This is a genomic window from Streptomyces olivochromogenes (genome assembly GCF_001514115.1).
Classification (GTDB): Bacteria; Actinomycetota; Actinomycetes; order Streptomycetales; family Streptomycetaceae; genus Streptomyces; species Streptomyces olivochromogenes.
Map to the genome: position 1 here is coordinate 281,690 of NZ_KQ948460.1, position 43,858 is coordinate 325,547.

Genomic DNA, 43,858 nt, shown 5'->3' on the forward strand with positions numbered 1-43,858 from the left:
TACGGTGACCTTCGGCTTCGTGCCGGTCTCCGCCAGGATGCGCAGCGCGTAGGACTGGGCTTCGGGGCTGCCGCGCTCTTCCCTCAGGAAGGGGTGGTAGTACAGACCGTTGGCCTGGCTGACGAGGTTCTGGAAGTAGGCCGGTTCCGTGCTTTCACGGTGGCTGCCCTGCGAGGTGCAGGACGCGGCCAGCATCATGACGCAGGCCGAGGCAGCCGCCCACGTCGCCTTCCTCGCACCTTTCCTGGCGTGAGACATGCTTGTTCTCCCCCGTAAGCGAACTCTGCCCCCGCCAGGAGGCGGGGGCAGAGACGGTCAGCTGGTGTGCGGCGTCAAGCGCGGATCAGGAGGCGCCGGCGTAGACGCACTTCTCCGTGAACTTGATGCGGCTGGTGATCTGGGCCGAGCCGCAGGACTTCGTCGACACGTACACGGTCAGCCTGCTGGGCTTCATCTGGCCGTAGGTGTCCGAGATCCACTTGTGCCCGCCGTAGTTCTTCCAGCGAACCGTGCCTTGCGACCTGCTGTTCATCGTCAGCGTCGCCTCAGGGTTCTTCGAGATCGTGAGGGAGACGCTGATTCCGTGAGCGGCCAGGATGGCCCGGTTCTGCACCCACTGGGCACTATCGTGGGACCTGCCCTTGTACAGCTTGGTCGACGCCTTCCAGTCGCAGGCGCTCACGTACGCGCCACAGTGCCAGGCGTTCACCTGCATCTTGTGGCCGCCCGGGATGCTCCAGCTGTTGGAGGCCGACGTGGCGTGCGCGGGCGCGGCCGAGAACAGCAGCGCGCCGGCGGCCACCGCGGCAGCGCCGCCAGAGGCCAGACGCGAGAGGTTACGCATGATTTCTCCCCGTAGAAGTGGAAATACTTCCTTGACCATGCGCCCGGCACCGCAGTCGGCACCCGCACGCATGTTCAACAGATTTCTACGGCCTCGCCACGCCCGTCACCATCGCACCTTCGGGCACCCTGCCCTCCAGGGCTACCAGCCCAACTCAGCCCAACTCAGCTCCGCTTCGCGCACGTCTTCTGCTTCGTCAGACCCGACACGATCCCGGACACCTTCCCGATGACGGCGTCCTGGTCCTTGATCTGCTGCGACACCGTGACCTCGGCCGCAGGACTACGCCCGTACGACAGAACCGTCTTCACCCCGTCGTGGGTCTTCCTCGCGTTCACGACCCAGTCGACGCCCTTCACCGACGTGCACGAAGCCGACTCCGGAACGTCCGAGATGTTCCCGCACCGGAGAACCACATCACCGTCTCCCCACACAGCCGTCCCCTTCTGGTCGGAATCGCTGCGCTTGTAACCCCCCAGCTTCTGTGGGGCCTTGCCCACCAGACCGGAGCAGGCGGCACTGTCACCCCCCGGAGCCCCCGACACGTTGTAAGAACGCGACGAGGCCCCGCAGGCCGCAAGAGCGGCGGCACACACGGCGATCACACCGGCCTGTGCCAGACGCCGGGCAGAGGTCATCTCCATGAGTCATCCCTTGTCCAGGTAACGCAGCTATGGGTTCTCTTCGGCGAAGGCCGCCCGGGGTCAGTCCTCGCGGACGCTGAGCAGGTCGCCGGGTTGGCAGTTCAGTTCGCGGCAGATGGCGGTGAGGGTGGAGAAGCGGATCGCCTTCGCCCGGTCGTTCTTCAGGACGGAGAGGTTGACCACGGTCACCCCGACCCTGGCCGCCAGTTCGGAAAGGGTCATGCCGCGCTCGGCGAGCAGCCGGTCCAGGTGGACCTGAACCCGGTGTTCGTCCTCTGGCGGCATCAGACCAACCCCTCGGTGTCGGCGCGTAGCTTCGTGCCGCGCCGGAAGACCTCGCCCAGGGCCAGGATGAGGAAGGCGAGCAGGACGTACTCGCCGGTGAAGGTGACCGAGAAGGGGATCTGTTCGGCCATGGGGGTGCCGCTCACCAGCGCCTGCGTGGTGAGCGCCGGCAGCACTGGGGAGAGGACAGCCAGCACCAGCACCGTGAGCCCTATGACGCTCAGACGGCGGGCGTTCTTCGGCACGAAGACGTCGCCGTCGCGCAGGGTCCTGGCCATCTGGACGAGGAGGGTCAGGACGAGGAGCAGCAGCAGGCTGCCGATGACGTCCGGCAGCGCGAGCAACAGGCGCCGGCCCAGGTCGGGATGGGCGAAGACGAGGTCGGCCCGGTGGGTGCCGGTGAGGGTCATGCCGTGGCCCGCCACCGCGTCGGTCACGGTGCCCGGTACCTGGGTCGTGGTCGCGGTCTTGACCTCGCGGCTGTCCACCGGGTCGATGAGGCCGACCACCCCGAGGGCCGGGACCAGCACCCCGAAGACGCCGACGAACAGAGTGGCCAGGCCCAGAGCCACCTCGAGCAGTCGGTTGTCGGTCCGGCTCCACCAGGACTTCGTACCCATGGTTCCCCCTGTCGTCCGCAGCACGCATATCGCTTATCGATAGTATCGATAAGCGATATGCGCACTGTCAAGCTCAGGGTGTGACGGCGGGCCGGACGGGCCGCACGGGAGGAAGGCGAACGAGACCCTCAGGGCCGGTCGGTGAGGCTGCCGTGATGGGCGTAGGCATAGAGGGCCGCTTCAGTGCGGCTGGATACTTTGATCTTGGTCATGAGGTTGGTCAGGTGTGCTTTGACGGTGCGTTCGGCGATGCCGAGCCGACGGCTGATCTCGCGATTGTCGGCGGCGTAGCCGAGCAGGGTGAGGACTTCGCGTTCCCGGGGGGTGAGGGAGGGGATGGCGTGGAGGTCCCCGGGAGTGGGAGGAGCGGCTGGGATCGAGCTGAAGTCCTCTTGTGGTCCCGTTCTCTGGTTGTCCGTCGTGCGGTAAGTCACAGCGGTGGTCTCCCCGTTCGTTTCTGTCTGACCGCTCTAGCCGGTTGTCCCCTTGCTTTTGTCGGGCTGCTTGCCTGCCGGGGTTTCGGCGCCGGGCGGCCGTTGTGGCGGCACCGTGGCCTGGTCGATCGGGCTGCGGTGCCGCACGATAGTGCCCCCTGCACGGCGCGCCTCCATGCCGATACGGCTGGCAAATACCTTGTGGGCAGCGGCCGTTGGGGTCACTCCCTGCGCCCGGAGACGCCCCATCATGGGGCAGGGTGGTTAGTAAACGATCGATAAGGGCCCAAGTAAAGGGACTTGAGACAGTGTTGAGGTTGCCTCACGGGCAGATGCCCTTCAGTGCGATGCCCGATCGTCCAGTACCGCACGACGGAGCCACCGCCCCCGACCTGCGGATTCCGGTGCCTTGATTCCCTACACCACCTGGCGGGCCTGTTACGCGACACGCGAATGAGTGCACGAAAGAGGCGTCACCTGGGTGACGGGCACGCCGGACCTCGTCACCGCGGTGCGGTCGGCCAAGCAGTTCCTGACGTACGTGGCGTCGGGGCCGTTCCAGTACGCCGTGGCCGAGGCGCTGGCGCTGCCGGACACATACTTCGCGGCGCTCCGTGCGGACATGCCGGCCAAGCGGGACGTACTGGCGGCCGGGCTCACGGAGGCGGGGGGCGTCGCCATCCCGAACGCGGTCTTCTACGACCACCGGGAGGCGGGCGCGCCCTTCGTGCGGTTCGCGTTCTGCAAGCGGACCGAGGTGCTGGAGGAGGCGGCGAAGCGGCTCAAGGCGGCCTGGTAGCACGGGGGCCCAAGGCGGTGGGGACGGCGCGCCGAAGTGGGGGAAACCGTACCCACCCAGGCGTGTAAAGCTCGCAAATACTCCGTAAGGGACGCAGAGTTCGGGTGTGACCCACGCCAGTACCCTTCCGGCCCCCGCCGCCCCGAAGCCCGGTGACGGGGGGCACGGCCGTCCGGCGCGCCCCGCGCACGGCCTGCCCCCTCTCGCGCAGGCGCTGGCGCTGTTCGCGACGGCGCGACTCGTCGGCGTTCTCGTGCTCGCCGGAACAGCCTGGGCGGGCGGCAAGCGCCCCCTCGCCCTGCTCGGCCGGTCCTGGGACTCGCTCTGGTACCTGGGGATCGCGGCGCACGGCTACGGACGCACCCAGTACTTCAGGCCCACCGTCGTCCACAGCGACCTGGCCTTCTTCCCGCTGTATCCGGGGCTGATCCGCGCCGTCACGACGCTGACCGCGCTGAGCGGCGGCGCGGCGGGGCTGCTGGTCGCCTGGACCGCCGCCGCGGTCGCCGCCTGCGGGATCTACGCGATCGGGGCCCGGCTGCACGGCCGCGCCGTCGCCACCGTGCTGGTCCTGCTGTGGGGCCTGCTCCCGCACTCGATCGTGCTGTCCCTGGCGTACACCGAGCCCGTCCTCACCGCCTTCGCCGCCTGGTCGCTGTACGCGGTGCTCACCGGGCGCTGGCTGTGGGCGGGCACACTGGCCGCGCTCGCGGGCATGTCGCGGCCGAACGGGCTCGCGGTGGCCGCGGCGGTGCTGGCCGCGGCGGCGTGCGAGGTCTGGCGGCGGCGCGGCCGGGTTTCCCACAGGCTGTGGACGGGCGCCGCGCTCGCGCCGGTCGGCTGGGGCGGCTATGTGCTGTGGGTGGGCCGGCGCGAGGGAGATCCGCTCGGCGGCTATTTCGAGGTGCAGCGGCTGTGGGGCTCGCGCTTCGACTTCGGCGTCGGCTCACTGCGCTTCGTCCGGCATCTGCTGACGCACGGCGACCGTTTCGTGTTCCCGATGACGATGGTGGTCGTGGCGGCGGCCGTACTGCTGTACGCGCTGCTGATCGCGGACCGTGCCCCGCTGCCCCTGCTCGTGCACAGCGGGGTACTGCTGCTGATCGCGCTCGGCGGCTCCGGATTCTTCGAGTGCAAGCCGCGCTTCCTGCTGCCCGCGTTCCCGCTGCTGCTGCCGCTGGCCCGGGCGCTGGTCCGCACGGCAAGAGCCCGGCCCTGGCACGCCGTCCTGGTGGTCGGCGCCCTGGCCGGGCTCTCGTTCGCCTACGGCGCGTATCTGGTCGTCATCGCGCACACGCCGCTCTAAAACCTGGTGGGAGGACTACTCCTCGTCGTCGTCCTCGGGCTTCTCCTCCGCCTCGTTGACTTCCTGCTCGAGGCCGAGCTGCTCGACGAGCCACTTGTCGAACTCGATGGCGGCCCGCACCCAGCTGACCGTCGACGAAACGAAGTGCTCGAGGGCGACGCCGGTGCCGATCAGCATCTGTGCTTCGCCGATCAGGCGGACAGTGCCGTCGTCGTGCGTGTGGCTGTAGACCTTCGGCCACAGCGTGCGGCGGTTCCAGTCGTCGATCGACTCCAGCAGAGTCGGCTTCTCGTCGATCTGGTGCGGCCGGTCGTAGAACGTCCGCACCGAGAAGACCTGCTGGTCCCCCTCGCCGCGGAACATGAAGTACGTACGGAACTCCTCCCACGGCGCCGCGAGGTCACCCTCGTCGTCGACGACGTACTTCAGCTCCATCTGATCCAGGAGCTGCTTCACGAGGTCCTGATCCGGGACGACGGGGCCCGCCGGTCCGCCGGGCTGCGGCTCGGGCTGGCCCCCGAAATTCGGAATCGAGGACGGGTCGATGCTCACCGTGTATTTCCCTTCGTACGGATGCTGCCATCCTCCCCCATCACGGGCGGTCAGTGGCAACCCCCACAGGCAAAGGCACGGCCACCACCACCGGGAGTGTGTATCCGATGCGGCCAGTGACGACGGCGCCGCCGGGACCGGCGCCGTCGACCGCTGGGAATCAGCCCGTCCGGGCTACTGCGCGGCCCCCACGATCAGGCCGTCCCCGAAGGCGTCCACCCGGACCGTGTCGCCGTCCTTGACCTCGCCCGCCAGGATCTCCTTGGCGAGCCGGTCGCCGATCGCGGTCTGGACGAGGCGGCGCAGCGGCCGGGCCCCGTACGCCGGATCGTTGCCCTCGTCCGCGAGCCAGGCCAGGGCCGCGTCGGTGACCTCCAAGGTGATCCGGCGCTGGGCGAGCCTCTTGGCCAGCCGGTCGACCTGGAGCCTGGCGATGCGCTCCAGCTCCTCCATGTTGAGGGCCGAGAACACCACGAGGTCGTCGAGACGGTTGAGGAATTCTGGCTTGAAGGAGGCCCTCACGACCTCCAGGACCTGCTGCTTCTTCTCCTCCTCGGAGGTCAGCGGCTCGACCAAGAACTGGCTGCCCAGGTTCGAGGTCAGGATGAGGATGGTGTTGCGGAAGTCGACCGTGCGGCCCTGTCCGTCGGTGAGCCGTCCGTCGTCCAGCACCTGGAGGAGGATGTCGAAGACCTCCGGGTGCGCCTTCTCGACCTCGTCCAGCAGGACGACGCTGTACGGGCGGCGGCGCACGGCCTCCGTGAGCTGGCCGCCCTCCTCGTAGCCGATGTACCCGGGAGGGGCGCCGACCAGCCGGGCGACGCTGTGCTTCTCGCCGTACTCGCTCATGTCGATGCGGATCATGGCCCGCTCGTCGTCGAAGAGGAAGTCCGCGAGGGCCTTGGCGAGTTCGGTCTTGCCGACGCCGGTCGGGCCGAGGAAGAGGAAGGATCCGGTGGGCCGGTCCGGGTCGGCGATTCCGGCGCGGGTGCGGCGTACGGCGTCGGAGACGGCCTGGACCGCCTCGCTCTGGCCGATGAGACGGCGGCCCAGCTCCTCCTCCATGCGCAGGAGCTTCTGGGTCTCGCCCTCCAGGAGGCGCCCGGCCGGGATGCCCGTCCAGGAGCCGACCACGTCCGCGATGTCGTCGGGGCCGACCTCCTCCTTGACCATGGTGTCCCTGGCGGCTTCCTCCTCCGCCTCGGAGGCCTCCTCCAGGTCGCGCTCCAGCGTGGGGATCTCGCCGTAGAGCAGCTTGGAGGCGGTGTCGAAGTCGCCGTCGCGCTGGGCGCGCTCGGCCTGGCCGCGCAGCTCGTCGAGCTTCTCCTTCAGCTCGCCGACGCGGTTGAGGGACTGCTTCTCCTTCTCCCAGCGGGCGGTCAAGCCCCGCAGCTCCTCCTCCTTGTCGGCGAGATCGCGGCGCAGCTTCTCCAGACGCTGCCGGGAGGCGGGGTCGGTCTCCTTGTCGAGGGCCAGCTCCTCCATGCGCAGCCGGTCCACCGCACGCTGGAGTTCGTCGATCTCGACGGGGGACGAGTCGATCTCCATGCGCAGCCGGGACGCGGCCTCGTCGACGAGGTCGATGGCCTTGTCGGGCAGGAAACGGGAGGTGATGTACCGGTCGGAGAGGGTGGCCGCGGCGACCAGCGCGCTGTCCGCGATCACGACCTTGTGGTGGGCCTCGTAGCGGCCCTTGAGTCCGCGCAGGATCGCGATGGTGTCCTCGACGGACGGCTCGGCGACCAGGACCTGCTGGAAGCGGCGCTCCAGGGCGGGGTCCTTCTCGATCCGCTCGCGGTACTCGTCGAGGGTGGTGGCACCGACCATCCGCAGCTCACCGCGGGCGAGCATCGGCTTGAGCATGTTGCCGGCGTCCATGGCGGAGTCGCCGCCCGCACCCGCGCCGACGACCGTGTGCAGCTCGTCGATGAAGGTGATGATCTGCCCGTCGGAGTCCTTGATCTCGGCGAGGACGGTCTTCAGGCGCTCCTCGAACTCACCCCGGTACTTCGCCCCGGCCACCATGGCGCCGAGGTCGAGCGAGACGAGCCGCTTGTTCTTGAGCGACTCGGGCACGTCGCCCTTCACGATCCGCTGGGCGAGCCCCTCCACGACGGCGGTCTTGCCGACGCCGGGCTCACCGATGAGGACGGGGTTGTTCTTGGTGCGCCGGGACAGCACCTGCACGACCCGGCGGATCTCCTGGTCCCGGCCGATGACCGGGTCGAGCTTCCCCTCGCGCGCGGCGGCGGTGAAGTCCGTACCGAACTTTTCGAGCGCCTTGTACTGGCCCTCGGGATCCGGGGTCGTCACCCGGCGTCCTCCCCTGCTCTTCTGGAACGCCTCAAGCAGCTTCTTCGCACTGGCGCCCTGCTGGGAGAGTACGTCGCCGCTCGGGCCGCCCTTCGCGGCGATCCCGATGAGGAGGTGCTCGGTGGAGAGGTACTCGTCCCCGAGCTCCTTCGCCTTGTCGGCCGCCTCGGCGATGACGGCGAGCAGTTCGCGGTTGGGCTGCGGGGGCGCGACGGTGGATCCGGTCACGCTGGGCAGGCCGGCGAGAACGCGCTCGGCCCCTGCCCGTACGGCGGCCTGGTCGGCGTCGACCGCGGCCAGCAGGTCGGTGATGTTCTCGTTCTCCTGACCACCGAGCAGCGCGAGCAGCAGGTGGGCAGGGGTGAGGTCGGGGTGCCCCTCGGACACGGCCCGGCTGGTGGCCGCGTTGATCGCGTCCCGGCTCCTGTTGGTCAGCTCGGCGTCCACGTTCGCGTTCTCCTCCTCAATACGACCCTGATGTACGACTCTGATGTACGGACTGACTCACCCAACGTACACAAAGTTGAGTCTATTCCACTCAAGGACGGCCGGGGAAGCCATGGCGCCCACGGGTGGGGATACATTTCCGACCATGAGCGCATACCCGGTGGACCCCCACGATCCCGACCCCGCGTACCTCACCTTCTGGCGGGAACGCCATCTGTGCACCCTCACCACCCTCCGGGCGGACGGCAGCCCGCACGTCGTGCCTGTCGGGGTTACATACGACCCCGAGGCGGGCCTGGCTCGGGTGATCACCAACAAGTCCAGTGCGAAGGTGGGGCACGTACTGGCCGCGGGGGCGCAGGGGGCGCGCGTCTCGGTCTGCCAGGTGGACGGGCGCCGCTGGGCGACGCTGGAGGGGCGCGCGAGGATCGCCACCGACCCCGCGCGTGTCGCGGAGGCGGAGCGGCGGTACGCGGAGCGGTACGGGAGGGTGCCCTCGCCGAACCCCGACCGGGTGGCGATCGAGATCACCCTGACCTCAGCGATGGGCCACGGCTGACCGACCCCGGGCACGGGGGTTCGACCGACCGACCCCCAGGTGAGGGGGTGCGGCTGACCGGTCCGGGGCGCGGGGGTTCGGCCGACCAGTCCCAGGCAACGGGGTTCGGCAGACCGACCCGGGCGCGGAGTCCAGCCGACCGACCCCGGGCGCGGGGGTTCGGCTGACCAATCCCGGGCGCGGAATCCAGCTGAGCGACCCCAGGCACGGGACCCGGCTGACCAGCCTCGGGCGTGAAACCCTGCTGACCCGCCCCGGGCACGGGACCCGGCCGACGGGACCCGGCCGTGAGGCCCGGCTGATTTCAGCCGTTGTGGAGATGGCATGAAGATGGGCGGATACCTGGATCTTTCGCCCAAAACTGCAGCGGCGTCACCGTGTTCAGGTCACGGTGACGCCGCTGCGGGGGGAAGTACCTGCGCGATCTACTACGACGGGGGAATCGCGTCAGGCACTGCGGGGGGTGGCTGAGATGGTCCTTACATCCGGGATTTCCGGCTCGGCCAGCTGGTGGTCACGCTGGTCGAGGTTCACAAAGATCATTCCGTACCGAATGGCACATCGCACGGGCTGCGGCGCGCCGCGCGGGCGCCGCAGACACGGGTACGCCCGGACATCCTCGTCGTCGTCCCGGGTGACGACGACCGGCTCTCCGAACACGGTCACCATCAACGAGTCGCCACTGTGGGGAATGGCGGTGGCCAGGTCGATGAAGTGCCATCCAGAGCGGTAGGCGGTGGCCATTTCTCGACGGAAGGAGCGGTCGTCGGGTGGAGTGGTCACGTCAGCCTCCAGCTCCCTCTGCCGTGTCCACGGGCGTGGTGGACACGGCGACCGCCGGCCACTTGCTGTCCGCTCGCATGTCGCTCTTCGTACCGGATAGGCCACTCAGAGCTCCGATGGCCACAACGGCAGAGAAGGCAGCGACAAGCACCGAGCGAAGCATTCTGTTACGCATAGTCGGCTTCGTCCTCACTTGAAGGTCCCCTCTTCCCCCGTCGGATACGACGATGGCTCATTCGGGCACGTCATGGCCACACAATCGGTGCATCATGTTCCTGCACGTTCAGGACCCTGGGGGGTGGAGATTTGGCAACGAATCGGACTAAAGCGACACATCCCCATGCGGTGACCGAACTGTGTGAGGAAGGTGGCCGACTTTATGCGCATGCCCTGCGCACCGGACGTATCGCCCGCGAAGACGTAAAGTCGGCTTCCTGTCTGATGGAATTGTCCCTTCTTCACCCTGATCCCGATGACCCGGACTGGCTGCGACCCGTACCTCCGGCAGTCGCCCTGGCTCAACGGCTCAACCCCCTAGAGCAGGAGATAGCCGAGCGCAGGCGCTGGTCAATCGAACTGTCCGATGCTTTCGAGCCGTTCATGGCGCTCAGCACGCTGACGACGGCGACCACGCACTCGATCACGGTGCTGGAGGGCGGCGACCGCATCAACGCGGCGCTCAACCTGGCCACGGCCCAGTGTCAGACCGAGATGCTCACGGTCCAGCCGAGCAACCGGTTCTCCGAACGCAGCGTCCTCCAGGGGCTGGAGCGCGACCGGCCGCTGACCGAGCGCGGGGTGCGCATCCGGACGCTCTATCAGCACACGGTCCGCTACGACCTGGAGCGACTGGCCTACGTGGAGCAGCTCTCGAACGGCAAGGTGGAGTACCGCACCATCGACGAGCTGGTCGAGCGCCTGATCATCTGCGACGAGACCGTCGCCTTCATCCCCACCCGTGACGACCAGCAAGTCGCCCTGGAACTCCGCAACCCGGGACTCGTCCGCTACCTGATCAAGGTCTTCGAGTTCATGTGGGGCCGGTCCGTCCCGCTGAGCGCCGGCGCCCCCTACGAGACGGCCCCCGACGGCATCACGGAGATCCAGCACTCCATCGCCAAACTCCTTGTGGAGGGGCACGTCGACGAGGCCATCGCCCGCCGCCTCGGCATGAACGTCCGCACCTGCCGCGCCCACATAGCCAAGCTGGCCACCGCCCTCGGCAGCGGCAGCCGGGCCCAACTCGGCTTCCTCATCGCCCAGTCGGGGATCCTGGACCAGGATCGCTGAACGAGCGAGGAGGCGCACCACACATGACAGCCGAGGCACACAGCCACGGAGCGGACGAGATGTGCGAGGCCGGCCGCACCCTGTACGAACGCGCGTTACGCAACGGCGGCGTACCCACCCATGAGGCCACGGACGTCCCCTGCCTGATCGACCTCGGCCTGCTCCACCCGAGCATCGAGGACCTGGAGTGGCTGGAACCCACGGCCCCGGCCGTCTCACTCCACCAGCTGCTGCGCGCCATCGAGGACCGCATCGCGGACGAGCGGCGGCGCGAGGCCCGGCTGGCCGCCGTGTTCGAACCCCTCATGCGTATCGACGGCCGGCACACGTCATCCGCGTCGGACACCCCGATGCTCAGGGTCCTCAGCGGTTCGGACCGGATCAACCGGGCCATCACCGAAGCCATGGCCGAAGCGACCCGGGAACTCCTGTGTATCCAGCCTCACACCGGCCACACCGGTCGGCGCAGCGCGGTGGCGCAGGCCCGCTCCCTGACCCGCGACCAGGATCTGCTGAGCCGCGGAGGCCGCATCCGCACCCTCTACCAGCACACGCTGCGACACGCCCCGTCCCTCCTCGCCCGCTATGAGCAGCTGAGAGGCGACGCCGAGGCCCGTTCGCTCGACGAGGTCACCGACCGGCTCATCGTCGTGGACTCCACCATCGCCTTCATCCCCGCCGACAAGGACGGCTCCCTCGCCCTGGAAGTCCGCCACCCCGCCCTCGTCGACTACTTCGTCACCACCTTCGACCGCCTCTGGCGCCTGGCCACGCCCATGTACCCCCAAGCCGTCCAACGCCCGTCCCTGAACGGCGTCACCCCACGCCAGCGCGCCATCGCCGGCCTCCTCATAGAAGGCCACACCGACTCCACCGTCGCCGACCGCCTCGGCATGAACGTCCGTACGGCCCGCGTCCACATCGCCAAACTCGCCGCGACCCTGGGAAGTGAGAGCCGGGCGCAACTCGGCTATCTCATAGGCCGGTCGGGGATTCTGGATCAGGAACAGGAACAGGGCCAGGAGCCGAGCCGGGAGCGGTGAGTGTCTGGAGTTCCGGGGAGCGCGGCGGCCCGTCCAGCCCCGCCTGCGCGATCCGCACCCCCAACTGCGTACGACTCGCCGCGCCCAGGGTCTCCGAGAGGCGTGCGATGTGCGCCCGGCAGGTACGGACGCTGATCCCCAGCCGCTCCGCGACCACCGCGTCCTGGTGTCCCTCGGCGAGCAGCGCCGCGATGGACCGCTCGCGGTGCGTGATGCCGTCGATGCCGGTCTCCGGGAGCGGCGCGGCGAGCGGGATCGCGAGGCGCCACAGCCGCTCGAAGACCGTGACCAGGTAGTCGACGAGGGCGGGGTGGCGCAGTTCCAGGGCGATCGTGCGGTCCGCGTTCGCCGGGATGAAGGCCACCTTGCGGTCGAAGAGGATGAGGCGCTCGACGACTTCGTCAAGGGTGCGGGCCTCCGCCGCGTCGCCCATCAGCTCCATGTAGTTGTGCAGGCCCTGACCGTGCCGGGCCACGTGCGTGTACAGGTCGCGCATGCGCACGCCCCGCCGGCGCATCTCCAGCGCCCGGTGCAGTCCCTCGGAGAGTTCGTCCTCGCGGCGGATGCCGCCGGGCTGCACGGTGAGCACCTCGGTCGCGCACGCCTCGGTCGCCTCGTCCATCGCGGCCCGGATCCGGGGCAGTCCGTCGAGCACGCGGATCGCCACGCCCTCCGTGGGCGCCTGGACGCGCCCGCCCAGACCGGCGTACCACTCGAAGGCGGCCACCGCGTCGCCCACCCGCGTCTGGCTCGCGCTGACCTCCTCGTACACCCCGCGCAGCAGCCGTGTCATGACCTCCTGCGGCGAGGTCGGCACCAGCCACCCCATGTCGTCGGGGTCCGGATGCAGCAGTGCCAACTCGACAAGACAGGGCACCGTCTCGGCGTCCTCGCGCGGCACGCGTCCGCGCCGCACGGCCCGGGAGTACACCCGGTCCCCGGCCTCGCACAGTCGGTCAGCGCCGTGCGGATGCCTGTCCCTCCTGTGCCCGGCCATCTTCCACCCCTGGCTCCAGCATCCTCGCGATGCGGCGCCTCCGCGCCGTCCGCAGCGCAACTATGCGCGGACCCGACCGCCATCGCAACACGGCTGCGCCCTTCGCACGCCCCCTCTCGCCCCTATACGTACGGAAATATCCCCACCTCCGCACGGCACTCTGCAACAAGCTGACGGTGGTCGGGGTGCGCGACCCGGTGCCATGGTGGACCCGGTTCACCGGGGCGACACGGCGTCCTGGCCCGCCCTGGCCGGACACTCCTCGTCCGGCCAGGGCTCCCCGACCGCTGTCCGGACCGCGTGAGCTGCCGGAAATCGTCGAGTGATCGGTACGTCACGTACCGCACCTACCGTCGGGCCATGGCGGACATATTTGACGCGTACGCGTTGGCCGATGCGTGGGACGAGATGTTTGAGCGGCCGGGTGAAGTCAGGGCCGCCTATGAGCCGGTACTGGCCGCCCTGCAGCCGATCGAACCGGGTGAACTGCGCTTCCGGGCCGACCAGATGGCCCGCGCGTTCACCGACCGGGGCGTGACCTACGCCTTCGCGGGCGAGGAGCGCCCCTGGCCGCTGGACCTGGTCCCCAGGATCCTCGACGCCCTCGAATGGGACCTCGTCCAACGGGGGGTCTCCCAACGGGTGAGAGCCCTGGAGGCCTACCTCTCCGATGCCTACGGGCCCTGCCGCGCCTTCGAGGACGGGGTAGTGCCCTGGCGTCTCCTGCTCAACTCCCCCCATTTCCACCGGGCGGCGCACGGGATCGAGCCACCCGGCGGCGTACGGATCCACGTCGCCGGCATCGATCTCGTACGGGACGAGGCCGGGGACTTCCGGGTCCTGGAGGACAACGTCCGCGTGCCGTCCGGGGTCTCGTACGTCATCGAGAACCGGCGCGCGATGACCAGGATCTTTCCGTCCCTCTTCGCCGAACAGCACGTCGTCCCCGTGGACGGCTACGCGCAGAGACTTCTGGCGGCCCTGCGCGCCGCCGCGCCCGACGGGGTCGGTGACCCGAGGGTCGTCGTCCACACGCCCGGCCCCAGCAACGCCGCCTACTTCGAACACGCCCTGCTGGCCCGGCTGATGGGGGTGCAGCTGGTCGAGGGGCACGATCTCGCCTGCCGGAACAACCGTGTCTGGATGCGGACCACGCGGGGTGAGATGCCGGTGCACGTCGTATACCGACGGCTCGACGACGACTTCCTCGATCCGCTGCACTTCCGGCCCGATTCGGTGATCGGCTGCCCGGGCATTCTCAGCGCCGCCCAGGCGGGCACCGTCACGCTCGCCAACGCCGTGGGCAACGGCATCGCCGACGACAAACTCCTCTACACGTACGTACCCGACCTGATCAGGTACTACCTCGGCGAGGAGCCCGTTCTCCCGAACGTCGAGTCCTACCGTCCGGACGAGCCGGGCCAGTTGGACGCCGTCCTCGACCAGATCGACCAGCTGGTGATCAAGCCGGTGGACGGGGCGGGCGGCCAGGGCATCGTCATCGGCCCCAAGGCCGACCGGGACACCCTGGAGCGCACCCGGGAGGCCGTCGCCGCCGACCCGCGTGGCTGGATCGCGCAGCGGCCCGTCGCGCTCTCCACCTCGCCCACCCTCGCGGGCGACCGGATGGCGCCCCGCCACATCGACCTGCGGCCGTTCGCCGTCAACGACGGCACGGACGTCTGGGTGCTGCCCGGCGGCCTCACCCGGGTCGCGCTCCAGGAGGGCAACCTCATCGTCAACTCCAGCCAGGGAGGCGGCTCCAAGGACACCTGGGTACTGGCGGAGGGCCCCGCCGAGCGCCCCCACGTTCTCGACTTCGCTCGAACAGGGGGGACCCACATCGCCGAGGACCCCGACGGCGGCGACACGGCGTTGGACGTGGTCCCGCGCCAGCTCGGACCCGACGGCGCCCGTGGCGTCGTACAGGAAGGGGCACAGCAGCAGTGAACGACGTGATCCTCTCCCGCATAGCCGAGGCCCTGACCTGGACGGGCCGTTACGTCGAGCGGGCGGACGCCACCAGCCGCATCCTCGACGCCTACCTCCACCGCCTCCTGGAGGACCCCTGGCGCGACGAGGACGTGGCCTGCCGCTCCCTGTACGCCATCCTCGGCGTCGACGCGGGCGCCGAACGCGTCGACATGCAGCAGGTCCTGGACCAGCTCGCCTTCGACGCCCGCTCCACCTGCTCCATCGAGGGCGCGCTCGGAGCCGCCCGCCTCAACGCCCGCAGCGCCCGCGAGGCCGTCTCCTCCGAGATGTGGGAGTGTCTCAACTCCACCTGGCACGCGCTGGCCGACCAGCGCCTCGCGGCCCGCCGTACGGGCCCGTACGCGTATCTGGAGCTGGTACGCCGCCGGGCCGCCCTCTTCTTCGGCCTCGCCGACTCCACGATGAGCCGCGACGACAGCTGGCGTTTCGTGGTGCTGGGCCGGAGCCTGGAGCGGGTGGACATGACCGTACGGCTCCTCTCCGTCCGCGTGCTGGACGCCGCCCACGCCCCCGACTGGCCGACGCTGCTGAGCGCGAGCGGCGCGGACGAGGCGTACGCCCGGGTGTACGGCGGTTTCGGCGACACCCCGAGAGTGGCCGAATTCCTCCTGCTCGACCGGGACTTCCCCCGGTCCGCCCTGCACGCGCTCACCACCGCCGAGGAGTGCCTCGCCGCCCTCGGCCGCCCCCGTCAGGACCCGGCCCGCCGCCCGATAGGCCGTATGAGAACCCGCCTGGAATACCTGGACCTGGCGGCCCTGGAGGAACAGCTCCCCTTGCTCCTGCATGACCTGCAACAAGCGTGCACGGCCTCGGCGGAGGCGGTGGCGGAGAGGTTCTTCCCGTACCAGGGGCCCGTCGAGTGGGCCCAGGAAGGAGCGTGAGCGCGATGAGCACTCCCGTGACACGCCGGCTGCGGATCCGGCACACCACCCGCGTCTCGTACGCCCAGGCCGCGGTCTCCTCCCACAACGAGGTCCGCATGACCCCCCTGACGCTCCCCGGCCAGACGACCCTGGACGCGCGGGTCACGGTCAACCCGACCACGCCCACCTGGTCGTACTGGGACTACTGGGGCACCCAGGTGACGGGCTTCGACCTGATGGAACCGCACGAGAACCTGACCATCACGGCGTCGAGCCTGGTGGAAACGGCCCCACCGGGCCCGCCGGTCCCCGCGCCGACCTGGGCGGAGGTCGCGAGAGCGACGGCGAACTCCCGCCTCCTGGAGTACGCGTCCCCGACCAGCCGTACGACGGTGACGCGGGAGTTGGTGCGGCGGGCGAGGTCGGCGTCGACGGGCCTGGACCCCCACGAGACGGCGGTCGCGGTCTCGGCCATGGTCACCGACCAGGTCGCGTACCTCCCCGGGGCCACCGGCGTGAACACCGGCGCCATGGAGGCCTGGGAGCAGGGCGCGGGCGTCTGCCAGGACATCGCCCACCTGACGGCGGCCCTCCTGCGCGGCCTGGGCCTGCCCACCCGCTATGTCTCCGGCTATCTCCACCCCGAACGCGAGGCCGAACTCCACCGCCCCGTCGCCGGTCAGAGCCACGCCTGGATCGAGTACTGGGCCGGCGACTGGACCGGCTACGACCCCACCAACAGCACCCGGGCCGACGAGTCCCACGTCGTGGTCGGCCGCGGCCGCGACTACGACGACGTCACCCCGCACAAGGGGATCTACCGGGGCGTGGCCGGGGGCCCACCGGAGGTGACGGTGGAGTTCACACGGGTGGCGTGAGGGGGAGGTATCGCCCATGGGTCGGGCGCGGGCTCAGCTCCGCTTGGGCCCGGTGATCGTCTCCCCGATCACGAAACCCTTCTCGGGCGTCTCGTGCGAACCACACCCCACTGGGCTTCGAGAACACCGAGCAAGCCCTGAGGTTCCGCATGGAGAGGCAGCACATCCTCACGCGCGAGAGCCCTCCCACCGTGCACGCCGTGATCCACGAAACAGCCCTGCACATGCGCTTCGGCAATACGCAGATGATGCGCTCGGAACTCGGCACCGTGGTTCTGGAACAACCTACGGGCGCCCGGTATCTGAGCGAGCGAACGCAACTGCGTCGCTACGGCGAGATGTTCGAGCGTCTCGTCGAGAATGCCCTTGCCCCCGTCGACGTATCGTTGGCCCCTGAAGCACACTCGTTGAAGGACTCGCTGGGTCCACCTCAGGCCGCGGCCCAGCTCGTGAGCAGAGCCTCGCGCGCCGCCCGCCAGGGCGTCACGCCGTCGCCCTCGACGCTCCCCCACTCCAGCAGCCGCCCCACGTCCGCCATACCGTCCACGAACCGGTTCAGCAGTGCCACCGACAGCTCGTACTCGGACTGGACGTAGCCCCCGACGGCCGCGGTGTACACCGTCAGCTCGGCCTTCTCCTCGTCCGTCCGTACGTGGAGTTCGAACGCGGGCGGTGCCTCACCGCCACCCGTCGCCATGTCGAGGACCGTGTCCATCACGTTGTTCACCAGCCACCGGGTACTGGAGCGCACCTGCACGTCGTGGACGGTCACCTCGCGGAGGTCCGCCCAGGACCAGAACCCCTCCTGGCCCGTACCCACGGCCTGAAGCCCCTCGGGGGTGAGCCGCACCCCGCGCCCGTACCCCTCGGGCTCGGCGCCCACGTACACGCTCTCCTTGGTGATCCAGAACAGGCCGATCATGGCCACGGACGCCTCCAGCACGACGAGCACATCAAGTACGACAAACACGGTCCCCCTCTGAGACACCGGCGGGCCCGGATTGGTTCAGCCACCGCGAATGGACCTTCGAGCTGAACGGCGGCAGCTTCAAGCTGCCGACCGAACTCACCCGTGCCACCGCGCGCGAGCTGCGCGACCTCGACGACAACGACGTGGACGGACTGCTCCGACTCCTCCTCGGCGAGCAGCAGTTCACCCGCTTCGAGAAGCACGACGTCACCATGCAGGACATCGCCGCGATCCTGGAGGCCTACGGCAAGGAGACGGGGCTGGGCCTGGGGGAAGACTGAGCCTCGGCGAGCTCGTCGAAGAGCACGCCGAGGCCCTGGAGGCGGACCTGCTCCGCCACTACGGCATCGACCTCCTGGACTGGCACCACGGCCGGCTCTCCTCCCGCCGGCTCGCGGTCCTGGTCCGGCACCTGCCGCGGGACAGCGCCCTGCTGAAGGAACTTCATGGCGAGGCCGCCGAGTGGTCGCTCACCGACCACCTCCTGGCGAACGCTGTCGACCGACTCGCCGAAGCCAACTGGATGTTCGCCATGGTCAACCGCGACGAGGACAGCGAACCGCTCGACTACCCGGAACCGGTACCCCGGCCGGGGCTGCCTTCGGACCCGGGCGAGAGCCCGCACGGAACGTCCGGTGATTCCCTGCCCTCGCTGCAGGAAATCCAGCGGTTCCTTTCCTGACGGCGGGACAGGGTCAGAGGCAGGAGTTACCGGTCACGAGGAGCAGAGCGGCCGCGATTCCTCCGACGATCCATGGCACGATTCCGCGGCCCCTTTGCGAAACCACTTCTGAATAGCTGGGATCTTTGGAGTCGTAGGTCACGTCCATGCGCTGGCCGATACCGGCCGGCGGAAACTGGTAGGGCATGCTGTCGCAGTAGTACTGCAGGCCGGTCGACTTCATACGCCAGGCGCAGGATGACCAAGCCCTTCCCGTCCCGAGCCTGCTGTACGCATTTTGCGCTGACAATAATTCCCCTGCGCCGGAGATTTCCATCGCGCCAGATGAAGAGAAGCGCCCCGGCCAGCACAGGGATTCCGAAGATCAGCACACCCGGCCTGTTGCCTTGCAGCACCTCAAGCACTTTCCCACCCTCCGACCTCACCTGGGTCTCAGCGGTCACGGACTCTTTCTTAGCCGTAGGCGCCAGTAAGAGACCAAATGAAGAAATCGCCGGCTATCAGCAGGACTCCGATGACCGCGCAGATGATGCCTTTTCGGCGCATCCGAGGCACATTCGACAAGTCGCCCTTTTGCCTATCTTGACGAATTGCCATATGGAATATGAGAACGAGGAGCAGAAAGAATCCACCGATCACAGCTAAAGCAGTGCCCGCCATTCTGGCCAACACCTCGGCGTCACTCACTTCGGAAGAAGCCTCGTACATCGAACCCCCTCTTGATCACCCGAACTGGGAAACCAGACCCGCGCGCAGCATACAAGGCGGTGCATCCCGTGGCACAGCACACGACCGAAGACGTCTACGAGAAATTGACGTCGTTGGAGAAAACAGTCGATACCCTCCCCAAGGGGGTCGGCTCGAAAGCCGTCACCTCCGCAGAGCTCGACCAGAAAATAACCTCCCTGAAGAAGGCGATCGAGGAAGGCCCGAAGGACAAGCCCACGGACCTGAAAGGCGCCATCAGCGAGCTTCCCGTCCTGAAGGAAATAATCGGTATTTTCAAGGCGAACAGCACCGCCGCGACCCTCATCCTGGCGATCGTGGGATTCAAGGCCTTGTTCGCCACCATCGGCGTGAAATTCCTGGACCTTCAAAAAGTGTTTCAGGCATTCATCCGCTCGCATGCCGCAGGCAGGGAGGTCACCACCAACGACCGCGGACGCATCACCCTCGCCACCCCCGAACAACCCCAGTCCCCCAACCCTCTCCCCTCCGTCGACAACGTCAACGCCGTCAAGGACGCCATTCACGACCTGAACCAGGTGGTGCACACCTACTCCACCCAGGCCCGGAACCTGCCTTCCCCCCGGTCCATGCGCCAACTGGCCTCGGCCGCCGGACGGCTGACGCGGGCCGCCGAGCAGCACGCGCAGGTCGACCAGCTCGCCCAGTCGGCGCACACGCTTGAGCAGCGGTTCACCGCGCTGTCCCGGGTCGTCGCCGATGACGGCGGTGGCAGTGCGAGCTGACCCAGAGCGGCCATCCATCTGATCGGAGGATCCCGTGTCACTCGTTCGTTCTCTCTCCAGTGCCACCACGGCGCTCAACCGCCTTCGTTCCGCGGCCGGCTCCACCGGCGGCGCGCTGACCACCATCAGGAACCGGACCGGGCAGGCCGGCTCAGCGGTGGACAAGCTGCGCGACGGTCTGCGCACCACGGACACGACCCTCGGCAAGTCCAAGGGCGCCACCGACAAGTTCAAGACCTCCCTCGACCACCTAAAGACCTCCTCCGGGCACGCCAAGAACGCCCTTCGCGACGTCAAGACACAGTCCGACGCCGTGGAGAAGTCCGTCGGAAGGGCGGGCAAGCAGGCGGGGCAGGGCGGGACGTCCATGGGCGGCTTCGGGAAGGGGCTCAAGGGAGCGTCCCTCGCGCAGAAGGGACTCAACACCGCCATGAAGGCGAACGCCTTCGGGCTGATCATGAGTCTGCTCGCGCCGCTCATCTCGCAGTTCATCAACATGGACAAGGTCTCCGCCGCCCTCGCCAAGGGCGTGAAGTGGGCCTGGAACGCCATCTACGGGGCCGTCAAGAACCACGCCGGGCCGATCAAGTCCGTCATGAAGGGCATCATCAACGCCTTCACCGCCCTGCCCCGCGCCTACATCAGCGGCCTCAACGCGATGATCGGCGCCCTGAACCGCATCCATGTGAGGATCCCCGGCTGGGTCCCCCACTTCGGAGGCCGCGAGTTCGGCATCCACCTGCCGATGCTGCCCAACATCCCCACCCTCGCCCAGGGCGGCATCGTGCCCGCCCGCACCGGCGGCACCCTCGCCCTCGTCGGCGAGGCGGGCGAGTCCGAGGCGGTCATCCCGCTGTCCAGGCTGGAGCGGATGCTCGGCTCGGGCGGCGGCATGCGCCGGCTGGCCGCCGCCGTCGAGGCGCTCGCCGAGCGGCCCGTCCAGATCGATGTCGACTCCCAGACCATCGCGCGCGCAGTCCTGCTCGGACAGCGCAAGCTCGCCCGGAGGTGAGGCAGGACCATGGCCAGGAATCTCTGGATCGGCAAGCCCGGTCTGCTGCGGGAAATCGACCAGGCCGCCAGGAACTGGGACCGTACGGCCGAGTTGAACGTCACCGAGTTCAAGTCCCTCGAAGGGCGGGTCACCACCGTCGCCCCGGCCCGCACGATCCGTCGGCTCAAGCTCTCCTGGGAGTCGCTCGCACCCGGTGACGCCCAGCATCTCTCCCGGCTGGCCCGCCGCGTCAACGGAGCGGGCGTCCAAGGGAGTTCGCTGACGTCGTACGGGCCACTCGCCGTGCTCGACCCGGCCTCCGTGAATCTGCTCGACCCGTACCAGGCCGCCGCCCAGAGCAGCGAGCCCGGCGGCAGCGACCACTGGTTCACCGCCACCGGCACCGTGGTCATCAGCCCGTCCGTCAACGACACGGTCGTCGCCGACTTCCAGGACACCACCCGGATCGGCTGGCGGCACGGCGTGTGGGCGGGCTGGCCGGTGACGCCCGGCATGCAGGTGTCCTGGCTGGTTCCGGCCGACTGGGATCCGGCCCTCGCCGTCGCGCAGTTGGACTGGAAGACCGCCGACGGCTCATATCTGAGCACGACGGCCGCGAACGGGGCGAGCGTCACCGGCACCGCACCCGCCGGGGCCGCCTTCGTCACCCCGGTCGGCGGGCCCGGCGCGGCCGGTCTGCGGGGTCTCGCCGGAGCCTGCCTGACCATCGGCGAGAGCCCCGTCGCGCACGCGCTCGGCGAGGGCTGCCCGGCGATGTCCGTGACGGCGTACAGCGACGTCCCGTCCACCAGGCTGCCGTACCGCAGCGTCAGCCTCGACCTGGTGGAGGTGCACGGTGCGGAACTCTGACGAGGTACTCGCCGACGCCCTCGCCGCCCCCGAACGGGTCCCGGCCCACTCCACCCGGCTCGGCGGCCGTGAGATGGGCGGGCAGGTGCAGTCCTGGCGGGTGGAACGGGCGTACAGCACCGATGTGCCCGAGGCGCTGCGGGCGTTCTCCGGGAGCGCGGCGGCCCAGCTGGAGCTGTCGCTCGGCGGAACCGGCGAGCCCGCGCCCCGGCTGTACTCGGCCTGGGCGGGTCGCACCACCGGCGACGTCGTACGCCCCGGGCAGTCCGTGGTGCACGAGGCGGGCGCGAGCGGCCGTACGGTGCCCGCCTTCCGCGGCACCGTACGGTCCCGTACAGCCGCCTCCGGCAGCGACACCGTCACCGTCCAGGCGCTGGACGGCGCGGAGCGGCTGCGCGGGCCCGCGCAGCTGCCACGGCCGTACCACGGGCTGCTGCGCGCCCAGCCCGTGGCGACCGCGACCTGGTGCGCGGACGAACTCCTGCGCCAGGCCGGCGTCCACAGTTGCCCGCCACCCCGCGCCCCCTTCGTCGACGCCGACGTCTCCAGGCCGTTCACCGCGCTCTATGCCTCACTGCACGGCGGCTTCAACGCCTCGTACGGGCAGCCCGAGACGCTGCCGGCCCCGTCGGCGTACTCCTGGGTCCGGGACGGGGCGCCGTTCGAGATGGCGCTGATGCCGAAGGCGGCCGGGCTCGCGGTCTCCTGGATGCCGCGGTCCCGCTTCGTCGTCGCGGGCAAGGTGTTCCAGGCCGAGGTGCACGTCAACACCGCTCTGTCCGTGGGCAACGAGCTCGAACTCAAGCTGATCTACGACCGCAGCGCGGGCGCGTACGGGAACTACGCCCTGAACGTGTACTTCGCCACGGGCGTCGTGAAGATCACCTCTGGAACGGTCGGCGGGTCGGGCACGGTCGCGAGCTGGACGATCCCCAAGCTCGCCTCCTTGAAGGGCGTGTGGCACCTCGGGTTCACCGTCGACACCCGTTCGGGCACCGTCGGCGCGAACACCCAGGCGACCGTGTATGCGCGGCTCACCGCGCCCGACGGGGAGTACGTCGTCCCGTCGACCGGGCCCTACACCTTCACCGAGACATCCGCGCTGCAGCCGCCCTCGGAGCTGTTCCAGATCAACCTGAAGACGGACGTGGCCGTCGAGTGCCTCCAGGTCACCGACCGGTCGTGGCCCGACCTCTCCTCGTACACCGCCGACGAGTGGGAACAGAAGGGCCGTTGGGTCAAGGGCGCGGTGCTCGACGACGCGACGGTGCCGCTCTACCACGTGCCGCAGCTCTCCGGCTCCCAGTGGGACGCCCTCACCGAGATCGCCAAGGCCACCATGTCCACCGCCGAGTTCGACGAGCAGGGTGTCTTCCACTGGCGCGGTCCCGGCCGCTTCCAGTCGGTGCCCGCCCGGCCCGACCTCACGGTCACCACCCGGCGCGACATCGCCGCGCTCACCGTCTCGGAGGAGATCGACGCCTGCCGCAACCACTGCGAACAGCCCTATCAGGACTGGACCGGCGTCACGAGCACGTACAGCGACACGGTCACCGACACCGTGATCCGGGAGATCAAGCCAGGCGTCTCGGTGGACGTCGCCTACGCCGTCGCCGAGGACGAGCTCGACATCGGCCCGCTGCAGATCGAGGACGACGTGACACCCGTCGGCGGACACCGGGTCCGCTTCGGCAGCGCCGCGACGGGCGGCAGCTCGGTCAAGGGCAGCGTGACGGTCAGCTCGCGGCGCGACGGCCCGAACTACGTCGTCCGGTTCACCAACTACGGTACGGCGAGCGTGTGGACGGTCACCAAGGACGGCAAACCGTCCGTGCAGATCATCCCGCAGAAGCGCGCGCGGGACCCCAGACAGCGCTCGTTCGCCTGGTACAACACCACCAGCCAGTCCTTCTACGGCAAACAGGTCTACCAGGCGCCCGCGACCGACTGGGTGCAACAGCAGCAGGTGGCCTCGGACCTCTCGCACGCCATGCTCGACGCCGGCCGCTACCCGGTGCCGGTGCTCGGCGAGGTGGAGGTGCTTCACGACCCGCGCATCCAACTCGGGGACGTCGTACGGGTGGTGGACCGCAGCGGGGCCGGGCTCGACACGCTCGCCTGGGTCATCGGGATCCGCACCACCTGCCAGGCGGGCACCGCACCCCAGCAGACGCTGACGCTGCGCGGCACCTCCTACAACGGCGCCCCGGCCGACTCCGGGCTCACCCCGGACGCGCCGGTCGATCCGGCGTACGGCACCCAGCGCACGTACGCCCTGATCGACGCGCAGAACGCGACGCTCGACGCCCTGACCACCAGCAAGATCACCTATCGCGACCTGCTCAAGGCACCGGGAGGCGCGGCATGAGCGAAATGCCCCCCGAGGACGCGGTGTCGGCCGACGACGACGGGAACGTGGCACACCCCGTGCCGATCGACAGCTCCTCGGCCCAGGAGGGCGACAGCGGCACACCCGCCGACCTGTTCCCGCCGGCGCTCGGCGGCTGACCGCGCCGTCCGTCGTCCCCCCTACGTGAGATCCGGAAGGAAGCCCTCATGGCCCTGCTCACCCCGCTCGGCAGCCTGCCCTACCCGCAGCCGGCCGACGCCGCGAACATCCCCGTGCACATGCAGTCCCTCGCCGAGGCCGTCGACGGACGCACCGTGCTGCGTTTCGCCGACGCCGCCACGCGCGACACGAAGGTGACCGCCCCGGTAGCGGGCATGCTGTGCTGGCTCAGCACACCGAAGCAGTACTGGTTCTACACCGGCAGCGTCTGGACACAGCTGGCACCCGGCCCGGTCCACAAGGCCAACTCAACCGCAGGCACGACGACTGCGGCGTCGTACGTGGAGTCGCTCACCGGTTCCACCGGTGATCCGACCGCCGTGACCTTCACCGCCCCGGCCTCCGGCGCGGTGCTCGTCGCGCTGGGCGCGCGCCTGAGCAGCAGCGCCACCGGCACGTCCTGCTTCATGTCGGCGAACGTCCGGCAGGGCACCACCGTCGTGCTGGCCGCCGCCGACGCCCGTTCGGCGATCTCCACCGGAACCGACCAGTGCTCCGTGAGCACCCAGTTCCAGGTCACCGGGCTCACCCCGAACGGCGTGTACACGGCAACCGCCGCCTACAAGTCGTCGGCCACCACCGCCACCGCGACCGGCGCCTACCGCTTCGTGACCGTCACCCCAGTCAACTGAGGACTCCACCATGGCCACACCCCTGACCGCCGACGCCCTCGCCCGCGCCCTGCGCGACGAGGGCGTCGTCCTTTCCGAGAGCGGCGACTGGCGTACCCACAACCGCAACAGCCGAGGCGCCTGGGGCCCGGTCCACGGCGTCATGCTCCACCACACGGCCGGCACCGACAGCCGGCGCCTGTGCCGCGAGGGCACCGCGGACCTGCCGGGCCCGCTCTGCATCGGCCTGATCACCAAGGACGGCACCGTCCACCTGGTCGGCTACGGCCGCACCAACCACGCCGGTTCGGGCTCGACCGCGGTCCTGGAGGCCGTACGGGCCGAACGGGCCGCACTGCCCGCCCCCGGACCGGACGCCGTGGACGGCAACGCCCGCTTCTACGGCTTCGAGATCGAGAACCTGGGCAACGGGCGGGACCCCTACCCGGCCGCCCAACTCGCCGCCGTGGAAAGGCTTTCCGCCGCGATCTGCCGCGCCCACGACTGGTCCGCGTCCAGCGTGATCGCACACAAGGAGTGGATGCGCCGCAAGATCGACCCGTCGTTCTCGATGTCCGGGATCCGGCAACGGGTGGCGGCCCGGCTCGGCTCCCGCCCGGTCTCCTACGAACCCTTCCCCGGCGCCGCGTTCTTCGCGCTCGGCCGCCGCAGCCCGCTGATCACGGCCGTCGGCGAGCGACTGGTCGCGGAGGGATGCGGGCGCTACTCGACCGGCCCCGGCCCGGTGTGGACGCAGGCCGACGTCCTGTCGTACGCGGCCTGGCAGCGGGGGCTCGGCTACGTCGGCAAGGACGCCGACGGCACCCCGGGCCGCACCAGCTGGGACAAGCTGCGCGTCCCGCGCGCATAGGGGGCCGGACGTACCCGACAAGCCCTGGAGCACCCGAAAGGAGCCCGGAGATGAGCGACGCCGGCCGCAGAACCCTGCGTACGACACTCCAGACCCTGTTCGCCCTGATCACCGTCCTGCCGCTGGTCGCCGACGACCCGCTGATCCGGGACGTACCCGCGCTCACGGCCGTGGTGGGCGGCGCCGCGCTGCTCAGCCGGGTGATGGCGATGCCCGCGGTGGACCGGCTGCTGCCGGGGTGGCTGCGCGGGCCCTCCCACGGAGAAACCGCCGATGCCGACGACTGAGGCCGAGAGCGTCGCCCTGGAACTGGAGCGGCTGCGCCGCTCGGTCGACGTCGGGTTCGCCACCACCCGCGGCGACCTCGCCCTCCTCCTGCAACGCGCGGACCAGACCGACAAGACCCTCGACGAGCACGAGTCCCGCATCGACGCCCTGGAACGCACCCGCTGGCCCCTGCCCTCCCTCGCGGCCGCCATCTCGTGCACGGCGCTGGCGCTGACGATCTGGCAGTCGATGGGGCGCTGACCCCTGATCCGCCGAACGCGCGGGAACCCCTCGCCCAGGGCTCCCGCGCGTTCGTCAGGGAAATTCGTCAGTGCAGGACGTCGGTGCAGGTCGTCAGTGCAGGAACACGACTACTTGAGGCCGATCGCCGTGCAGTCCGCCTTGGTCGAGGCCGTGCAGATCTGCTTGACGGTGTAGATGCCGTCCTGGATCACCGTCTCCTTGATGTTCGCCTTGGTCAGGGCGACCACGGGCATCAGCTGGGAGGGGATCTTCTTGTTCGTGGGGCTGTCAACCTTGTCGCGGGTGAGCGCGTCGAACTCGATGCCACGCCCCTGGACCTTCGCCACGGCCATCTCGGCAGCCGCGGTGGCCTCATCCGGGTAGGACTTGTAGACGCTCATGTACTGCTCGCCCCGGACGATCCGCTGCACCGCGTCCAGCTCGGCGTCCTGGCCGGTGACCGGCGGCACCTTGCTGACGCCCATGGTCTTCAGGGCGTCGATGGCGGCGCCCGCGAGACCGTCGTTGGCGGAGTAGACACCGGCGATGTTGCTGAGGCCGATGGCCGAGATGGCCTTCTCCATGTTGGCCTTGCCGACGACCGGGTCCCAGTCCTTGGTGTCGTACGTCTTGGAGATGACGACCTTGCCGTTGAGCTCACCCAGGGCGCCCGCCTTGAACTGCGCCGCGTTCGGGTCGGTGGGCGAACCGTTCATCATGACGATCTTCTTCGTGGAGGCGTTGGTGCCCAGCGCCTCCAGGAGGGCCTTGCCCTGCACCTGGCCGACGAGCTCGTTGTCGAAGGAGATGTACGCGTCGATCGGGCCCTGCGCCAGACGGTCGTAGGCGATGACCGGGATGCCCGCGTCCTTGGCCTTCTGCACGTCGCTCGCGATGGCCTTGGAGTCCACCGCGTCGACGAGGATCACGTCGACCTTGTCGCTCACCATCTGCTGGAACTGCTGGCTCTGCTTGGACGCGCTCTGCTCCGCGTTGGCGGCTTCGACCTTGCCCTTGCCGTTGGTGAGCTTGGCGACCTGCTGCTCGATGATCGGGTGGTCGAACTTCTCGTAACGGGTGTTGGCCTTCTCAGGGAGGAGCAGACCAACCGTGATGTCGTCACCCTTGGTCGGGCTCGCCTTGGTGTTGCTGCCGCCGATCCCGTCCACGACACCGCAGGCGGCGAGGGAGACGGTCATCGCGGAGCAAGCCAGGGCTATGGCGGTACGACGAAGCCGGGTGTTACGAGTGTTCACATCAGGTGCCTTCCGGGCGAGGTAGCTGCTTTGCGACCCAGGTGGCTGAAAGCCAACGCGGCGATCACCTCAGCGTCAAGGAGTAACCACTTAACGAGATGGCAACAGCATTCTGTGTTCCCCAAGTGAACACGATGGGAAGGGGGTGCGCCGCCACTTCCACAGAACCCCTCTGATTGACTTGCGTCACTCGCTTTCCGGCGGCATACAACCCTCCTCCACGTCCGGGAGTCTCGAAGGTGGCCGCACACATCGCAGCATGAAACAGGGGACGGATGAGACCAGTTGGGCGGAGCGGACCGGCGCTCGCCGCGACGCTGACGATCGCCACCACCGGGGGCCTGCTCGCCGTCTCGGGGGCGCCCGCCTCCGCCGCGAGCAGCTGCGCATCACCGGTGTACAAGCGGCAGTTCTACGCGAACACCACCTTCTCCGGCACACCGAAGAAAACGGACTGCGACGCCGCGGTCAGCGAGAACTGGGGCACGAAGGCCCCCGCCTCCGGCCTCCCCAAGGACAACTTCGGCGTCCGCTGGACCGTGACGAGGGACTTCGGTTCGGGAGGCCCCTTCGCCCTCCCCGTCACCGCCCAGGACGGCATCCGCGTCTACCTCGACGGCACCCGCAAGGTCGACCTCTGGAAAAACGTGTCGTCAACGGTCAAAAAGACCGTCAACCTCACGATCCCCTCCGGAAAGCACACCCTGCGCGTCGACTACGCCAACTGGACCGGCGCCGCCAACGTCTCCTTCGCCTACACCCCCCGCGCCACCGCCACCGTCGACAAGGTCAAGCCCTTCACGCCGAGCGGGACTTCCGTCTCGTACGACACCGCGGGCGGCAACGCCAAGCTGACCTGGGCGAAGAACAAGGAGATGGACCTCGCGGGCTACCGGATCTTCCGTCGGCTCAAGGGCAGCACCACCTGGACGAAACCGGCCACGACGACCGCTACCTCGTACACCGACACGACCGTGCCCGCGACCGGCGACACCTACTACTACGAGGTCCGCGCCTACGACAAAGCGGGCAACGAGTCGGCGGGCAGCGCGGACCAGGCGGTGACCACCGTCGACCGGACGGCGCTCGCCGCGCCCGCCGGGCTGATCGCCACCTCGATGTCCAGCGGGCTGCAGCTCGACTGGAACGGGGTCACGGGAGCGGTGTCCTACCGCCTCTACCGGGCGACGAGCGAGAACGGCGTGTACACCCGGGTGGGCAGTACGGACGGGCTCTCGTACCTGGACACCTCGGCCGTCGAGAGCGTCACCTACTACTACCGGGTGACCGTTCTCGACGCGGCGGGCAACGAGTCCGCGCGTTCCGTGGCCGCCGTCGGCGAGCGCGAGGACCTCACCCCGCCGCCCGCCGTCACCGGGCTGACGGTCACCCCGACCGAGTACGGCTTCGAGCTGGAGTGGGACAAGAACCCGGCCACCGACCTCGGGCGGTACACCGTCTACTGGGGTGAGCTCCTGGGCGACGAGGGCGAGGAGCAGGTGTGCTCCGGAACGCTGACCACGTATCTGCCGGCCGACACCACCTCGTACTCGTACACCACCCGCCCGGACGGCGACCGCGTCTGCTTCTTCGTCGACGCCATCGACACGTCCTGGAACTCCTCCTTCAAGTGGACCCGGACGGCCGAGGCCGTGGCCGCGACCGAACTCGACACCACGCCGAGCGTGCCGACGCCCGAGGGCTCGCCGCTCCACCTGGAGGCGACTTCGGCGGAGGGCGACGAGGGCAACCGCCTGACCTGGTCCGGGCTCGGAGCGGGCGAAGAGGGGTCCGCCGAGCCCGCGCAGGGCTTTCGCATCTATCGGTGGAACCCCGCCACCGCCGCGTACGAGAAGATCCACGAGACCTCGGCCGGAGCGTTCGAGTACGTCGACACCGGCGCGAAGCGCGGCACCACGTCCTACTACTGGGTGACCGGTGTGAGGGCCGACGGCACCGAGACCCTGCCCGCCGGCGACTGGGCGGTCACCGAACCGGCGCGGTGAGTCGAGGAATGCCGAAGGGGGTGGGGAGGTCGACGACCTCCCCACCCCCTTCGTACGTGGGAGCTAGTCCGACTGCCTCTTCGGCCGCCAGACCACCAGCGCGCTCGTCTGCTGGACCTCCTGGTACGGGACCAGGTCGCGGCGGTACGAGGCGTGCACCGCGGCCTCGCGCTGCTGCATCGCGGCAGCGGCGCCGTCCAGGGCCGATTCCAGTTCCGCGACGCGGGACTGGAGGGCGGCCACCTGGTTCTCCAGCTCGATGATGCGCTTGATGCCGGCCAGGTTGATGCCCTCGTCCTGGGACAACGCCTGCACCGTGCGGAGCAGTTCGATGTCGCGGGCCGAGTAGCGCCGGCCCCGGCCGGCGGTGCGGTCCGGGGAGACCAGGCCGAGGCGGTCGTACTGGCGCAGGGTCTGCGGGTGCAGGCCGGAGAGCTGGGCCGCCACCGAGATGACGTAGACCGGCGTCTCCTCGGTCAGTTCATAGGGGTTTCGACGACGGCCGTCCATCTGCTCATGCTCCCTTCGCGGCCTGGAACAGCTCCGCCCGCGGGTCCTCGCCCGCGGTTGCCTCGCGATACGCCTCCAGGGCGTCGCGAGCCTTGCCCGACACGTCCGTGGGGACCGCGACCTCGACGGTGACGAGGAGGTCGCCGCGCGTACCGTCCTTGCGGACGGCACCCTTGCCGCGGGCCCGCATCGTACGGCCGTTGGGTGTGCCCGGGGGCAGTTTCAGGGTGACCGGGGGGCCGCCCAGGGTCGGTACGCGCACCTCGCCGCCGAGTGCCGCCTCCGCGAAGGTGACGGGCACGGTGACGGTGAGGTTGTCGCCCTTGCGGCCGAAGACCGGGTGGGCGTCCACGTGGACCGTGACGTACAGGTCACCCGCCGGGCCGCCCCGTTCGCCGGGTGCGCCCTTGCCCCGGAGGCGGATGCGCTGACTGTCGCTCACCCCCGCCGGGATGCGGACCTGCATCGTGCGCGAGGACTTGGCGCGACCGCTGCCGTGGCAGATCTCGCAGGGGTTCTCCGCGATGAGACCGCGGCCCTTGCAGTCCGGGCAGGGGTCCGTGAGCGAGAAGCCGCCACCGGACCCGCGCGCGACCTGGCCGGTGCCGACGCACGTCGGGCACACACGCGGTGTGCCGTTCGCGTCGCCGGTGCCCGAACAGGCCTTGCAGGGCGCCTGGGACGTCATCCGCAGCGGGACCGTCGCGCCGTCCACCGCCTCGGTGAAGCTGAGCGTCACCTCGGTGTCGATGTCCTGGCCGCGCCGGGGCTGGGTCCGCGTACCCGTGCCCGCGCCACCGCGGTTGAACAGGCCCCCGAAGACGTCTCCGATGCCGCCGCCGAAGCCACCGGCACCGCCCGCTCCGCCCTGGGCGCCGCCTCCGAAGAGGTCGCCCAGGTCGAAGTTGAAGTTGCCGCCGCCCGCGCCGGGACCCGGACGGAAGCCGCCGTTGCCGAAGAGGGCGCGTGCCTCGTCGTACTCCTTGCGCTTCTTGGGGTCTCCGAGCACGTCGTTCGCCTCGGAGATCTCCTTGAAGCGCTCCTCGGCCTTGGCGTTGCCCTTGTTGGCGTCCGGGTGGAACTCGCGGGCGAGCTTCCGGTACGCCTTCTTGATCTCTGCCTCGGTGGCGTCCTTGGGGACGCCGAGGACCTTGTAGAAGTCCTTCTCGATGAAGTCCTTGGTGCTCATCCTCGACGCCCCTCCTCTCTCATGCGTTCAACGTCAGCCCTCGTCCGGGCCACCGCTCTCCTTGTCGTCGGCCGCCTCGGCGGAATCCTGGGAGTCCGCCTTGCCGGTCTGCGCCCCGGGCTGGGGTTCGGCGACCGCCACCCGCGCGGGGCGGATGGTGCGCTCGCCGATGCGATACCCCGGCTGCAGAATCGCCACGCACGTCGTCTCCGTGACGTCCGGCGCGTACGAGTGCATCAGGGCCTCGTGGATCATCGGGTCGAAGGGCTCGCCCTCCTTGCCGAACTGCTGAAGGCCCATCTTCGCCGCGACGGTCTCCAGCGACTCGGCCACCGACTTGAAGCCGCCGACCAGTTCGCCGTGGTCCCGCGCGCGGGCGATGTTGTCGAGCACCGGCAGGAGTTCGGTCAGGAGGTTCGCGATGGCGATCTCCTTGACCGCGATCCGGTCGCGCTCGACCCGGCGGCGGTAGTTCTGGTACTCGGCCTGGAGCCGCTGGAGGTCCATCGTGCGCTCGCCGAGCGCCGTACGGACCTGGTCCAGCTGTGCGGTCAGACCGGCCAGTTGTGCTGCTGATGCGTCCCCGGCCGGGGCCGCCGCCTCCTCCGTGGAGGGGGTGGCGGCCTGCGGCTCGGCGTCGTCAGGGGTGGCGCCGGAAGGGACGTCAGGCTTCTCGTCGAAGCCCGGGGTCTCCTCCGTCACGCGGCACCGTCCTTGCGGTCCTCGTCGACGATCTCGGCGTCGACGACGTCGTCATCGGCCTTGGCCTGCTCGGCGCCGGGGGCACCTTCGGCGCCACCGGCGGCCTGCGCGGCCTGGGCGTCGGCGTACATGGCCTGGCCGAGCTTCTGCGAGACCGCGGCGACCTTCTCCGTGGCGGTGCGGATCTCGGCGGTGTCCTCGCCCTTGAGCTTCTCCTTCAGCTCGGCGATGGAGGCCTCGACCTCGGTCTTGACGTCACCCGGGACCTTGTCCTCGTTGTCCTTGAGGAACTTCTCGGTCTGGTAGACGAGCTGCTCGCCCTGGTTGCGGGTCTCGGCGGCCTCGCGGCGCTTGTGGTCCTCGTCCGCGTACTGCTCGGCCTCCTGGCGCATCCGGTCGACCTCGTCCTTCGGCAGCGAGGAGCCGCCGGTGACGGTCATCTTCTGCTCCTTGCCCGTGCCCAGGTCCTTCGCGGTCACGTGCATGATGCCGTTGGCGTCGATGTCGAAGGCGACCTCGATCTGCGGGACACCACGCGGGGCCGGCGGCAGACCGGTCAGCTCGAACATCCCGAGCTTCTTGTTGTACGCCGCGATCTCGCGCTCGCCCTGGTAGACCTGGATCTGGACGGAGGGCTGGTTGTCCTCGGCGGTGGTGAAGATCTCGGACCGCTTGGTCGGGATCGTCGTGTTCCGCTCGATGAGCTTCGTCATGATGCCGCCCTTGGTCTCGATGCCGAGGGACAGCGGGGTGACGTCGAGGAGCAGGACGTCCTTGACCTCACCCTTGAGGACACCGGCCTGCAGGGCGGCGCCGATGGCGACGACCTCGTCCGGGTTGACGCCCTTGTTGGCGTCCTGGCCGCCGGTCAGCTCCTTGACGAGCTCGGCGACGGCGGGCATGCGGGTGGAGCCACCGACGAGAACGACGTGGTCGATCTCGGAGAGGTTGATGCCCGCGTCCTTGATGACGTTGTGGAACGGCGTCTTGCAGCGCTCCAGAAGGTCCGCGGTGAGCTGCTGGAACTGGGCGCGCGTGAGCTTCTCGTCCAGGTGCAGCGGGCCCTCGGCGGAGGCCGTGATGTAGGGCAGGTTGATCGAGGTCTCGGTGGACGAGGACAGCTCGATCTTCGCCTTCTCGGCGGCTTCGCGCAGACGCTGGAGCGCCATCTTGTCCTTGGCGAGGTCCACGCCGTGACCGGAGCGGAACTGCTGCACCAGGTAGTCGACGACACGCTGGTCCCAGTCGTCACCACCGAGGTGGTTGTCGCCGTTGGTGGCCTTCACCTCGACGACGCCGTCGCCGATCTCCAGGAGGGACACGTCGAAGGTGCCGCCACCGAGGTCGAAGACGAGGATCGTCTGGTCGTCCTTGTCCAGGCCGTACGCGAGGGCGGCGGCCGTGGGCTCGTTCACGATGCGCAGGACGTTCAGGCCCGCGATCTCGCCGGCCTCCTTCGTCGCCTGGCGCTCGGAGTCGTTGAAGTAGGCCGGGACGGTGATGACCGCGTCCGTGACCTTCTCGCCCAGGTAGGCCTCGGCGTCGCGCTTCAGCTTCTGCAGGATGAAGGCGCTCATCTGCTGCGGGTTGAAGTTCTTCCCGTCGAGCTCGATCTTCCAGTCCGTGCCCATGTGACGCTTCACGGAGCGGATGGTCCGGTCCACGTTCGTGACCGCCTGGCGCTTGGCGACCTCGCCGACGAGCACCTCGCCGTTCTTGGCGAAGGCGACGACGGACGGCGTGGTCCTGGCGCCCTCTGCGTTGGTGATGACGGTGGGCTCGCCGCCTTCAAGAACGCTGACGACGGAGTTAGTCGTGCCCAGGTCGATGCCGACCGCACGTGCCATTTCAATTCCTCCAGCAATGACTTGAGTGGAACGGACTCAAGTGTGCACCACACTCATTGCTGGGTCAACAGACATGAGTCACAGGGGCTCAAGTCTTATCTCTTGCTTACACGCAGGTGTGCTTGTACGCGTGGCTCGACCTGCGGATTCACGGTCGGCCGACTCCCGTGCTCGGGTACCTGCCGTCCCCCGTAAGTGGGGATCCGAAGCAGTGCGAGTACGGCGGCACACGCGCAGCCCGCCACCCACAACGCCGCCGACGCGCTCACCCATCCCATGTCGATCAGCATCCCGACGAGTGCACCCGCGAAGCCGGTGACCCCCACGACGACCGCGGCGCCCTGGGGTGTGACACCGAGGCGCCGCAGCCGGTGGACCAGGTGATCGGGGGCGCCGCGCAGCAGCGGACGCCCGGCCCGCCGCCGCGACACCAGCACCAGTACGGCGTCGACGGTCGCCACGGCCGTCAGCGCGAACCCGGCGCCCACGCTCGATCCGGCCGCCCGCCCGGCGTGCACCAGGACCGCCGCCGAGGTCAGCACGAACCCGACGAACAGCCCGCCGCAGCGCCCCGGCACGATCCGGGCCGGGGGCCAGTTGTGCATCAGGAACCCGGTCAGCGCGGCGGCCAGCACGCTCAGCAGCGCCGCGAGCCCGTCCATGACCTCGGCGGCCGCGCACCCGCTCAGCGCGAAGGCGGTCACCACCGCGACCGTCCCCATCACTCCGTCGGCATGGTCGAGCGAGGTGAAGGCATGGGTGGCGAGGGCGATCCAGCCGACGGCCACCACCCCGACCACCGGGCCGAGTTCGTCGTACGGCACGGTCAGCGCGGCGGCGCCGGTCACGACGGCCGCCTGGAGCGGAACCCGCACAAGAGCCGGCGGGGCCCACAGGTCGGCGACGAGTCCGAGGGCACCGACCCCGATCCCGGCGGCCAGCAGCCGCCCGGCCGCCGGCCCCAGTGGCGCCACGTCCGTCCAGTCCCCGACGCCGGCGACGAACGCCGTGACCGCCACCACCGCGACCCCGCCGAGCAGCGGCACCACGCGCGCCCGCCGCCGTTCGACCACGCCGAGGCGCAGGGCGAGGAGCCGCAGCAGGGCGGCGAGCACGGCGGCGAGGAGCAGGGCAGAGATGGCGGCGGCGATTCCGTACAGCACGCCGCCAATTTAGTGTTAAATGTCGCAAATACGCCGCAGATAACACGATCGGGTTTACGTGTCGGCCGGAGACCTCGGCAGTTGTCGCCGGTGACGTGCGCGACTGCCGGTCGGTGACTTCGGCGACTCAGGTGGACCTCAGCGACGCAGATCACCGCACCGCTGGCTACAGTGCGGCGGAAGATATGGGTAGTCTCAGACGGACTGCATAAGTTACCGCTTAGTAATCGGCTGAAGGTCGGCCTTCAGCTCCCCCTCGCAGGCCCGAGGAGCCCCCGAATGCAACTCGCCGCGATCATTGTGTCGCTGGTACTCGCCGTGGTCGGCGTGGCGCTGTTCTCCCGCGCCATCGCGCAGATCTACCGGTTCGTACGGCTCGGCCAGGACGTCCCCGCGGGCACCCGCACCGACGACTGGACCGCGCGCACCGTCACGGTGGTCCGGGAGTTCCTCGGCCACACCCGGATGAACCGGTGGGGGGTGGTCGGCGTCGCGCACTGGTTCGTGGCGGTCGGCTTCTTCTCCCTCGTCGCCACCCTGGTGAACGCCTTCGGGCAGCTCTTCCAGGCCGACTGGACGCTGCCCGTCATCGGGCACTGGCTGCCGTACGAGATCTTCGTCGAGTTCATCGGCCTGATGACGACCCTCGGCATCCTCACGCTCATCGTGATCCGCCAGCTGTCCCGTCCCGACCGGCCGGGCCGCAAGTCCCGCTTCGCCGGGTCCAACGCCGGCCAGGCCTACTTCGTCGAGTCGGTCATCCTCATCATCGGCCTCGCGATCATGACCCTGCGCGGCCTGGAGGGTGCCCTCGCCGACGTGCACGGCTACGAGGCCGCGTACTTCGCCTCGTACCCGATCGTCGCCGCCTTCAAGGGGACGAGCGTCGGCACGCTCCAGAACCTGATCTACCTCACCGCGATGATCAAGATCGGGACGTCCTTCATCTGGATGATCACGGTCTCCCTCAAGACGGACATGGGTGTCGCCTGGCACCGCTTCCTCGCCTTCCCGAACATCTGGTTCAAGCGGAACGCGAAGGGCGGGACCGCCCTCGGCGCGCTGCTGCCGATGACGAGTGACGGCAAGGCCATCGACTTCACCGACCCGGGCGAGGACGACGTCTTCGGCGTCAGCCAGGTCGAGCAGTTCTCCTGGAAGGGCCTGCTGGACTTCTCCACGTGCACCGAGTGCGGCCGCTGCCAGTCGCAGTGCCCCGCCTGGAACACGGGCAAGCCGCTCTCCCCCAAGCTCCTCATCATGTCGCTGCGCGACCACGCGCACGCCAAGGCGCCCTACCTGCTCGCGGGCGGCGGCAAGAACATGGAGGGCGAGGAGAAGGCGTCGGCGGAGCAGCTGGCCGACGTGCCCGCCGCCGCGCTCGCCGAGGCCGAGCGCCCCCTGATCGGCACGTTCGAGGAGAACGGCGTCATCGACCCCGACGTGCTGTGGTCCTGCACCACGTGCGGCGCGTGCGTCGAGCAGTGCCCGGTCGACATCGAGCACATCGACCACATCGTCGACATGCGCCGCTACCAGGTGATGATCGAGAGCGCGTTCCCGTCCGAGGCGGGCACGATGCTCAAGAACCTGGAGAAGAAGGGCAACCCCTGGGGTCTGGCCAAGAAGCAGCGCCTCGAGTGGACGAAGGAAGTCGACTTCGAGATCCCGGTCGTCGGACGCGACATCGAGGACCTGTCCGAGGTCGAGTACCTCTACTGGGTCGGCTGCGCCGGCGCCCTGGAGGACCGCGCCAAGAAGACCACGAAGGCCTTCGCGGAGCTTCTCCACATGGCGGGCGTCAAGTTCGCCATCATGGGCGGCGACGAGAAGTGCACCGGTGACTCCGCGCGCCGTCTCGGCAACGAGCCCCTGTTCCAGGAACTCGGCATGGAGAACGTCGCCGCGCTGAACATGGCCTTCGGCGAGGATGACGAGGACGAGTCGACGAAGAAGCCGAAGTCGGCGAAGAAGATCGTCGCGACCTGCCCGCACTGCCTCAACACCATCGGCAACGAGTACCCGCAGCTCGGCGGCGACTACGAGGTCATCCACCACACCCAGCTGCTCCAGCACCTCATCGACGAGGGCAAGCTGCTGCCGGTCACCCCGGTGGACGGCCTCATCACCTACCACGACCCCTGCTACCTGGGCCGCCACAACAAGATCTACACGCCGCCGCGCGAGATCATGTCGGCGGTCCCGGGCCTGCGTCAGCAGGAGATGCACCGCCACAAGGAACGCGGCTTCTGCTGCGGTGCCGGTGGTGCGCGGATGTGGATGGAGGAGCGGATCGGCAAGCGCATCAACAACGAGCGCGTCGACGAGGCCCTTTCGCTGAACCCGGACATCGTGTCCACGGCCTGCCCGTTCTGCCTCGTGATGTTGACCGACTCGGTCAACGGCAAGAAGAACGACGGCCAGGCCAAGGAGTCCGTCCAGGTCGTGGACGTGGCCCAGCTCCTTCTCGACTCCGTCAGGACGCCGGTCGACCCGGCGGGGGCGGCGGAGGCGGAGAGCGAGCCCGAGCCTGAGCCGGTGAAGTAACCGACGCGATCATCCGGACGCCGGTGGGCCGAGCTTCTCGCCCACCGGCGTCCGCGTTTTCTCGAAGGGGGCTTGGGACAGCGCGACGCCGAGCCCGGTGATGTGCGGGCTCGGCGTCGGGCTCGGGTGACGTCCTGGGGGCTACTTCGCGGAGCGCCGCCGCTTCGAGTCACCCGTCACCTTCGCGATCCACGTGAGGAAGTCACCCGGGTCGACGTTCGAGCCGTGGCCCTCGTCCCAGTAGTAGAGGTGATTGACGTCGTCACCCAGGTTGTCCAGCGCCGCAGCAAGGTTGGCGGAGACCGTCAGCGAGGTGTCGGAGTCCTTCATACCGAGGCGGATCCACCAGTGCCTCGACCGGCCGGGGTTCTCCTCCCCGATGTGATGCATCGGGTTCATCAGGTCGAGCTTCTCGGCGATGTCGCTCGCGACCCGCTTGGTGCTGAGGCCGGTGGTGTCGTTCTTCGCGCCGTACGCCGTGAAGTGCCGCGCCTCGGTGGTGCCGACGCCGAACTCGTTGTTCTCGCCCGCGGACAGGTCGAACGCGTCGAAGGCCGGAGTCGTCTTCTTCCGCGCGCCGACGTGGGTGAGGAAGTCGGCCCAGGTGAAGGTCGCCTTGCCGCCGGACCACGTGATGAACGTGTTCGCGGCCAGGTACGTCGCACGGTCGGCCTCCGACAGCGCCGCCAGGTACTTCGTGGCGGACGGCTGGAGGTAGGTCTCCACCATGTAGTCGTCGTAGTTGCGGGCCGTGAGCGGGCCGAAGCCGTCCAGGCCCCGCAGCCTGAGGGAAGCCTGGTACTCCGCGAACTGGGCCCGCAGCGCCTTCGACACCGTCTGGTCGACGACCTTGCCGGTGCTCGCCGTGACGTTGGTGCCCCAGTTGAACTCGTACGCGCCGTCGGCGTGCTCGAGGTCGGTGATGGGGCACCAGGCGCCGGTGGCGAAGATCGCGTCGGACGCGTCGGCGGCGCCGAGCTCCTTGAGGTACTTGTCGTAGATCGGGCTGTCGCCGGACGCGCCGAGCAGGGAGGACAGGGCGCCCCCCGCGCTCGTACCGGTGGAGACGATCCGGTCGGTGTTGCCCGGGATGACGCCCTTGTTGGCGCGGACGTAGCGGACCGCGGCCTTCAGGTCGACGATGGCGGCCGGGGCGGTGCCGTAGTACGTGCCGGCGGAGTCGGTGAGGGTCCGGCCGCGCGCGCCGGGCTCCACGACGACGTAACCCGCCGCCAGGCCCAGCTTCCCGAGGTTGACCATCCCGCCCTGGGCGTTCACCATCGCGTTGCCGCCGGACTGCACCTCGCCCGTGCCGGCGCTGCTGGCGGCCGAGGGGCTGGGGGACGTGCTGGGGGAGGCACTGGCGGCCGCACCGCCCGTGGGCATGCCGCCGGTCATCTCGGCGCCGCCCACGCCGGTGGCGTCCGCCACGGACGACGGCAGGTAGCCGCCCACCGAGTTGGCGAGGACGATCGGAGCGCTCGTCGCGTCCACGGCCTTGCCGTCGATCTTGACGGGGACGCTGACGTTCAGGCTCTGGTACTTCGCGTCCACCGGACTGGCGACGTAGGTGATGGCCTTCCAGAAGTGGTACACCACCGTGTGGTCGGTGCCGTCGGCGTCCGTGATGGTCGTCGTCAGCTCGGTGTAGGCGTCCTTGTCGAAGACCAGGGAATCCGACGCACCCGAGGACTTCGCGCTCGTGCCCGACGCGTTCGCGCTCAAGGCGAAGCCACCGGCTGCGGCGACTCCGGCGGTCGCGCCGATACCCATCACGACGGTCCTGCGCTTCACTGCCCTGTGCTTCACGGAAAGCCTTCTCCCTGTTCACGGCGGCCATAAGGCGGCCGAAACGGCTGGTCAGGGGCTCTCGGGCCATTCTTCGCGCCGGGTGCCGCCCCCGTTTGTCCGGTCCTTGCGAACGTAAATTGAGCCGCTCAATATTGTCAACAATTCTGTAAAACTCATCGCTGACGCACAGCCCTTTCCGAGGTGGCGTCCCCGCTCCGACAGCCGCTCCGATTCCGCTTCCGTCGAATCCGGCGCATCATGTCGAGGTTGTTGTCCGTGGGACGGATGAGGTGAACGGTGGGCGGGCGAAAAGCCGGTGTACGGGCCGGAGCGGCGATCGGCTGCGTACTGCTGCTCGGGGGATGCGGCGGCGCCGGGAACAGCGGTTCCGCACGACACGAACCCGTGACCGTCGCCAAGGCCCCCGCCCAACTTCCCGTCCCCCGCGGCAAGGGCGGCAAGTCCGCCGACGACTTCAACGGCGACGGCCTTCGCGACCTGGTCCTCAACGACCTGGTCAAGAGCCCCGACGACGCCCACGGCGACGACGCGGGCATCGGGATCGTCTACGGAGCCGGGACCGGAGCCGCACATGGACTCGCGCCCGGCGCACGGCAGTTGCTGAACCCCGCGCGCCAAGCGGCCCGCACGAAGGGCCAGTCGCCCGCCGTCTTCGACGCGGAGGCGAGCTGCGACCTGGACAGGGACGGCTTCACCGATCTCGTCGTGTCGACGGACCCGCCGTACGACGGCCAGGGCCGGCCCCCCGTCCCCCTCCAGATCCTCTTCGGCTCCCCGGCCGGCCTCTCCGGCAGGGCGGTCGCGCTGGTCATACCGGCGGCGGCCCGCGCCGGCAACGACTGGCCCGACCAGCCCGTGTGCGGCGACTTCGACGGCGACGGCGCCGAGGACCTGGTCGTGCACGCCTCGGACGGCCGACTCAGCTATCTGCGCGGCCCGTTCACCAGGAAGGGCGCCCCGCGCGCGGCGGGCAAGCCCCTCCCCTCACCCGGCACCGTGCCCACCGGCCCCGCCCTCGACGTGAACCGCGACGGCTACGACGACCTTCTGGTCCGTACGGCGGAAGGCCCCGCCACGTCCGCGCTCGTCCTCGGCGGCCCGGCCGGCCCCACTCGCACCGGCACCGCCCTGCCGAGCGGCATCGACGTCGCCCTCGGCCGCTTCGGCAGGGGCCGCGCCCTCGACGCGGCGGTCGGCTCGATGGACGGAACGTATCTGCGCTACGACCTCCCCGCCGCCGTACGCGACAGCATCAGCACCCCCGGTTCGGTGCTGGACGCCGGGGACTTCGACGGGGACGGCGTGAGCGAACTCGTCTCCAGCGGGGCGGAGTTGCGCATCCTGCGGGGCCGTACGACCGGACTGTCCGCGGCGGGGATGGTGACCGTACCGCCACCGGCCCGGGGCACCACCCGGGTCCTGACCGTCGCCGACTTCACGGGGGACGGACGGGCGGACCTGGTCGTGCGGACGTACGACGGGGAGACGAAGGACACGGTCGCGGTGTACGCGGGCAACAAGGAGACGCTGGTGACGGCGAAGCCGACGGTCACGTTCTCCACGTCCGAGTTCCTGGGAATGGACTCCTGAACCACGAGTCGCCACCGGTGGTCACCAGCCACCAACAGCGGCACTCGCCTCAGGCATCACAGGAATTAATCAAACTCACGTACAACCCTTGCCCCCCTTTCAAGGTCTTCTGTTCGCCGACCAGCCTCCGAACCCCGGGACAACTCCCGGTGAACGCGGGCGGTCCGCACCCCATTGACTGGGAATGCCCGCCAGGCGTCCCCGCATGCCGCAGGAGACCCCCGCATGCACAAGCAGTACCGGCAGTACCCGCAGCACCGTACGCACGCCAAGACGCACGTCATGCGACTCGCCCTCGCGACGGCCACCGCGGCCGCGCTGACGGGCGGTCTGCTCACCTTCTCCGCCGCGACGGCGACCGCCGCGGACTCCACGAAGGTCCCGCAGGCCGACTTCAACGGCGACGGAATCGGCGACGTCGCCTTCTCCGCTGCCGACGCCTACGTGAGCGGCCACAAGGCCGCCGGCCAGCTCGTCGTCCTCTACGGCACCCACAGCGGCGTGTCCGGCGCCAAGCGCTCCACGCTCAGCCAGAACACCGCCGGTGTCCCCGGCACCGCCGAGGCCGGGGACATCTTCGGCTCCGACACGGCGTACGCGGACTTCAACGGCGACGGTTACGACGACCTCGCCGTGGCCTCCGCGCACGAGAAGTTCGGCAACGACACCGACGCCGGTGGCCTCGCCGTCCTCTGGGGCTCCCCGAGCGGCCTCACCGGCAAGGGTGTGGCCATCGCCGACCCGGCCGGCTCCTCGCACGACTACTGGGGCAAGACCATCGCCGCGGGCGACTTCGACGGCGACGGCAAGGCCGACCTGGCCGTCGGCAACTCCTCCAGCACGATCTACGTCTATCGGGGCGGCATCACCTCCACCGGCGCGGCCGGCCTCGCCCGTACCACGATCAAGCCCCCGATCCAGTCCGGCGGCACCGCCCTCGGCCCGATGAACCTCACCGCCGGCGACATCAACGGCGACGGCCGCACCGACCTGGTGGTCGACGGCTTCGAGACCAAGACCGACTACGGCTGGAACACGAACTACTACGTGCCCGGCACGGCGAGCGGCCTGAGCGTCTCCGCCGCGAAGGCCCTCAAGGCCGGCATCATCACGGCCATCGGCGACATCAACGGTGACGGCTTCGGCGACATCGTCAGCGGCGCGTCCTGGGACAACACCAAGCTCAGCGACGGCACGACCCCTCCGGACTCCGCGCTCGGCGGGAAGGTGAACATCACCTACGGCTCCGCGTCCGGCCCCGCCTCCACCACCGGAATCACCCAGAACACCGGCAGCGTGCCCGGCAGCTCCGAGAAGGCCGACAACTTCGGCTACGAGCTGGACCTCGGCGACATCAACGGCGACGGCTACCAGGACCTGGTCGTCAGCGCCGCGTACGAGGACCTGAGCGGCGCCGCGGACACCGGCATGGTCACCGTCCTGTACGGCTCCGCGCACGGCGTCAACACCTCCTCGGGCATCCAGGCCTTCGCGCAGAGCACTCCGGGCGTCCCCGGCAACGACGAGAAGGGCGACCTCTTCGGCCTGGACACGAAGCTCGACGACGTCAACGGCGACGGCAAGGCCGACCTCCTCGTGGGCTCCTACGAGAACGCCGGCGACGGCACGGTCACCTACCTGCCCTCCAGCGGTACGAAGATCACCACGACCGGCTCCCGCGCCATCTGGCCGGCCGACGCGGGCGTCTCGACGACGGGCACACCGGCGTTCGGCGCCAACTTCGCGGACTGAGTTCCAGCTGTCCTTCAGCCGGGCCCGCACCCACGGGCCCGGCTTCCGCCCTCCCGCGGAACCCGGGGCCGTGCCCCCGTAAGGGACACCCGGGCCCCTCCCCTTAGGGGATGTCACAGCTCGGACCCAAACCCCCCTCCGATGGCCCGCACCCCGCACGTCACGGTGCGGGACCAGGTACGTTCGATTACGTGGCTGGATTCAGGATCGGACGCGGCCGGGACGACCGAGCCCCGCAAGCGCGACCGCAACAACACCGACCGTCGTACGGACAGCAGGCTCCGCAGGGAGGCCAGCAGCCGTACGGCTACCCGCCCGCGCCCTCTCAGCAGCAGCCGTACGGGGGTCAGCAGTACGGCGGCGGACAGCAGTACGGCGGCGGACAGCAGGGCGGACAGCCCGGCTGGCCCCAGGCGAACGGCGGCGGCGCCGGCGGCCACGGCGAGCCGGAGTACTTCGGCGACGGTCACCCGCAGCAGGGCCCTGACCCGTACGCGGCGAACAGCCCCGGTCACACCCAGGCCTTCTCGGTCGGCGACGACCCCTACACCCAGGGCGGGACCTACCGCGCCGGCCAGGCGGCGGCCCCGCCGGTCGGCCCCCGTCTGCACTGGAAGGACCTGCTGAGGGGCATCGTCACGGCCCCCAACCAGACCTTCCTGCAGATGCGCGACTACACGATGTGGGCCCCGGCCCTGATCGTGACGTTCCTCTACGGCCTGCTGGCCGTCTTCGGCTTCGACGGCGCCCGCGAGGACGCCATTAACGCCACCCTCTCCAACGCCGTCCCGATCGTCCTGACGACGGCCGTGGCGATCGTCATCAGCACGTTCATCCTGGGCGTGGTCACCCACACCCTGGCCCGCCAGCTCGGCGGCGACGGGGCATGGCAGCCCACGGTCGGCCTCTCCATGCTGATCATGTCCATCACGGACACCCCGCGCCTGATCGTCGCCATGTTCTTCGGCGGCAACGCGTCCTTCGTGCAGCTCCTCGGCTGGGCGACCTGGGTCGCGGCGGGCGCCCTGCTGACCCTCATGGTCAGCAAGTCCCACGACCTCCCGTGGCCGAAGGCGCTGGCCGCGTCGGCGATCCAGCTGATCGCGATCCTGTCGATCATCAAGCTGGGCACGTTCTAGCGAGGACGCGCGGTACGCCGCGTACGGTCGAATACGCAGTCGAATACGCATGACAAGGCCCCCGGCAGTGCACCACTGCCGGGGGCCTTCTGCGTCCCTTGTGGGGCCTTCTCCCCCATCCCCTGCGGGGCCGAGCCGCCG

General features: G+C 69.4%; 42 protein-coding genes and 3 pseudogenes (1 of these 45 only partly in view). 25 read left to right on the plus strand and 20 right to left on the minus strand.

Annotated features, from left to right (window positions below; genetic code table 11):
* From AQJ27_RS27085 to AQJ27_RS27110, 6 genes are all read right to left on the minus strand, one after another.
* Nucleotides 1–258 carry the 5' end (the start) of a hypothetical protein gene (locus AQJ27_RS27085; RefSeq protein ID WP_235613624.1) on the minus strand. 1,398 nt of this gene lie to the left of the window's left edge, so 258 of the gene's 1,656 nt are visible here — the first part of the coding sequence; its start codon is at nt 256–258; its stop codon lies beyond the left edge, outside the window.
* Nucleotides 259–343: 85 nt separating this feature from the next.
* On the minus strand, nt 344–844 hold the full coding sequence (locus AQJ27_RS27090; protein ID WP_067374153.1) for a hypothetical protein: 501 nt from the start codon (nt 842–844) through the stop codon (nt 344–346).
* A 164-nt stretch (nt 845–1,008) separates the two neighbouring features.
* Complete coding sequence (locus AQJ27_RS27095) at nt 1,009–1,488, minus strand: DUF3515 family protein (protein ID WP_067374156.1); 480 nt, start codon at nt 1,486–1,488, stop codon at nt 1,009–1,011.
* 60 nt (nt 1,489–1,548) lie between these two features.
* A complete protein-coding gene (locus AQJ27_RS27100; protein ID WP_067374159.1) occupies nt 1,549–1,773 on the minus strand; it encodes a helix-turn-helix domain-containing protein in 225 nt (74 codons plus the stop codon).
* Nucleotides 1,773–2,393, minus strand: a complete 621-nt coding sequence (locus AQJ27_RS27105; RefSeq protein WP_067374162.1) for a DUF2975 domain-containing protein — start codon at nt 2,391–2,393, stop codon at nt 1,773–1,775. Before AQJ27_RS27105 ends, AQJ27_RS27100 begins: the two co-directional genes overlap by 1 nt.
* A gap of 128 nt (nt 2,394–2,521) precedes the next feature.
* Nucleotides 2,522–2,827 (minus strand): helix-turn-helix domain-containing protein, encoded by a 306-nt coding sequence (locus AQJ27_RS27110; RefSeq protein ID WP_067374165.1) that lies wholly within the window; start codon nt 2,825–2,827, stop codon nt 2,522–2,524.
* A gap of 472 nt (nt 2,828–3,299) precedes the next feature.
* Between AQJ27_RS27110 and AQJ27_RS27115 the strand changes: the two are divergent.
* A pseudogene (locus tag AQJ27_RS27115) lies at nt 3,300–3,626 on the plus strand (aminotransferase); the annotation flags it as partial.
* A 106-nt stretch (nt 3,627–3,732) separates the two neighbouring features.
* Complete coding sequence (locus tag AQJ27_RS27120; RefSeq protein ID WP_201264347.1) at nt 3,733–4,932, plus strand: hypothetical protein; 1,200 nt, start codon at nt 3,733–3,735, stop codon at nt 4,930–4,932.
* Nucleotides 4,933–4,947: 15 nt separating this feature from the next.
* Here the strand turns inward: AQJ27_RS27120 and AQJ27_RS27125 are convergent, their stop codons facing one another.
* Together AQJ27_RS27125 and clpB are read right to left on the minus strand one after the other, a co-directional pair.
* Complete coding sequence (locus AQJ27_RS27125; RefSeq protein ID WP_067374173.1) at nt 4,948–5,484, minus strand: YbjN domain-containing protein; 537 nt, start codon at nt 5,482–5,484, stop codon at nt 4,948–4,950.
* Nucleotides 5,485–5,658: 174 nt separating this feature from the next.
* Complete coding sequence (gene clpB / locus AQJ27_RS27130; protein ID WP_067374176.1) at nt 5,659–8,244, minus strand: ATP-dependent chaperone ClpB; 2,586 nt, start codon at nt 8,242–8,244, stop codon at nt 5,659–5,661.
* A gap of 145 nt (nt 8,245–8,389) precedes the next feature.
* Here clpB and AQJ27_RS27135 point away from each other — a divergent pair, with 145 nt between their 5' ends.
* Nucleotides 8,390–8,803, plus strand: a complete 414-nt coding sequence (locus AQJ27_RS27135) for a pyridoxamine 5'-phosphate oxidase family protein (RefSeq protein WP_067374426.1) — start codon at nt 8,390–8,392, stop codon at nt 8,801–8,803.
* Nucleotides 8,804–9,250: 447 nt separating this feature from the next.
* Here AQJ27_RS27135 and AQJ27_RS27140 read toward each other — a convergent pair whose 3' ends face one another.
* Complete coding sequence (locus tag AQJ27_RS27140; protein ID WP_067374178.1) at nt 9,251–9,547, minus strand: Rieske (2Fe-2S) protein; 297 nt, start codon at nt 9,545–9,547, stop codon at nt 9,251–9,253.
* A 345-nt stretch (nt 9,548–9,892) separates the two neighbouring features.
* Here AQJ27_RS27140 and AQJ27_RS27145 point away from each other — a divergent pair, with 345 nt between their 5' ends.
* Both AQJ27_RS27145 and AQJ27_RS27150 read left to right on the plus strand, forming a co-directional pair.
* Nucleotides 9,893–10,876 (plus strand): helix-turn-helix domain-containing protein, encoded by a 984-nt coding sequence (locus AQJ27_RS27145; RefSeq protein WP_079065279.1) that lies wholly within the window; start codon nt 9,893–9,895, stop codon nt 10,874–10,876.
* A 23-nt stretch (nt 10,877–10,899) separates the two neighbouring features.
* Complete coding sequence (locus AQJ27_RS27150) at nt 10,900–11,919, plus strand: helix-turn-helix transcriptional regulator (RefSeq protein WP_067374183.1); 1,020 nt, start codon at nt 10,900–10,902, stop codon at nt 11,917–11,919.
* Here AQJ27_RS27150 and AQJ27_RS27155 read toward each other — a convergent pair.
* Nucleotides 11,852–12,916, minus strand: coding sequence for a helix-turn-helix transcriptional regulator (locus AQJ27_RS27155; protein ID WP_067374186.1), 1,065 nt, complete (start codon nt 12,914–12,916; stop codon nt 11,852–11,854). The genes AQJ27_RS27150 and AQJ27_RS27155 overlap by 68 nt on opposite strands.
* 360 nt (nt 12,917–13,276) lie before the next feature.
* Here AQJ27_RS27155 and AQJ27_RS27160 point away from each other — a divergent pair, with 360 nt between their 5' ends.
* The 4 genes and pseudogenes from AQJ27_RS27160 to AQJ27_RS60190 all read left to right on the plus strand — a co-directional run.
* Nucleotides 13,277–14,866 carry a circularly permuted type 2 ATP-grasp protein gene (locus AQJ27_RS27160; RefSeq protein ID WP_067374188.1) on the plus strand — a complete coding sequence of 530 codons (1,590 nt, stop codon included), beginning with the start codon at nt 13,277–13,279 and terminating at the stop codon, nt 14,864–14,866.
* Nucleotides 14,863–15,795, plus strand: a complete 933-nt coding sequence (locus tag AQJ27_RS27165) for an alpha-E domain-containing protein (protein ID WP_067374192.1) — start codon at nt 14,863–14,865, stop codon at nt 15,793–15,795. Before AQJ27_RS27160 ends, AQJ27_RS27165 begins: the two co-directional genes overlap by 4 nt.
* A gap of 5 nt (nt 15,796–15,800) precedes the next feature.
* Nucleotides 15,801–16,655: a transglutaminase family protein gene (locus tag AQJ27_RS27170; RefSeq protein ID WP_235613623.1), complete on the plus strand. Its 855-nt coding sequence runs from the start codon at nt 15,801–15,803 to the stop codon at nt 16,653–16,655.
* Nucleotides 16,656–16,765: 110 nt separating this feature from the next.
* Nucleotides 16,766–16,906 (plus strand): annotated as a pseudogene (locus tag AQJ27_RS60190) (Scr1 family TA system antitoxin-like transcriptional regulator); the annotation flags it as partial.
* Nucleotides 16,907–17,085: 179 nt separating this feature from the next.
* On the opposite strand, the gene AQJ27_RS27175 reads toward AQJ27_RS60190, so the two are convergent.
* Nucleotides 17,086–17,625: a hypothetical protein gene (locus AQJ27_RS27175; protein WP_235613622.1), complete on the minus strand. Its 540-nt coding sequence runs from the start codon at nt 17,623–17,625 to the stop codon at nt 17,086–17,088.
* Between the two features lie 44 nt (nt 17,626–17,669).
* On the opposite strand from AQJ27_RS27175, the pseudogene AQJ27_RS27180 reads away from it, so the two are divergent.
* Nucleotides 17,670–17,906: pseudogene (locus AQJ27_RS27180) on the plus strand (hypothetical protein); the annotation flags it as partial.
* 65 nt (nt 17,907–17,971) lie between these two features.
* Complete coding sequence (locus AQJ27_RS27185) at nt 17,972–18,307, plus strand: hypothetical protein (RefSeq protein WP_067374434.1); 336 nt, start codon at nt 17,972–17,974, stop codon at nt 18,305–18,307.
* Between the two features lie 13 nt (nt 18,308–18,320).
* Here the strand turns inward: AQJ27_RS27185 and AQJ27_RS27190 are convergent, their stop codons facing one another.
* Nucleotides 18,321–18,623, minus strand: a complete 303-nt coding sequence (locus AQJ27_RS27190) for a hypothetical protein (protein WP_159064402.1) — start codon at nt 18,621–18,623, stop codon at nt 18,321–18,323.
* A gap of 137 nt (nt 18,624–18,760) precedes the next feature.
* Complete coding sequence (locus AQJ27_RS27195; RefSeq protein ID WP_067374198.1) at nt 18,761–19,015, minus strand: hypothetical protein; 255 nt, start codon at nt 19,013–19,015, stop codon at nt 18,761–18,763.
* A 68-nt stretch (nt 19,016–19,083) separates the two neighbouring features.
* Between AQJ27_RS27195 and AQJ27_RS27200 the strand changes: the two genes are divergently transcribed.
* Genes AQJ27_RS27200 through AQJ27_RS27235 form a run of 9 tightly spaced genes read left to right on the plus strand, consistent with a single transcriptional unit; the run spans nt 19,084 to nt 26,222 of the window.
* Nucleotides 19,084–19,779 (plus strand): hypothetical protein, encoded by a 696-nt coding sequence (locus tag AQJ27_RS27200; protein WP_159064403.1) that lies wholly within the window; start codon nt 19,084–19,086, stop codon nt 19,777–19,779.
* Nucleotides 19,780–19,813: 34 nt separating this feature from the next.
* On the plus strand, nt 19,814–20,791 hold the full coding sequence (locus AQJ27_RS27205; protein ID WP_096240030.1) for a hypothetical protein: 978 nt from the start codon (nt 19,814–19,816) through the stop codon (nt 20,789–20,791).
* Nucleotides 20,792–20,800: 9 nt separating this feature from the next.
* Nucleotides 20,801–21,643 carry a hypothetical protein gene (locus AQJ27_RS27210; RefSeq protein ID WP_067374204.1) on the plus strand — a complete coding sequence of 281 codons (843 nt, stop codon included), beginning with the start codon at nt 20,801–20,803 and terminating at the stop codon, nt 21,641–21,643.
* Entirely contained in the window at nt 21,630–24,011 is a 2,382-nt protein-coding gene (locus AQJ27_RS27215) for a hypothetical protein (RefSeq protein ID WP_067374207.1), read from the plus strand. The genes AQJ27_RS27210 and AQJ27_RS27215 overlap by 14 nt, the downstream gene beginning before the upstream one ends.
* The gene (locus AQJ27_RS56485) at nt 24,008–24,151 is read left to right on the plus strand and encodes a hypothetical protein (RefSeq protein ID WP_159064404.1); all 144 of its coding nucleotides are present in this window, start codon (nt 24,008–24,010) and stop codon (nt 24,149–24,151) included. Before AQJ27_RS27215 ends, AQJ27_RS56485 begins: the two co-directional genes overlap by 4 nt.
* A 48-nt stretch (nt 24,152–24,199) precedes the next feature.
* The gene (locus tag AQJ27_RS27220; protein ID WP_067374210.1) at nt 24,200–24,844 is read left to right on the plus strand and encodes a hypothetical protein; all 645 of its coding nucleotides are present in this window, start codon (nt 24,200–24,202) and stop codon (nt 24,842–24,844) included.
* 10 nt (nt 24,845–24,854) lie between these two features.
* Nucleotides 24,855–25,694 carry a peptidoglycan-binding protein gene (locus tag AQJ27_RS27225; protein WP_067374213.1) on the plus strand — a complete coding sequence of 280 codons (840 nt, stop codon included), beginning with the start codon at nt 24,855–24,857 and terminating at the stop codon, nt 25,692–25,694.
* Nucleotides 25,695–25,744: 50 nt separating this feature from the next.
* Nucleotides 25,745–25,981: a putative antibiotic biosynthesis monooxygenase gene (locus AQJ27_RS27230; protein ID WP_067374216.1), complete on the plus strand. Its 237-nt coding sequence runs from the start codon at nt 25,745–25,747 to the stop codon at nt 25,979–25,981.
* Nucleotides 25,968–26,222 (plus strand): hypothetical protein, encoded by a 255-nt coding sequence (locus tag AQJ27_RS27235; protein ID WP_067374219.1) that lies wholly within the window; start codon nt 25,968–25,970, stop codon nt 26,220–26,222. Before AQJ27_RS27230 ends, AQJ27_RS27235 begins: the two co-directional genes overlap by 14 nt.
* A 110-nt stretch (nt 26,223–26,332) precedes the next feature.
* Here AQJ27_RS27235 and AQJ27_RS27240 read toward each other — a convergent pair whose 3' ends face one another.
* Nucleotides 26,333–27,460: a sugar ABC transporter substrate-binding protein gene (locus tag AQJ27_RS27240; protein ID WP_235613621.1), complete on the minus strand. Its 1,128-nt coding sequence runs from the start codon at nt 27,458–27,460 to the stop codon at nt 26,333–26,335.
* Nucleotides 27,461–27,735: 275 nt separating this feature from the next.
* Here AQJ27_RS27240 and AQJ27_RS27245 point away from each other — a divergent pair, with 275 nt between their 5' ends.
* A complete protein-coding gene (locus tag AQJ27_RS27245; RefSeq protein WP_067374225.1) occupies nt 27,736–29,466 on the plus strand; it encodes a PA14 domain-containing protein in 1,731 nt (576 codons plus the stop codon).
* 63 nt (nt 29,467–29,529) lie between these two features.
* Here AQJ27_RS27245 and AQJ27_RS27250 read toward each other — a convergent pair whose 3' ends face one another.
* From AQJ27_RS27250 to AQJ27_RS27270, 5 genes are all read right to left on the minus strand, one after another.
* Nucleotides 29,530–29,976: a heat shock protein transcriptional repressor HspR gene (locus tag AQJ27_RS27250; RefSeq protein WP_054231331.1), complete on the minus strand. Its 447-nt coding sequence runs from the start codon at nt 29,974–29,976 to the stop codon at nt 29,530–29,532.
* Nucleotides 29,977–29,980: 4 nt separating this feature from the next.
* Nucleotides 29,981–31,165, minus strand: coding sequence for a molecular chaperone DnaJ (gene dnaJ / locus AQJ27_RS27255; RefSeq protein WP_054231330.1), 1,185 nt, complete (start codon nt 31,163–31,165; stop codon nt 29,981–29,983).
* Nucleotides 31,166–31,198: 33 nt separating this feature from the next.
* A complete protein-coding gene (gene grpE, locus AQJ27_RS27260) occupies nt 31,199–31,867 on the minus strand; it encodes a nucleotide exchange factor GrpE (protein WP_067374228.1) in 669 nt (222 codons plus the stop codon).
* Nucleotides 31,864–33,714 carry a molecular chaperone DnaK gene (dnaK, locus tag AQJ27_RS27265; RefSeq protein WP_067374231.1) on the minus strand — a complete coding sequence of 617 codons (1,851 nt, stop codon included), beginning with the start codon at nt 33,712–33,714 and terminating at the stop codon, nt 31,864–31,866. Before dnaK ends, grpE begins: the two co-directional genes overlap by 4 nt.
* 95 nt (nt 33,715–33,809) lie before the next feature.
* A complete protein-coding gene (locus AQJ27_RS27270) occupies nt 33,810–34,877 on the minus strand; it encodes an MraY family glycosyltransferase (protein WP_067374234.1) in 1,068 nt (355 codons plus the stop codon).
* Nucleotides 34,878–35,156: 279 nt separating this feature from the next.
* Here AQJ27_RS27270 and AQJ27_RS27275 point away from each other — a divergent pair, with 279 nt between their 5' ends.
* Entirely contained in the window at nt 35,157–37,424 is a 2,268-nt protein-coding gene (locus AQJ27_RS27275) for a (Fe-S)-binding protein (RefSeq protein ID WP_067374237.1), read from the plus strand.
* A gap of 141 nt (nt 37,425–37,565) precedes the next feature.
* Here the strand turns inward: AQJ27_RS27275 and AQJ27_RS27280 are convergent, their stop codons facing one another.
* Entirely contained in the window at nt 37,566–39,197 is a 1,632-nt protein-coding gene (locus tag AQJ27_RS27280; RefSeq protein WP_067374240.1) for a subtype B tannase, read from the minus strand.
* 315 nt (nt 39,198–39,512) lie between these two features.
* Between AQJ27_RS27280 and AQJ27_RS27285 the strand changes: the two genes are divergently transcribed.
* The 3 genes from AQJ27_RS27285 to AQJ27_RS27295 all read left to right on the plus strand — a co-directional run bounded on the left by AQJ27_RS27285 (nt 39,513) and on the right by AQJ27_RS27295 (nt 43,717).
* Entirely contained in the window at nt 39,513–40,826 is a 1,314-nt protein-coding gene (locus tag AQJ27_RS27285) for an FG-GAP repeat domain-containing protein (protein ID WP_067374243.1), read from the plus strand.
* A gap of 225 nt (nt 40,827–41,051) precedes the next feature.
* Entirely contained in the window at nt 41,052–42,578 is a 1,527-nt protein-coding gene (locus AQJ27_RS27290; RefSeq protein ID WP_235613620.1) for an FG-GAP and VCBS repeat-containing protein, read from the plus strand.
* Nucleotides 42,579–42,688: 110 nt separating this feature from the next.
* Complete coding sequence (locus AQJ27_RS27295) at nt 42,689–43,717, plus strand: Yip1 family protein (protein ID WP_079065280.1); 1,029 nt, start codon at nt 42,689–42,691, stop codon at nt 43,715–43,717.
* Nucleotides 43,718–43,858 lie beyond the last annotated feature (141 nt).

Coding starts and splice junctions, on each gene's coding strand:
- AQJ27_RS27190 (WP_159064402.1), bottom strand. CDS start 18,623: ATGGAAATCTCCGGCGCAGGGGAATTATTGTCAGCGCAAAATGCGTAC.
- AQJ27_RS27235 (WP_067374219.1), top strand. CDS start 25,968: ATGCCGACGACTGAGGCCGAGAGCGTCGCCCTGGAACTGGAGCGGCTG.
- AQJ27_RS27100 (WP_067374159.1), bottom strand. CDS start 1,773: ATGCCGCCAGAGGACGAACACCGGGTTCAGGTCCACCTGGACCGGCTG.
- AQJ27_RS27225 (WP_067374213.1), top strand. CDS start 24,855: ATGGCCACACCCCTGACCGCCGACGCCCTCGCCCGCGCCCTGCGCGAC.
- AQJ27_RS27195 (WP_067374198.1), bottom strand. CDS start 19,015: ATGTACGAGGCTTCTTCCGAAGTGAGTGACGCCGAGGTGTTGGCCAGA.
- AQJ27_RS27245 (WP_067374225.1), top strand. CDS start 27,736: ATGAGACCAGTTGGGCGGAGCGGACCGGCGCTCGCCGCGACGCTGACG.
- AQJ27_RS27160 (WP_067374188.1), top strand. CDS start 13,277: ATGGCGGACATATTTGACGCGTACGCGTTGGCCGATGCGTGGGACGAG.
- AQJ27_RS27220 (WP_067374210.1), top strand. CDS start 24,200: ATGGCCCTGCTCACCCCGCTCGGCAGCCTGCCCTACCCGCAGCCGGCC.
- dnaK (WP_067374231.1), bottom strand. CDS start 33,714: ATGGCACGTGCGGTCGGCATCGACCTGGGCACGACTAACTCCGTCGTC.
- AQJ27_RS27090 (WP_067374153.1), bottom strand. CDS start 844: ATGCGTAACCTCTCGCGTCTGGCCTCTGGCGGCGCTGCCGCGGTGGCC.
- AQJ27_RS27150 (WP_067374183.1), top strand. CDS start 10,900: ATGACAGCCGAGGCACACAGCCACGGAGCGGACGAGATGTGCGAGGCC.
- AQJ27_RS27105 (WP_067374162.1), bottom strand. CDS start 2,393: ATGGGTACGAAGTCCTGGTGGAGCCGGACCGACAACCGACTGCTCGAG.
- AQJ27_RS27275 (WP_067374237.1), top strand. CDS start 35,157: ATGCAACTCGCCGCGATCATTGTGTCGCTGGTACTCGCCGTGGTCGGC.
- AQJ27_RS27140 (WP_067374178.1), bottom strand. CDS start 9,547: ATGGCCACCGCCTACCGCTCTGGATGGCACTTCATCGACCTGGCCACC.
- AQJ27_RS27210 (WP_067374204.1), top strand. CDS start 20,801: ATGGCCAGGAATCTCTGGATCGGCAAGCCCGGTCTGCTGCGGGAAATC.
- AQJ27_RS27280 (WP_067374240.1), bottom strand. CDS start 39,197: ATGGGTATCGGCGCGACCGCCGGAGTCGCCGCAGCCGGTGGCTTCGCC.
- AQJ27_RS27295 (WP_079065280.1), top strand. CDS start 42,689: ATGTCACAGCTCGGACCCAAACCCCCCTCCGATGGCCCGCACCCCGCA.
- AQJ27_RS27095 (WP_067374156.1), bottom strand. CDS start 1,488: ATGGAGATGACCTCTGCCCGGCGTCTGGCACAGGCCGGTGTGATCGCC.
- AQJ27_RS27155 (WP_067374186.1), bottom strand. CDS start 12,916: ATGGCCGGGCACAGGAGGGACAGGCATCCGCACGGCGCTGACCGACTG.
- dnaJ (WP_054231330.1), bottom strand. CDS start 31,165: ATGAGCACCAAGGACTTCATCGAGAAGGACTTCTACAAGGTCCTCGGC.
- AQJ27_RS56485 (WP_159064404.1), top strand. CDS start 24,008: ATGAGCGAAATGCCCCCCGAGGACGCGGTGTCGGCCGACGACGACGGG.
- AQJ27_RS27250 (WP_054231331.1), bottom strand. CDS start 29,976: ATGGACGGCCGTCGTCGAAACCCCTATGAACTGACCGAGGAGACGCCG.
- AQJ27_RS27170 (WP_235613623.1), top strand. CDS start 15,801: ATGAGCACTCCCGTGACACGCCGGCTGCGGATCCGGCACACCACCCGC.
- AQJ27_RS27290 (WP_235613620.1), top strand. CDS start 41,052: ATGCACAAGCAGTACCGGCAGTACCCGCAGCACCGTACGCACGCCAAG.
- AQJ27_RS27230 (WP_067374216.1), top strand. CDS start 25,745: ATGAGCGACGCCGGCCGCAGAACCCTGCGTACGACACTCCAGACCCTG.
- AQJ27_RS27135 (WP_067374426.1), top strand. CDS start 8,390: ATGAGCGCATACCCGGTGGACCCCCACGATCCCGACCCCGCGTACCTC.